Genomic DNA, 57,435 nt, shown 5'->3' on the forward strand with positions numbered 1-57,435 from the left:
AGCATTCATCTGTTGCATATGCGCCGTTTGTTTTCTCACTTTATCAAGCCATGCACCTGCAAAGATGATTCCTAAGAAATAGACACCTATAAAATAAAAGACACTCACCTTACGCCATCTCCTTTTGTTGAAATAGTTGAGATTGTGCCTCATAAAGCCTTTTGTACTCTCCACCTAGCGCCATCAGCTCTTCATGGTTCCCTTCTTCAACGAAAGCACCATCTTTCATCACGATAATGCGGTCTGCTAAGCGGGCCGCTCCCATACGGTGTGTGATAAACAAGACCCCTTGATCCTGCGTATGATCGAATAGCTTTCGAATGAGTGAAATCTCCGATAGCGGATCAAGAGCAGAAGTCGGTTCATCTAAAATGATAAAATCACTTTCTCTAAAGAAGGTTCTCGCCATCGCAAGCTTTTGCCATTGTCCGCCAGACAGTTCATGACCTTCTTCAAAAAACCGGCCAAGCTGCGCATCGTATGTTTCTTCCATTTGATGAATTCTTTTCTCTATGCCTGCTTGCCGCGCAGCTGACACCATGCGCACTTCCTCATCTATTTCGTCGATACGGCCAAATCCAATGTTTTCTTTCACAGTAAATTCGTACTTCATAAAATCTTGAAAAAGGACAGCCATTCTCGCATGATATGATTTTTTATAAATGGTCGAAATAGACTCACCATTGACCTTTTGCATATTCGGCTTGTCTGGATCATATAAACCGGTCAAACATTTAATCAAGGTCGTCTTACCTGATCCGTTATCCCCCACCAATGCAATGCGTTCACCTTTATTGATATGAAAATGTATATGCTCAATAGCAGGCATTTTCATATTCGGATAGGTAAAAGAGAGGTTTTCTAGCGTAATGGACTGAATACACTCAATCCTCCGAAGCGATGCCCCTTTCTCTGTCTGTTCATCAATTTCTTCTTCTCTCTTTTGAAAAGTTCTCATTTCATCAATATAGAGACTCGTTTCATATAAACTAGAACATTCCCTCGTTAAGTCCTGAAAACCACTTTGAATATTTTGCACAGCTTGCAGCACAGCGACAAACGTACCCGCTGCTAATTTTTTTTGAAAGATAAGAAAGACAATAAAAAGACCGCAGCACACATAGGCAAATGTCATAAGCAATCCGCCCGCCATCTCCCAGCGAACCTGCCGTTTTAGTAATTTATATTTTTCATCTGCACTTTTTACATAATGACCTTTCCATTTTTGAAGAAGATAATGTCCTATTCCATATAAACGGATTTCCTTCAATGAATCTCGCTGTGCAACAAGGTCGGACACATACATTTCTCTTCGATCGTTAGCAGTTAACATGCGGTTTAGTTGATACCGTGCGCCTCCAAAGAAGAGCTCAATCCACAAGACAGGCAGGGTAAATAAGATCAGAATGACCGCCAAACCCCAATGGATACCGATCATATAAATGAGAAGTGATACAACAGTAATCAATGCGCTCATGATTGTAAAAATACTTCTAACCATACTCAGAACATGCTGATGACTGTTCATCACACGTTGACTTTCATTATAAAAAGACGGATGTTCAAATGTAATATATGGCAGCCTGATTGCCTTTTGAAGCAATTCACCCTTCAAATGCAAACCAATCAAATTTGTCGCTTTTTGCTGACTAAGTTGAAGAATGAATTGAAGCCCATATCCTAAAACCACAATGACCATTTGCAACCCAAATAACCTTAAGACCTTTTGAATGTCTCCTGAAGAAGTCATGAATAAAATAATTTCATTAATCAATGTTTGAATAATCCAGACACTAGCCAAAGGCATAAAACCAACGATCACTTGGATCAATAGAGTTAACAGAAGATATGATCGACTTCTTTTCCAAGTATAGGAGATTGCATATAAACAATGGTTCACTGTACTCATCAAACGCTCCACCTTACACCATTTAGTATAATTGACATATTTTTGATATTTATATTATGATAGCTCTGCGTAACTTCATTCTGAGAGGACGATAACGATGAATTCAATCTTACTTTTACAGCTCACTCTTATTCTTTGCAGTCTTTTATTGACGATCGGAATCATCATCTATTTAAAACACCAGATGGAATTAATCATCTTACCGATCCAGCATGTCGGACAAAAACTTGTTCATCCGCTAATTGAAAAACCATCACCTATTCAAATGAATGATTTGCTGCAAACCAATCACAAGCAACAGCTGCTTATATTCACTGACACAGCATGTCCGCACTGCATCCCATCACTGGAACAATTCCTAGAAACGAAAAGGCAGCGTCAATTAGACATTTCTTTTAGTATTTTGCTAAAGAATGGGCAAGAAGAGGATCAAGAATTATATCGTGATAGCCAAACCATCATGCAAGTTATCTCAGTGGACGAACAAATGATAGGCGCCTTCCAGATTGAAGAGTTTCCATATTACATCATGGTAGAAGAAGATGAAACAATCTCATATGCAGCCCCTTTTCCGGATGGTCTTTATTCAAGGATTCCTGCAAAATAAAGATAAATGAGGCATGTGAAGACAACAAACACACGCCTCGTTTTTTTATTGGTGTGGATCTGCCTGAACATCCTGATCCTTTTCCCTTGCGGCAATTTCACCTGCTTCACTTGAAGCTGCCGCTTGTTCCTCAGCTTGTTCAAACTCACTGCGAGCCTCATTTGAAATGTCTACTTGGTCACCATGCTGATTCACAGTAACAGACGAAGAAGACGATTCTTTTTGAACCTCTTTCTCTAGTTCCTTTAATTTAGACACATGAAGCTCCAAATCTTTCCCTTGCTGAACTAGAGTCAGTTGTTGAAATAATGCCTTTCTCTCTTCTGGAGAATGGTCGCCTTGAACAATTTTCGCAGCTTGGTTTAAAAAAGAATTTGATGTTTGACCCGCTTGACGACTGTTTGACATCTGCACAGCATTTGTTAAAAATGAAATTGAAGATATGCTCATGCGTTCACATCCTATTAAATAAAATCCTTGAATTTAGCAGCCACATCTAACGCGTTCTTGGCTAGTACATATCTCACCTGTATCACGATCCACGTAGTAACGGAAAGTTCCAACACCTTGAAGGAAACAAGTTGGCGCTGATTTACATGAAGTGACTAATTTTTGTAAAATACATCTTGAAGCTGCAGGTTGAACATTGGTCATTTTGTTTAAGAAACGATCTAACATATGAATTCCACCTTCCAATTTTTATGGTAATACAACACAATAATAACCAATTACAAGACAACTAACAACATATTTTGATAAATTTACTAATTATTTTTAACTACTAATCTTATTTATGACATAAATTGTCGTTAAAATTTATAGTAAATGTTACTTTTTTCTTATTTGAAGATAATTTATTTATCCATAAATAGTAAAGTGAAGATAGAAATATTTTTTAATTGCTCTACATTCACTCTTCCTAAAGTACTACTTGCTCAAGTATGATAAAGAGTGAATACATAAAGGAGTGAACACCATTGCAACAAACTGAGAAAATCATTCAATCTCTTCATTCGATCACAAAGTGGGGAAAAGTTGGTAGTATATTTCTCTATATTTCAGGCGGCCTAGCTATTCTTATTGGTTTTTGGCTTGTTCTTCCTGCTGCCCTTGGCGTCTTCCTCATTATGATGGGAATCCATGTACAAAAATCTGTAAACGCAGCTGAACAATTAATTCAAGCTCCTGATACTTCTTATGAAGAGTTATTAGAACAATATGCTAAGATGATGAAAATGCAGACGCTATTTGCCATATCAAGTATTGTCACAGTCATTCTCTCATTCATCGCCATTATCTTGATGCTGATATTAGGTGGCCTAGCCTTTCTTCAAGAAATTCCTAGTGACGTCCAGCAATACGAAGGTGAATACGAACAAGAGCTTGGTGACTTTTATTAATGGAGAGGGGTATCAATGAACATTCGATACCCCTTTTGTTTGATCATTTGGCATTATTCATCCTACTAAGCTTGACATTCCGCCTTGATCATTTTAAAATACAAATCGTAACCATTACGAATTAAAGGAGGATCCTATTACTGATGCGCGTAAAAATTACCTTAGCCTGTACTGAAACGGGTGACAGAAACTATATCACAACAAAGAATAAAAGAACGAATCCGGACCGACTGGAGTTAAAAAAATATTCTCCTCGGCTAAAGAAATATACCCTTCATAGAGAAACAAAATAATTTTTTAGATTTTAAATCGTAATCATTACTTTTTAAGTGAGGCGGAAATCAAAATGAGTATTGTCAAAAGGACAGAAAGAAATGAATAAGCGAATACCTGTTACAGTATTAAGCGGTTTTTTAGGTGCAGGAAAAACAACAATATTAAATCATGTCCTACAAAATCGTAAAGGGTTAAAAGTAGCTGTGATTGTCAATGACATGAGCGAAATTAATATTGATGCAGAACTAGTCAAACAAGGCGGTGAGCTCTCTCGATCAGATGAGAAGCTAGTTGAATTGTCTAATGGTTGTATTTGCTGCACATTGAGAGAAGATTTGTTAATCGAAGTAGAACGCCTGTGTAAGACTGGTCATATCGATTATATTGTCATTGAGTCAACAGGTATTAGTGAACCAATTCCAGTCGCGCAAACTTTCTCTTATATTGATGAAGAAATGGGAATAGATTTGACACGCTTTTGCCGGTTAGACACGATGGTCACTGTTGTAGATGCGAATCGTTTCTGGACCGACTTCCAGTCAGGAGAAAGTTTATTAGACCGTAAACAAGCCGTTTCCGATGATGACGAACGAGAAATTTCCGATTTACTTATTGATCAAATTGAATTTTGTGACGTGCTGATTATAAATAAATGTGATCTAGTATCAAACTCAGAATTAGATCGACTTGAGCGCGTGCTGACCACACTTCAACCAGAAGCATCTATCATCAGAACCTCAAAAGGTAAAGTACAGCCAAGTGACATTTTGAATACTGGTTTATTTGACTTTGAAAAATCCAGTGCTTCTGCTGGCTGGATCAAAGAAATCAACGCCGGGCATTCTCAGCATACGCCGGAAACAGAAGAATACCAAATCTCATCTTTTGTTTATGAAAGAAGACTCCCCTTCCATACTGGCAGGTTAAATAATTGGTTAGATCAGATGCCAGAGCAAATAGTTCGCGCTAAAGGATTTACATGGCTTGCCACACATCATGATTTAACCATTTTAATTTCACAGGCCGGAAAATCTGTTGCGATTGAACCAATTGCATACTGGATTGCTGCCTTGCCTGAGCAAGATAAGGCACGGATATTAAAGCAAGAACCAGAGCTTCTTGAAGAGTGGGACGCAGAATTTGGTGATCGGCATACAAAACTTGTGTTTATCGGCGTAGATTTGCCTAAAGCAGATATCATTCGCACACTAGATCAATGCTTACTCACACCTGAAGAATTTGATCAAGATTGGACTACATTTGAAGACCCCTTTCAATGGAAAATCCAACATTAAAAAAGGAGGGTTTTAAGTGGCAAAGAAATCTAAGATTGCTAAAGAAAAAAAGCGGCAGCAGCTTGTATTGAAATATGCAGAATTAAGAAAAGAGTTAAAAGAAAAAGGTGACTATGAAGCTTTACGGAAATTACCTAGAGACTCTTCCCCTACCCGTTTAAAAAACCGCTGTGAATTAACCGGCCGCCCTAGAGGTTACTTACGAAAATTTAAAATGTCTAGAATTGCTTTTCGTGAGCTTGCCTATAAGGGCCACATCCCAGGAGTAAAAAAATCGAGCTGGTAAAGATTGAGTTGATCTTATCACAGCTCTCATAAAAGTAAAGTAGCAAAAAATGTTTAAAATTCTATTTTCCAGGAATTTCTAAACCTTTTTGAGCTACAAAATAACATTTTAAAAACCAGCAGAGTTTCTGCTGGTTTTTTATAATGACTGGATTCATAAGATGAATAGACCTATTTCAAAAAAAAATTGTCAACAATGATTATGACTTTTTCTCTTCTTTTCAAAAATACATGATCATGATACTTTGTTGTCACTACCCACCGATGTATGACATTTCAACTTTTTTCTGATCTTTCTTCTGTTCTCTCTCGGCTGAATATTGATCATGTCTATTCGACCATAGTTCCTTCAATATATTCTTTATATCTTCATTATCTTTAGCCGAGCGAATCACCCGTTTCAGATCAAAACCCGACGATGCAAAAAGACATGTAAACAATTCACCGCGAGCAGAAAGCCTCGCTCTGTTACATGTTCCACAAAAAGCATCTGAAACAGAAGAAATAATGCCTATCTCTCCTGAACCATCTTTATAAAAGAATCGGTTGGCTACTTCACCTGGATATTGAGGAGGTTCTGGTTTGATAGGAAATGTTGAATCAATTAGACCAATGATCTCTTTCTTTGTCATGACATGCTCTAGATTCCATTTGTTCGTATTTCCAACATCCATAAACTCGATAAATCTGAGAACATGTCCTTCTTTTTTAAAGTAAGTTGCCATTGGTAAAACATCCTGATCATTCACACCTTTTTGAACAACCATATTGATCTTAATAGCAAGTCCAGCTTTTTTTGCAGCCTCAATCCCATCAAACACTTTTTGGATAGAAATATTCCTTCCGTTCATTTGCATAAAACGATCAGGATTTAATGAATCCAAACTAATGGTGACTCTCTGAAGACCTGCTTTCTTTAACTTATCAGCATATAAAGGTAAAAGCGTTCCATTGGTTGTCATAGCAATGTCTTCGATTCCTGGAATTTTTGAGAGCTTTTCTATTAAGATAGGCAAATCTTTTCGCATTAAAGGTTCACCACCCGTGATGCGTATTTTCACCACACCTAAGTCCTTTGCAAAAAGGGTAGCAAGCTGTTCAATTTCTTCGAAACTAAGCAGTTCTTCTTTATTCAAAAAAGGATAATCTGGTCCAAAAATTTCAGCAGGCATACAGTACGTACATCTAAAGTTACAGCGATCTGTTACTGATATTCTTAAATCGCGCAATGGTCGATGTCTCTTATCCAATATACTGTCCATACTTTGCCTCCTATTCTGTAATACGCTGATGGTGAGTGTAGATATTAAAAGATTTTCCTCTGACGAATCCAACTGTCGTGATATTTAATTCTTCTGCCATATTAAGCGCCAGCTCAGTAGGTGCTGATTTTGAGATGACGATCGACACTCCTAGTTTTGCTGCCTTCAATAAAACTTCTGACGATATCCGGCCGCTAAACACAAGGATTTTATCTCTAAGTGGAATTCGATGAAGTAAACAGTATCCATAGATTTTATCTAAAGCATTATGTCTTCCTATATCAGTTCTAGTGATGAATAGCTTCTCTGTGTCACACAGTCCAGCATTATGCACACCACCAGTATGTTGAAATAATTGGCTTTCTTCTTGTAAACACTTCATTAGATGCATACAGGTTTCAGCAGAAATGTTGATTCGATCAATGGCTGTTTTTGCCGTTTTCACATCTTGGAGAAAATAAAAGTGTCTCCCTTTCCCACAACAAGAACCAATCACTCGCTTTGTAAAATCTGATGACTGAAATCCGCTTGGGTGAACTAAATCAACATATGCAAAGCCCATACTTTCATCTATTGTAAACCTTTTAATCTCATTTTCAAATCGAATGACTCCTTCTGAAGCTAAAAAACCGATAACCAATTCTTTCAAATGATCTGGTGAACAAACAAGTGTCACAAATTCCTCTCCATTCACGATCACAGTTAAAGGGAATTCTTCTACAACTTCATCTGTTTTGCAAGTAAATTGGCCTTCACTGTATTGGTGTATGACTCGTTTCTTTTTAACAGAAGGATTCATTGTATGATCTTCCTTTCAGCACAAATTTAGTTATATGATCCAATCAAATTATGATATTATTTTAAAAAGTCATAAAATTGTAACATATTCCTATCTTATCAAACTTTTTGATTGCTTTATATGGGGGGAACAAAATGAACAAATCGAAAAATCGCTGGCTCATTGCAACAAGTGCTGTAGGAATTCATTTATCTATTGGGTCTGTTTATGCTTGGAGTGTTTTTACGAATCCTTTACATCAAGCTTTTCAGTGGTCATTGACAGAAATAAGCTTGACCTTCAGTATTGCTATTTTATTTTTAGGATTATCTGCTGCTTTCATGGGGCATTTCGTTGAAAGGTATGGTCCAAGAGCATCGGGGCTTTTCTCAGCCATTTTCTTCGGTATCGGAATGACAGGATCAGGGTTCGCTGTCCACATGTCCTCACTCCCTCTCCTCTATTTATTTTATGGTGTACTCGCTGGGATAGGATTAGGAGTAGGTTACATTGCACCTGTATCAACTTTAGTGAAATGGTTTCCGGACCGAAGAGGACTTGCAACCGGCTTAGCTATTATGGGTTTTGGATTTGCTTCTCTTATTTGCAGCCCAATTATCCAATATCTCATTGAAAAAGTGAACATCGCAAATACCTTTTACATTCTTGGAATTTCCTATTTTATGATCATGGTGATCTCATCTCTTTATTTATCACCACCAACATCTGAAGACGTCAAACAGTTTGACGTGTTAAAAACAAATCAAAGAAAAATCCCTCAGGATTTATCACAGCTTACAGCAAATGAAGCGATCAAAACACGACGTTTTTATTATTTGTGGCTCATGCTCTTTATTAATATCACATGCGGAATTGCCATTATTTCAGTTGCATCGCCTCTTGCACAAGAAAGTGTTGGATTCACTGCAGGTGCTGCAGCTACCCTTGTTGGTATTTTAGGTGCTTTTAATGGTTTAGGGCGGATTGGCTGGGCATCCTTCTCAGATTATATCGGAAGGCCGAATACGTATACAATCTTCTTTAGTATCCAGCTCATTGCCTTTCCTTTACTCCCCTATTTAAAAGAACCGCTCGTCTTTTCAATCGTGATGGCGATCATTTATACGTGCTATGGAGGAGGGTTTGCTTCAATTCCAGCCTATATTGGGGATTTATTTGGCACGAAACAACTTGGTGCCATACACGGTTATATTCTGACTGCCTGGGCCGCTGCTGGTTTAGCTGGACCTTTATTTTCATCCTTTATTCGAGATATAACAGGTAACTACACGCAAAGTCTGATGGTGTTCTCTGGCTTATTTTTCATCGCTTTTATCATATCTCTTCTCATACGGAAAGATATTCAACAGCTTAGAGAAACAAACCTTACTGCTACTTCTTCTGTCTCAGCCCGACCTTAATTTGAATTTGACAGAATCACAATCTAAAGGTAATTTTTAGATATGAAAACGCTTCATAAAGTAATAGGAGGGTGATGATATCATGGGGAAAACAAAACATAAGGGGCCTATTAAGCTTAATAAAAAACCCTCACCAAAGCTATGGGCCTCTTTTGCGCCTATGGGGCTTGGAAAAGTAAAACCGAAACACATTCGAGATACGATGAAAGTGGCATGGGAAAACAAGGATAATCTCCCCTATGCATATCGTATTTTAACGCAGGGCGTGTGTGATGGCTGTGCCCTGGGTGTTTCAGGGTTATATGACCAAACGCTCGCAGGACCTCATATATGCACCACAAGACTAAATGTACTTCGTCTTAATACAATGCCAGCTATTGATCCAAAATGGTTCGAAGATATTCAACAGCTCAAACAAATGGACAGCACCTCTCTTCGCAAACTTGGCCGTATTCCTTATCCACTGATTCGAAAAAAAGGTGACAATGCCTTTACGCGTATTTCCTGGGATGATGCATTAGATCAAATCGCAGCTAAAATCAAATCAATTGATAAACGGCAGCTCGCTTTCTATTTAACGGCTAGAGGAATTACAAATGAAGTCTATTATACCGCTGCGAAGGCAGCTCGCTTTATCGGGACAAATCATATTGATAATGCGTCTCGCATTTGTCATTCACCGAGCAAAACCGCTCTTAAACGATCCCTTGGTATAGGAGCCTCCAGCTGTAATTACAACGATTGGATCGGAACGGATGTCTTAATTTTTTGGGGATCTGTCGCAGCAAACAATCAGCCCGTTTCCACTAAATATATGTATGCGGCGAAAAAGAAAGGAACCAAAATTATTGTCATCAATCCGTACAAAGAGCCTGCCATGGAAAAGTACTGGGTTCCCTCTATTCCAGAAAGTGCTCTATTCGGCACAAAAATCGCGGATGATTTCTATCAAGTCAATATAGGCGGCGATATTGCGTTTATGAACGGCGTCATCAAACATTGGTTTGACATGGAGCAGCATGCTCCCCATTCCGCTCTTGATCATGAATTTATTCAAGCCCATACTACCGGCATACAGGATTTAAAGCAGCATGTCGCACAGTTGAAGTGGGAGGACCTAGAAGCATCATCAGGCTTATCAAAAGAAAGAATGAAGGAATTTGCGATCCTCCTTGCCAATGCCAATTCAGGCGTTTTTATTTGGAGTATGGGTCTTACCCAGCACCGCTTTGCAACTGATAATATATCACAGGTCGCCAACCTTGCTATGTTACGTGGATTTATTGGCAGGAAACATTGTGGTGTCATGCCAATTCGGGGGCATAGCGGCGTTCAAGGTTCTGGTGAAATGGGTGCTGATCCATTCGTTTTGCCGGGCAGTGATTTTGATGAAGAGAATATTGAAAGAATCGAAAAAATTTGGGGGTTTGACATTCCGAAATGGCATGGTGACACCATTGGGCAATCCTTTGAGAAAATGGCTCTCCCAAAAGAACATCCGCAAAAACTCAAAATGCTGTTTACGAGCGGCGGAAACTTTTTAGAAACGATGCCAAATCCAGATGCGATCGAAAAAGCTTTATCTGAGCTTGAACTCCGTGTCCATCAAGATATCATTTTGAATACCTCTACACTTGTAGAGGCAGAAGAGACGGTAATTGTTCTGCCTGCTATGACAAGATATGAACAGCCAGGCGGCGGTACATCAACTAGTACGGAACGCATGGTATATTTCAGTCCAGAAATTGAAGGACCTCGTATTGAGGAAGCCAGAGCAGAATGGGACATTTATATTGATCTTGCAAAAAGAGTCCGGCCAGAAGATGCTGAGCTGATTCATTTCGAAACGGCTGAAGACATTCGCCGTGAGATTGCGGTCGCAAATCGAAACTATGACGGCATCCAGCATTTGCGTCATAAAGGAGACGTTTTTCAATGGGGTGGCGCATGGCTATGTGAAGACGGGGAGTGTCCAACACCGGACGGCAAAGGACATCTTCTTCCTGCCCAGCTGCCTCAATACCGAAAAACGGAAGGACATTTTAATATCACGACAAGAAGAGGAAAGCAATTCAACTCCATGATCTATAGTGAAAAGGATGCCTTTAATGGTGGGAAGCGTCATTCTATCTTGATGAATAACGAAGATGCAAAAGAACTTTATGTCCAAGAAGGTGATCCAGTTGTCTTGTTTAATCAATATGGGTCCTATCAAGGAGTGGCTCAATTCGGGGATTTGAAACGTGGCAATATCGCTGTTTATTGGCCTGAAGGGAACGTTTTAATTCCAAAGGGTGTGTATGAGAGCTACTCACAGATTCCCGAGTATAATACGGCGGCAATATTAGAAAAAGCCGAAACTTTTCATGCAAGAAAAGATCAGCACTACGTGGAGAAACGAATTGATGAATTAGAAACTACTTTGAATTGATCTTCAACTAAAAAACAGCTGGGGAAAACAATCCCCAGCTCCCATTCATATCCTACTGACCAAAAGCGCTCGCTTCATTTTGTAGAATGTGATTCAATTCTTCGGCATTCGCAGCCGGTTGATATTGTCCACCACCCGCTTTTGCAACAGACTTTAGACTTTTTGCTTCTTTTTCATTCACGTCAAAGCCGATGATATTGACAATGGTGTCAATTCCGTCTTCATGTAATTCCTTTGCTGCTTGTGAAGGGCTTCCTCCACAAGTTTCTTTACCATCACTGACGACATAGACAATATTTTTTCCTTCAGCCTGGTGATCTTCAAAATCTTGTTTCGTATCTGTTAATGCTTTTGCAAGTGGTGTCCAGCCGGTCGGCTTATACACATTCAGTGCTTGCTGAAATGTTGATGGCTCATATGATCCAAATCCGTAAACGGCTTCAGAGCTTCCACAAGAAACTGCTTTTCCTGCATTTTTATTGGTTCCTTCATGACCAAACACACGTAGCAGGACTTGTGTATCTTCTGATAAAATACTTGCGAAGCTTTGAATAGAACGTTTGGCGATATCGATTTTCTTTTCGCCTTCAACTGATTGTGCCATGCTGCCGCTTAAATCAAGTAATATCACCACATGAGCAGGCTCCTGTTTTGTCACAGCATGAGCTGGTGAAGAAAGAAGCAGGACAAGACTAGCCAAAATGGTTAATACAATATTTCGTTTCATTCATAAAAACCTCCCTTTTTACATTTGTACAGAAAAAGAGAAACGATAGCATACATCAATCGTTTCCCTTTTGTTCAGCAAGTTATTCGTGTAGTTTTAATGATTCTGCCGACAAGATAGAACCCATTTCTTTACCAGTGCTTGCTTGGTAGTATTGGCCTTTACCCGCTTTGGCTACTTGCTTCAATTGACCTTCATAGCCATCGTTAAAGTCTAATCCGATCACATTAACAACAGTCGATCCTTTTGAGTTATGCAATTCTTTTGCTACTTTTACTGGATCTCCGCCACAAGTTTCTTCACCATCAGTGATTAGGTACACAATATGTTTTGTTCCACCATTAAGCTGTTCATCCGTTTGCTTTGCATTTTCAAGAGCACGAGCAATCGGTGTCCAGCCATTTGGTCCAAGTCCGTTTAAAGAGTTTTCAAAGCTTTCTTTTTCGTAAGGCTGTACGCCATAAACGCCTCTAATGACTTCACATGATTGAGCTTTACCTGAATTTTTGTTGTTACCTTCAGAGCCAAACAAGCTCATACGAATTTTAGCGTCTTTTGGAAGTGACTGAGCAAATTTAAATACCTCTTGTTTTGCGAGGTCAAATTTGCGTTCTCCCTCTACTTTTCTTGCCATGCTTCCACTTGCATCAAGTAAGATAGTAACTCTTACATCTTTGTTATGTTTTTTGACTGTAGATGCTTTTGCAAATACTGGTGAAGAGATTGACATAGATAATGTCAATACAGCTAAGGTTACGAGTGTAAATACTTTTTTCAACATCATTTTTCCTTCCTCCTTATGTATTTAATTGAAACATCTTAATCGTAAAATATTCTGTCTTAGAATGGTATAGGACTCGGTCCCTTTTTCTCTTTCATCAAAATCACTAAAAATCTGTCAGTTGTCTAGATATATTCACCTAACACATCATTTTTTCTTTTGTTTTCTCCTTCTTTCGAGGGGCTTTGTATCGGCCATCGGTTCTTGTCGGGACGTAAATGTTTAAGATTTCCTGAGGTGCGTCTTAAGTCGCAAATTGACACATTCTGTTCAAACCTCTTGGAACACAAAAAAAGATGCCCCATTTCTGAGGCAACTTTGCTTTATTTTTTAGCCATATACGTGTTGAGAAAACGTTCAGCTGATTCAATTTGAATCCCTTTATAATAATGTTTCACGATAGCCTCTACTTTTTTGCCTGACTGTGCCATATAGTGCGCACCATACTGACTCATTCCAACCCCATGGCCATACCCTTTTGTCGTAATGATAATTTGCTGGCCCTGTCGTTCCCATGTAAAGTCCGCTGAATGAAGTCCTAGTGACTCTCGAATGTCTCTGCCTGTCAGTGTTTTACCGTTTATTACGGCTTTCGCTACTTGATTTCCTGGCGTCCGTTCTACTATCTGTCCTACCTGAGCCTGCTGAGTGAGCGTCACACCTAATTTTTGCTGAAATTCACTAACTGTGATGGTTTTCTTATTTTGAAATTTTGGCGATTTTTCGTCCCATTTACTTGAGACACTTTTCAAATATGGGATTTCGTTTTTCCAATAAGCTTCGGCATTTTCCGTTTTTCCGTTACTTGTTGAAAAGAATGAGGCATCAATTGGCTTCTCATCATAAGTCAGCACTTTTCCTTGTGTGCTGGCGACAGCTTCTGTGACTTTTTTTAACTTCCAATTGTACGCTTTCCCCCAAATTTTCTTGAGTTCCTGCTTGTTTTTATAAACTTGGAACATTTGGGTGTCATCTACAAGAGAGCCCTTTGGTGATTTGACAGTCTTATCGATGATCATTTGTCTGACGATATACGTTCTTGCAGCGAGTGCCTGTGCCTTGAGTGCTTCCATTTCAAAATCAGCTGGCATTTCAGACGCTACGACACCGATCACATACTCTTCTAAGGGGATGTTTTCTACCTGCTGATGAGCTGAACGATAGACGGGGATAGCGACGGGTGATTGCTTCAATTTGACTGTACCCTTCACTTCTTTTTTAACTGATGGCTCCGCTGATACATGCTGGCTTACCTCCGGTTTCCCTTGAAACGTCGGCAACACAAGTAAAGTTGGAATCATTAAAATAATGATGCATATTCCTGCGATTGTCCATATCATTGGTTTCATATTTGGCTGCCCCCATTTGTCATTGAATCTCTTTTATCCTATGGGCGGGGACAAGCTAATATGACAGCTTCTTTCATTCAGTGGACAAGTCTTTTGATGAAGATATGAGGCTGTTTATCAACTGATTTTACTGTTCGTCTTTATGAATAAAATTTAAGATGGTTGGATACACTAATGATAAGCTTTAAAAATAAAGCATTCTATGATTCTAAAAAAAATCAGCATGCCCTATGGACACACTGATTTCTTTATGATTACGCGTTCAGATCTGATACAACTTGTTCTTGTGTCACATCTGCTGTTTCATCGTTTACTCTTTCAATATCTGCACCGATTGCTGCAAGCTTCTGGTGGAAGTTCACATAACCACGATCGATATGCTTCAACTCAGTGACACGTGTATGACCTTCTGCTACTAATCCAGCAAGTACAAGTGCTGCTCCTGCTCTTAAATCAGTCGCTGATACTTCAGCACCTTGAAGTTGAACCGGCCCGTTGATAATCACAGAGCGACCCTCAATTTTAATATCGCCATTCATGCGGCGGAATTCTTCAGCATGCATAAAGCGGTTTTCAAACACCGTTTCTGTAATCATACTTGTTCCGTTCGCACGAAGCAATAGCGCCATCATCTGAGATTGCATATCCGTTGGGAAACCAGGATGTGGCATTGTTTTTAGATCGATTGGCTTGAGCTCAGATGGTCCAATGACTCTTAAACCTTCTTCTTCTTCAATGATCTGAATACCCATTTCTTCCATCTTTGCTACAAGTGATGTCATGTGCTCTGGCACTGCGCCCTTTACAAGAACATTTCCTTCTGTAATAGCTGCTGCCACCATGAAAGTACCTGCTTCAATTCTGTCAGGGATGATGTTGTGTTTTGCACCGTGAAGTGTTTCCACACCTTCGATTTTGATTGTACCAGTACCAGCTCCGCGAACCTTACCGCCCATGGCATTGATGTAGTTTGCCAAATCAACAATTTCAGGTTCTTTTGCTACGTTTTCTAAAATCGTTGTTCCTTCAGCTAATGCTGCTGCCATGATGATGTTTTCAGTTGCACCGACACTTGGGAAATCCAAATAGATTTTCGCACCTTTTAAACGGCCTTTTACTTCAGCCTCGATGAAACCATTTCCTACTTGAATTTTAGCTCCCATTGCTTCAAAGCCTTTTAAATGCTGGTCAATTGGTCTTGAACCAATCGCACAGCCTCCAGGTAATGCAACTCTTGCATGACCTGTTCTTGCTAAAAGTGGTCCCATGACGAGCACAGACGCTCGCATTTTACGGACATACTCAAACGGAGCCTCAGTTTCTAGTGCATGAGATGCATCCACTGATACTTCGTTATTTTCAAAATGTACTTCTGCTCCTAAATGACGTAACACTTCATTGATTGTATATACATCGGAGAGCGTAGGTACATCACAAATTACGCTTTTTTCTGTACTTGCTAACAAAGATGCAGCGATAACTGGTAAAACGGCATTTTTTGCGCCTTCTACTTTAACTGTGCCGTTTAACTTTTGACCGCCGCGGACGATGATTTTTTCCAAGGTCTTCCCCTCCGCGTCCCAAATTCTCTATATTAATATTCAGTCGTTACGATTGGTGTGCCAACCGTAATCGTATGATTTTCGTTCATTTCCGAACTTCTGATGGCAATTTGAACATTCATTTTATCATTTGAAGTCATAATGAACTGTTCCCACTTATCTGTGTAAGCGGAAAGCGACACAAAATTAGACTCAACGAGATACTCAACTGGTTTTGCTTGAAATTCATTTGCTAACGTTTCAGCTTTTTTTTGCAAAACAACATCCATCATACCATTTACATGACCATCGAGACAAGTAAAAATTACAAATTTCTCTTGTAATATGCTTTTTGCATGACGTACGAACTGATCATATGTATGCTCCCAGGTATTCAGTGGGCGAGCACCTTTTTGCTCATATAATAAATACGACTTTTGATTGGATTTTGTGTCGGTCTTCACGAGTAAAATTTTCGATAAAGTATCATTTTTTTCATCTTTGTAAATTCCTGTGACTTTGGTGACATGTTTCTCTTCTTTTTCGGTCCACTCATACTGTCGTAGTTCGTCTTTCAAACGTTGCACTTTTTTTGAAAATTGTTCGGATGAAATGTCTACATTTGTTTTGGCGTGAAGGGTCCATCCATCTACTTCAATTTGCTGGTTTTTCAGACCTTCTGCTATTTGGGCGAGCGGAGAAGATTCTTCCGCACGAACACCTTGAATCATCAGAACAAAAAAAAGAATAAACGCAAATAATGGCCAACCTTTTACATACTTTCTCACTTGTCATTCCCCCTTGCTACAAGTGTTGCCGCAAGGAGGTCTATGCATACGTGGAAAAGTCATCAAAGGCCATACTTTTGACGCTTCTTTTTACGTTCCCGCATAAGGCAGTGACCAAACCTTTTATGTTAGAACATATAAGGAATTTGTCTAGAGAAATTTAAGTAATCAAGGAAGAAATTGCTGACTGCAGATGCGATGGCAATGGTAATGAGCATCATCAGCAATCTTGCCTGAACGATTTTCCCTTTTTTAATCAGTGGATCAATATTTACGGCAAGCAATGCCCACCATGTAACCGCAATAAAAAACAGGTGGATCACAATACTCACGATGGCTTGTTGTCCTACGTCTTCCATACAGTTGAATCCTCCTTTTATTTATTTCTGTAAAGGAAAACTCCCTTTCATTATATCCTCGAAAATCGGAAAGATGAATCATTTGGAAAAAAGAGCTATATTTAGAGTAAATCCCCTCTTATCCTGGTGCCAGGGAGATGATATACTGCGTGTGGAAGGAGCTGAACACATTGAAAGATTCTTTTCCTGACTTTGTTGATTTGTACGGAGAACTGGTTCCCTCATTTGATCATGAATGGGAGGCCATTGCTTTCTACTTTGATTATAGACAGACACAGCTAGAAGAATTAGCGCAATTGTGTCATTTTCATAACATTTCTTTGGATTATTCTGAGGAAAGCCTGTATCAGTTAGAATCACTATACTTTGATGCATTTACCAAGCAGCTGTTTGCTGAGTGGAAAATGCCAATAGATGCATTAGAAGCGATGATGAGTGTGTATATGGGAGAGGTTGTCCTCCGTCATCATTCAGATGCTGACTGGGTCGTGCGGCCTTATATGGACTCTCCGCATCAATATACGCTTGGTTTGCGCCGGCACAATAAAACGTGGCATAGTACGCAGTTTTGCGAGCACTTATATCTTGAAAAACAGGATTCTCACCCGTATGTGTCGATGTACCAATCTCTCATGTCATTCTAAAAAAATCCTTCTTATCATTGTGATAAGAAGGATTTTCTGTTTTATTTCCCTGCTACATTTAAACGGTTTAACGCCCGTTTTAATGCGAGTTCCGCCCGGCGTACATCACTTTCATTCGGGTGGTTCAAATGCTCTTCAGCACGCTGTTTGGCTGATTTAGCACGATCGACATCAACTTTATCTGATGTTTCAGCGGCCTGAGCAAGAATGGTTACTTGTTCAGGGCGAACTTCAACAAATCCGCCACTTACTGCAACCAATTCAGTTGATCCACTATGTTTTAAGCGAACTGCACCGATTTTTAGCGGAGCAACCATTGGAACGTGGCCAGCTAAAATACCAAGCTCACCGCTTTCTGCTCTGACACTGACCATTTCCACATCCGCTTCATACACTGGGCCGTCGGGAGTAACGATATTGACTTGAACGGTCTTCATGCTTTTACCCTCCTAAGGACCAGATTAGGCCTCTACACCCATCTCTTTGGCTTTTTCAACCACTTCTTCAATGCGTCCAACTAAGCGGAATGCATCTTCTGGAAGGTGATCGTATTTACCAGATAAGATTTCCTTGAAGCCTTTAACAGTTTCTTTCAATGGCACATAAGAACCTTTTTGGCCAGTGAACTGCTCTGCTACGTGGAAGTTTTGAGATAGGAAGAATTGAACACGACGTGCTCTGTGTACCACAAGCTTATCGTCCTCAGATAATTCATCCATACCTAAAATGGCAATGATATCTTGTAGTTCTTTATAACGCTGCAATGTTTGCTGCACTTCACGCGCAATGGCATAATGCTCTTCACCAACGATCTCAGGTGCAAGTGCACGAGATGTTGAAGCAAGAGGATCAACCGCTGGGTAAATACCCATTTCAGTCAGCTTACGCTCAAGGTTTGTCGTTGCATCAAGGTGAGCGAACGTTGTTGCTGGAGCTGGATCCGTATAGTCATCCGCAGGTACATAGATCGCTTGAATCGATGTAACCGATCCTACGTTTGTAGACGTGATACGCTCTTGCAGCTGACCCATTTCTGTTGCAAGTGTCGGCTGATAACCTACCGCTGAAGGCATACGTCCAAGTAGAGCTGATACTTCAGAGCCTGCTTGTGTAAAACGATAGATATTATCGATGAAGAACAATACGTCTTGACCTAGTTCATCACGGAAATGCTCTGCCATTGTCAAACCAGTTAGGGCAACACGCATACGTGCACCTGGCGGCTCGTTCATTTGACCGAAGACCATGGCTGTTTTTTCGATAACGCCAGAATCTTTCATTTCGTAGTAAAGGTCGTTTCCTTCACGTGTACGCTCTCCAACACCAGCGAATACAGAAATACCGCCGTGTTCTTGTGCGATGTTGTTGATCAATTCTTGAATCAGAACGGTTTTACCTACACCGGCTCCACCGAATAGACCGATCTTTCCACCCTTGATGTAAGGAGCAAGAAGGTCAACAACTTTGATACCTGTTTCAAGAATTTCAACTTCTGTAGAAAGTTGATCAAAAGAAGGCGCTTGTCTGTGGATTGGATCTCTTTGAGCTTCCACACCAAGTGGCTCATCTAAGTCAATGTTATCTCCCAGTACGTTGAATACACGTCCAAGTGTTACGTTACCAACTGGTACTGAAATTGGTTTTCCAAGGTCTACAGCTTCCATACCGCGCTTCACACCGTCTGTTGATGCCATTGCGATGGTTCTGACTGTATTATCACCTAAATGTAGTGCTACTTCTAAAGTTAAGTCGATAGTAACTTCACTTTCGCTTTCCGCTTTATGCGAAACTCTGATCGCATTATAAATCTCAGGCAAGTGACCGTCTTCAAAATGAACGTCTACGACTGGTCCCATGATCTGACTGATGCGTCCTGTTTTCATTGCATTCCCTCCTGACAATTATTTCTATTCTAAGGCAGCTGCTCCGCCGACAATTTCTGTAATCTCTTGTGTAATCGCTGCTTGACGAGCACGGTTATAAGAGAGTGTCAGGTTGTCGATCAATTCTTTTGCGTTGTCTGTTGCACTCTTCATTGCTGTCATCCTTGCAGCATGTTCACTTGCTTTGCTGTCAAGAAGCGCACCGAAAATCAAACTCTCTGCATATTGAGGAAGGAGAACTTCAAGAATTTCTTCTTCAGAAGGCTCAAACTCATAAGATGCGGAACGTTTATTTGGTGTCGCTGCGGCCGAAAGGTCCGTTAGCGGCAATAATTTCTTCTCTGTTACTTCTTGTGAAATGGCACTGACAAAGTGGTTGTAGAACATGTAAAGTTCGTCAAACGCTTCATCAGAGAACATTTGAACTGTACTGCTTGCTAATTCTTTAATATCAGCAAACGCTACTTCGTCTCCAAGCCCTGTTACTTCAGAAATAACTGGAATACCGCGCTTTTTGAAGAAGTCGCGTCCGATTTTACCAATCACAATCACCGCATATTCATCAGCGGATTGATGACGAGATTGAATGGTTTGGTAAGCGGCACGCAAAATCGAGCTGTTAAAAGGTCCTGCAAGCCCCCGATCAGATGTAATGACGAGATACCCTGTTTTCTTGACAGGTCTTGAAAGAAGCATTGGGTGCTTAGCACTTGTTCCAGTTGCGATTGCAGCAACCACTTCCTGGATTTTCTCCATGTAAGGAACAAAAGACTTCGCATTGTTTTCAGCACGATTCAGTTTCGCAGCTGATACCATTTGCATCGCTTTTGTGATCTGACTCGATTTTTTCGTTGACGTGATCCTTGACTTTATATCGCGTAATGAGGCCAAAGATTTCACCACCTTTTTTCAGGAATCCGTGTTCATTTACGTGAAAAGAGAGAAAAAGAGAATCTTTTTCTCTCGGAAAGATTACTAATTAGTTGCTTGGTGCAAACGTACGTTTAAAGCCTTCGATTGCTGTATTCCACTCTTCATCAGCAGGCATGTTTCCTGTTTGAGAGATGGTGTCAAACAAGTCTTTATGGTTTTCTTCAATGTACATGAATAACTCAGCTTCAAAACGTTTGACATCAGCAATCGCGACATCGTCTAAGTATCCTCTTGTAAGTGCATAAAGAATCGCTACTTGTTTTTCAACTTTAAGCGGTTTGTTCAAGTCTTGTTTTAAGACTTCAACTGTTCTAGCACCACGGTTTAATTTTGCTTGAGTCGCTTGGTCTAGATCAGATCCAAACTGAGCGAATGCTTCAAGCTCACGATAAGAAGCAAGATCCAGACGAAGTGTACCTGCTACCTTTTTCATCGCTTTGATTTGTGCAGAACCACCTACACGAGATACAGACAATCCTGCGTTTACTGCTGGACGTACGCCTGAGAAGAAGAGATCAGATTGTAAGAAAATCTGTCCATCTGTGATTGAAATAACGTTTGTTGGGATATATGCAGAGATATCGCCAGCTTGCGTTTCTACGAAAGGCAATGCTGTGATAGAACCGCCACCCTTTTCGTCACTAAGCTTCGCTGCACGCTCTAATAAACGAGAGTGAAGATAGAAAACATCACCAGGGAATGCCTCACGACCTGGAGGACGACGAAGCAATAATGAAAGCTCACGGTAAGCTGCCGCTTGTTTAGAAAGGTCATCATATACAACAAGTACGTGCTTGCCGTTATACATGAATTCCTCACCCATCGTTACACCTGCATAAGGAGCAAGGTAAAGAAGCGGGGCTGGCTGTGATGCAGAAGCTGTGACTACGATTGTGTAATCAAGCGCACCATGCTTACGAAGTGTTTCAACAACACCACGAACCGTTGATTCCTTTTGTCCGATCGCTACATAAATACAGATCATGTCTTGATCTTTTTGGTTTAGGATCGTATCAATTGCAACAGATGTTTTACCTGTTTGACGGTCACCAATGATCAATTCACGCTGTCCGCGTCCGATTGGAATCAAGGCATCAATTGCTTTAATCCCTGTTTGAAGCGGCTCATGTACAGATTTACGATCCATAACGCCTGGTGCTTCACTTTCGATTGGACGAGTTTTGCTCGTTAAGATTGGACCTAGTCCATCAACAGGCTGACCAAGTGGGTTCACAATACGTCCGATTAATTCTTCACCTACTGGAACCTCCATGATACGACCTGTACGTTTTACATCGTCACCTTCACGGATATCTTTGTAAGGTCCTAAAATCACGATACCTACGTTAGACTCCTCAAGGTTTTGAGCCATACCCATTACACCGTTAGAGAACTCAACCAGCTCTCCTGCCATAATGTTGTCAAGGCCATGTACACGCGCGATACCGTCCCCTACTTGAATGACTGTACCGACATCTTTTACTTCAATTTCAGATTGATAGTTTTGGATTTGCTGCTTTATCAGCGCGCTAATCTCTTCAGCTTTGATACTCACTAAGGTTTCACCCCTTCTAACGATTTTCGCCTGCAAGCTGACGTTCAATGCGGGAAAGCTTTCCGCTGACACTGCCGTCATAAATGCGGTTTCCGATACGGATTTTCACTCCGCCTATTAGATCCTTGTCAATCACATTTTCAACACGCAGTGATGTGACTCCGGCTTTTTTGGCAAATACTTCAGATAAAGATTGAATTTCAGCGCCGCTCAGCGGTTTCACTGAATACACGACCGCATCGTCTATTTGTTTCGTGCGGTTTGCAAGTTTCACAAACTCAGACGTCATTTCAGAGAAAATATTCGTGCGTCCGCGGTCAATCAATAAATACATGGTGTGCAATACATGTGTCGAAACACCTTTGAAAGCTTCTGCAATCAAATGTTTCTTTTTGTCTGCCGTAATCTTTGGATGAACAAGAAAGTCATTCAATTCTTGGTCAGCCTTTAGAACTTTTTTGATCTCATTCAGCTCTTTTTCAGTTTCGTCTACTGCCGAAGAAGCAAGAACGATGTCAAAAAGAGCAGAAGCGTAACGCTTAGAGACAATAGTCACGCTCATCGGCTTTCGCCTGCCTCTTTAAGATACTCTTGAATCAATTTCTCTTGTGCTTGCTCATCAAGTTCTCTTTCAATCACTTTAGATGCAATGAGTACAGATAGTGATGCAACCTGCTCACGCAGTGCAGCCACAGCTTGTTCTTTTTCTTTCACGATTTCAGTTCTAGCAGACTCTTTCAAGCGCTCTGACTCTTGACGTGCTGCTTGAATGATCTCTTCTTTTTGTTTCTCACCAATCTTTTTCGCATTTTCGATGAGTGTATGTGATTCTTCGCGTGCTTCTTTCAATAAGACACGTTGTTCTTCAAGAAGCTTTTCAGCTTGAACGTGCTTTTGTTCAGCACTTGAAATTTCATTTCCTATATAATCTTCACGCTGCTTCATAATACCTAATAAAGGTTTAAGCGCAAATTTCTTTAAAAGTGCAAGCAGGATGAGCATAGCGATAAGCTGGAATAACATATCCCCGGCGTTGAAACTTAAGCCACCTGCTCCTAAAACCACTGGTAACTGAGACATTTAGTACGGCAACTCCCTTCTTTAAATAATATGTTAAGAAACAAAACATAAAGGAATGGCGAAGTTTCGAACTAATCTGATCTTCGCCATTAAAATTCATATTAGAACGCTTCTCACATATTAACCAAAGAATGCCAAGAATGCGATAACGACAGCGATAATTGGAAGTGCCTCAACTAAAGCGACCCCGATGAACATAAGTGTTCTTAGTTCTCTACCAGCTTCTGGCTGACGAGCGATTCCTTCAACTGTTTTAGATACGATTAGACCGTTACCAATACCTGCTCCTAGTGCTCCCAAACCGATTGCAATTGCTGCTGCTATTAAATTCATTAAAAAGCTCCTCCTTTAAAATAACGTCCTTTTTGGACTCTCAATTTTTTAGTGTTCATCGCTGACTTTATGGGAAATGTACACCATTGTCAGCATGGTGAAGATAAATGCTTGGATTGTTCCGACAAACAAACTGAATGCCTGCCATACAATCATCGGCACGATGGCACCTAATGTACCAACGATACCAAGTGCAATGTTTTGCGTGTAGAAATTGGTCGCAAGTCCTGCAAGCAAACCAAGAAGAATCTCTCCAGCAAAAATGTTTCCATAAAGACGCAAACCAAGTGTTAGCGTGTTTGCAAATTCTTCAATAAGTTTCAATGGTACTAAAAGCGGAATTGGTCTGAAGTAGTCTTTCGTATATTCCTTGACTCCTTTTGCCTTGACACCGTAGTAATGTGTCAATCCCATGACCATAATCGCTAGTGTCATTGTGATTGCAGGGTCTGCTGTTGGTGATTTCCACCACAAGTTGTGATCGACCGTAATCGAGAATGGCAGTCCAAGCATGTTTGAAACAAATATGTACATGAGTAATGTAACGCCAAGCGCTAGAAATGGGGCTCCTGTTTTCATGTCCATCGAACTACCTATGATATTTCGAACAAAATCAACAATCCATTCCATGAAGTTCTGCGCCTTTGTCGGACGAATAGACAGAACACGAGTAGTCAGCACCGCTATGAGAAGAACGATGATACTAGCAATCGTAATCATGAGAACATTGGATAAGTTGAACGTTAACCCTAAAAATTCTGTCGTTTTTGAACTGTGACCCAAAGAGTATTCACCTCTCTTCCATAGTAGAACGTTTAAGTTGAATGAAGGAATCTATCATAATGACAGGATATATTGTCATTAATCCTATAACAACACCTGCCAGATGAACTTCATTAGGGTAACGCCAAGCAATCGCTACTGCGAGAATTGCGTTGGCCCACCTGGCTGTACTTCCCATTGAACGAATGGATTTTCCTTTTTTAACCGCTCGATCAAAAGCGTGCATTCTCCGTATAAGTAGGAATAAATTAAAGAAAGCAAAAATTGTGCCGATAATGAAACCAAGAAACAGTGGTTTAAAACCAGGCATGGCATAGCCAAACACAAAAATTGCCAATAGATAGAACATATATTTACTCTGTCTGCGGAAAATCGCGTTTGGATCGTTCATTCATCTGACTCCCGATGAAAAATATTGTAAAAAAGGTGATAAATGGTGATGAAAACTGCGTAGAAGACGCTTATGATAAGCAGTCCTGTTCGAAAAAAATCAATCACCCATCGGTCTAATTGCACAATCAGACTTGAAATCTAAAGATCTATGGGATGTTGCTTCATTCGCTGATACAAACCCTGATAATTAAAGGGTTCACAATGAGGATTAGTAGAGTGCTATAGGCTATGAAAACCTTACCATAATACCCTCGTTTAGCATACAATAGCGTCTATGATGTGTCAATCCGTTGAAAGTTAAAAAACTTTTCTATAGTGATAGAGCACACAAAATGTTCACAATTTCATCAAACTTTAGGAGACACGTGACATTCATTGAAAAAAACAGCTAATGTTCAGTATACATTGATTTTTCTAAGAACGATATCAACCGTTTGTCATATATTTCAAAAAGCCCACATGCACGTTTGCATGTGGGCTTTTATTAAAACATGTTATTTCGTTCCATACATACGGTCACCAGCATCACCAAGACCTGGGATAATGTAGCCTTTTTCGTTCAATTTCTCATCTAATGCTGCAATGTAGATATCAACATCAGGATGATGCTTTTGCATTTCTTCTACACCTTCAGGGGCAGCAATCAGACACATGAAGCGAATGTTTTTCGCCCCGCGTTTTTTCAAGCTGTTCAATGCTTCGACTGCTGAACCGCCAGTTGCAAGCATTGGATCTACTACGATAAATTCACGCTCTTCCACATCAGATGGAAGCTTCACATAATATTCAACAGGCTTTAATGTTTTCGGATCACGGTATAAACCGACATGTCCCACTTTAGCAGCTGGAATGAGTTTCAAAATCCCGTCCACCATTCCAAGACCTGCTCTTAAAATTGGCACAACACCGAGTTTCTTCCCTGAGATCACGTTTGATTTGGCTACTTGTACAGGTGTTTCTACATCTACCTCTTCAAGCGGTAAGTCTCTTGTGATTTCAAATGCCATTAATGTTGCGACTTCATCCACTAGCTCTCTAAATTCTTTTGTTCCTGTATGAACGTCACGAATATATGTAAGTTTGTGCTGAATAAGCGGGTGATCAAATACATAAACCTTTGCCATTGCTTGCTACAACTCCTTTTCTGTCATCTTCCGGTGAACTTTGCACACTTCCTACAATTCTACATAAAAAGACGTCATCTTTCAATATGATTCGCAAATCCTACAAAAAAAACCCACATGCCAATAATAGGCAAATGGGTCTGCTTTTTAATAATCTAATTCGTTATATAGAGGGAAGCGGGCAGTTAGATCAGATACACGCTTTTTCGCTTCTTCTAATTTCGCTTCATCTTCATGATGTTTTAGAGCAAGCGCAATAATGGAACCGACTTCTTTCATCGCCTCTTGATCGAAACCGCGGCTTGTCACTGCTGCTGTACCAACACGTACACCACTTGTGACAAAAGGTTTTTCTGGATCATAAGGAATCGCATTTTTGTTCACTGTAATACCGATTTCATCAAGAACATTTTCTGCAATTTTTCCTGTGATGCCAAGAGAACGCAAGTCGATGAGAACAAGATGGTTATCCGTTCCACCAGATACAAGCTGAATATTTTCAGATAACAGGGTTTCAGCTAGCTGCTTTGCATTATCAATGACGTTTTGTGCATATGTTTTGAAATCTCCGTTCAATACTTCACCGAAAGAAACAGCTTTTGCAGAGATGACATGCATCAGTGGTCCACCTTGAATACCAGGGAAGATCGATTTGTCGATCTTTTTACCAAACTCTTCACGGCATAGGATCATTCCGCCGCGAGGTCCACGCAATGTTTTGTGAGTTGTCGTTGTCACAAAATCTGCATATGGAACTGGATTTGGATGAAGACCTACTGCAACAAGACCCGCAATGTGAGCCATGTCGACCATAAAGTAAGCACCGACTTCATCCGCAATCTCACGGAACTTTTTGAAATCAATTTGACGTGGGTATGCACTTGCACCCGCTACAATTAGCTTTGGCTTATGTTCACGTGCTTTTTCAAGTACATCTTGGTAGTCGATATGCTGCGTTTCTTTATCGACACCATATTCTACAAAGTTGTACTGTACACCACTAAAGTTGACAGGGCTTCCGTGCGTTAAATGCCCGCCATGTGATAAGTTCATACCTAGCACTGTATCGCCATGCTCAAGAATGGTAAAGTATACGGCCATATTCGCTTGAGCACCTGAGTGAGGCTGTACGTTCACATACTCAGCACCAAAAATTTCTTTTGCGCGGTCACGTGCGATATCTTCTACAACGTCTACATGTTCACAGCCGCCATAGTAGCGTTTACCAGGGTAGCCCTCTGCATATTTGTTTGTTAATACAGAGCCCTGTGCTTCCATGACTGCTTCGCTTACAAAGTTTTCTGATGCAATTAATTCAATTTTGTCCTGCTGGCGTTTCCGCTCTAGTTGAATTGCCTTGAATACTTGTGCGTCTTGCTCAGGTAAATGTTTCATCAGCGAAATCCTCTCCAATCTATTTCCATTCGATGTTTTCACCATCTCATTGTACACGGTTTTTGAGTGAAATGTAAAAGTTTTTTTGGGAAATCGACTTCTTTTTTTGCGAAAAACCGAATATTCAAGCGGTGAAGCGTCTTCATCATTCAACATTATATTAGAAATATATCTAAGCTATGATCTTGTATAAACCGCTCGTTCTCCGCCAATCAGCTTCGGACGCGTTTTCGCAAACGTCACATGTGCATGTCCTAATTGATGACGACTGAGGCGAACAGGTACAGCGACTCTCTTTAGATGCATCCCAATCAATGTATCACCGATATCGATTCCAGCATGCGCCTCGATGGATTCAACTAACACAGGATGTTCCATGTGCTGATACGCATGAGCCGCCATCGAACCACCCGCCTTTCGGACAGGTACTGCCGCTACAATCTCTAGGTTAAGCCGGAAAGCCACTTCTTCTTCCACAACAAGAGCACGATTCAGATGCTCACAGCACTGGAAAGCGAGCTCAATGCCAGTCTCTCGTCTTAGCTGATCCAATTCTTGATAGATAGACGCAGCAATTTGCTCACTTCCTGCTGTACCAATATGCTCGCCAGCCACTTCCGATGTACTGCAGCCGATGACTAAAATTTGTCCAGCACGCAGTTCGACCATTTGATGAAACTCTTTTAACATTTCAAGCCAATCTTGACCAATGTTCATGTTAAGCGCTCCTTATAGGTGCTTTTCTTCGTAATCAGCGATTTTACCAATCCGCACAGCATGTCGTCCTGCCGTAAATTCTGTTGTCAGCCAAATGTGCGCAATCTCACGTGCTAATCCAGGTCCAATAACTCGCTCTCCCATCGCAAGGACGTTTGTATCATTATGTTCTCTAGTCGCTTTCGCACTAAATGTATCATGCGCCAGCGCACAGCGAATTCCTTTCACTTTGTTTGCTGAGATGCTCATACCGATGCCTGTCCCGCAAATTAAAATGCCGCGGTCGACTTCTCCGTTTGCCACCATATTAGCTACAGGAAAAGCATAATCTGGGTAGTCTACAGAACCTGATCCACATTCACAACCCATATCAATGTATTCAATCTTCAATTCATCCATCAGTTGTTTGATTTCTTCACGAATATTCGTTCCGCCGTGATCGGATGCAATGGCTACTTTCATCGGGCAATTCCTCCTAAGGGTGAGTTGATCTGTCATGCCTTACATTTATTCTTTATTTATAGTTATATTTTAACCTCTGCCTAGTCATTTGCAAACAAAAGCAGAAAAACCGTTGACGCAACGGTTTTACAGGTTGTCCATTATGAGGATGTCTGATCTTTTTTCAATCTCTCAGCCAGTTGAAAGAGCAATGCTTCAAGTTCATCACGTGTTTCCTGATAAACAGACAGACTTCCTCCAAACGGATCGGATACATCGCCTTCTGTTCCTGTCGCAAATTCCTTTAGAGTGAAGATCTTGTCTTTTGCATGCGCATATTGCTCCACAATCAACTGTTTATGCTGCATGGTCATGGTGAAGACGTAATCTGCTTCTCGCAGAAGATCCTCTGTCAGTTTTGATGAAGAATGGTTCAGTGGAATGCTTTTCTCAAATAATGCTTCGACCGCTTGAGGAGAAGCCTTCCCAGCATCTGAGGCAAAAATGCCCGCTGATTTAACAGTGACCTCTAAACCTTTATCATGTGCAATTGAAGCAAAAAGGGCTTGAGCCATAGGACTTCTGCATGTATTTCCCGTACAAACAAATAAGATTTTCATCTTTCGCCCTCCTTTTCTTCTATTATATAGCATTTCATTCTACATGTTATGTAAGGAGACTGACTAGAGCGGAAATAATAATTTGATACCAAAGGCTAGTAAAATGATTCCGCCAAGCGCCCCGCTATATGATCCAACCCATGATCGAACCTGTTTACCGAGTAATAATCCAAGCCATGTGAGGATCATACTAAAAAAACCAAACAATAAAATGGTCATCCACACGTGAGAACCGTAAATTCCGAGACTTAAACCAACGGAAAAACTGTCTAAGCTGACACTTGTTGCAAAAAGAACGAGACCAGCCCCAACAGGTGCGATAAATGGTTTATCCTCTTTGCGAATAGACGCAACGATCATTTGCAGCCCGAGCACCAAAAGCAGCGCCCCGCCGATATAGGTGGCAAGGAGACCGAGCCAGCCTGATAGGAGCTGACCTGTCAGCATACCAAAAAGCGGCATAAACATATGAAATATCCCAATGACAAGTCCAATATAAATGATCTGGCGGAACCTCAGCTGAACCATCCCCATGCCAAGTCCAACCGAAAAAGCATCCATTCCCAGTGCAAAAGCCATGATGCTGAGCGTCAGCAATTCGCCAGCTAGTTCGTACATGTAAATCCCCCTTGGACACGCATTCTCCTTTAACCTATGTTTGTCCAAGAAGGGTTAGAACTATTTGAACGAAGAGAGGGTACGCCCTCCTGCCGCTTTTTGCAGACGGTTCATGATCGCTGAACCCACTCCCTGCTCTGAAAAGGCTTCTGAAATAATGACATCTACATCTGTCTCATCAAATTGTCTCAGTACACGATATAAGTTTGCCGCAATCGTTTCAGGTTTCCCTCTCCATCCACAGCTGAAAACAACATCTGCCGCAAACAACGATTTCTTTTCTTCTGTTGTCAGCACGCCCACTTTTAGACCTTCTGCCTGGTATGTTTGAATGTGATGCTGCATCTCTTCATCACTTCCAGAAAAAAGATACATTTGAGCTTCAGGTGCATAGTGTGTGTATTTCATTCCTGGCGATACAGGCGCTTCGTCCTTTTTTGTCAGCCCCGGGTCGATACTGACCGCTCCAACTACCTCTTCTAAAGCTTCTTTTGTAATCCCGCCAGGCCTTAAGATCACTGGAATCTCGTCGACACAGGATACAACCGTTGACTCAACGCCAATTCCAGTTGAACCGCCATCGACAATTCCAGCGATTCTTCCATCGAGATCACTCGCTACATGGTCAGCTTGTGTCGGTGAAGGTTTGCCTGAACGGTTGGCACTTGGTGCGGCAATCGGCAGACCAGCTGCTCGGATGAGCTCAAGCGCAATCGGATGGTCAGGCATTCTCACACCGACCGTGGATAAACCTGCTGTGACCTGCTTTGATAAAGCACCCGGCTTACATGGAAGAACAATGGTTAAAGCGCCCGGCCAAAAGGCTTCCATCAGCGCCTTTGCTTTTTCACTTTCTATTTGCGCAAATTCGTGAAGCTGCTGAACCTCCGCAATGTGGACAATCAATGGATTATCACTTGGACGCCCTTTCGCTTCATATATTTTCATGACAGCTTCTGTCTCTTTCGCATTTGCCCCTAGTCCGTAAACAGTCTCTGTCGGAAAAGCGACCACTTCGTTTTGCTGCAATAACACAGCTGCCTGTTCAATTTGTGGATAGTATGTGGATAAACTCTTTTCTAAATCCACAGACCACCTTTTTGTATTTAACATCATACAAACTCCTTTTAAAAAAGATAAAACTGTTGATATATCTCAATTATCCTTTTGAAAGTATAAAAGATGATGATCAATAAAACAAGCGTTGTCCACAATTTGTGGATAACGCTTGTTTAACAGTGGATAAGTATGTGTATAAGTCCAGTATGTTGTGATTAACTTCCTTTTTTATGAAGAACCACAGCTTGTTCTTTCGCCAATATCTCTTTTGCATGTGCAGATACCCACATGCTTTCTGGAATGTCCTCTAATGGCGTGAAGCCCATCAATGCCAAAAAGTCATGTGAGGAGGAGTGGTTTGCGACGACATAAAAAGTATCCACGCCTATTTTTCCTCCGAGCGTTTGAACACTTTGGAACAAAGACACGATGTGTCCCTGACCTAGTTTATCTGATATGACAAGGGACCGCAGCAAGCCCTCTTGTTCACTAAGCTGTTCAAGACCTAAACACCCCGCCAGCTGACCGTCCGCATCTTCCATGACAACAAATGTCGTACGCTCTGCAAGCGTGACGCCGCCTTTCGCTTGTCCCTTTTCAAGAAAAGCATTGATCGCTGGGGCATCTTCTTCTGTGGCTATTCTTAATTGATAATACATGCTTTCACCTCTTTTTGATCTCTTACTTCAACTCTATGAGGCAAAAACAGATTTATACCTTTTTTAGGAGAAAAGACTAGAGACCCATTCGAATAAAAAGAATTTCACTTCACCGGTCTCTTCTTTCTCTTCTTTCACCACCTCATTAACAGACTCATCTGTTTGCTGCGCTGTCACTTGGTTATCCTCATCCCCCTCTGGCGATGCGATGGCTTCTCCATTTGAAAAATCGATAAAGCAGAGCGGCGGGAATAACACACACCACCAATTGGCTCCATCCCCTTCTCCAAGTGTAATTAAAATGGCTTCATATTCCCCTGCAGGATAGACGAAATTCCCATATAGCTTTGTTGGAAATGAGGCTTTTTGAAAGCTGACTGAGACGGATTGATCAATGTGCTGTTCCTTCAATTTCGCTTTGGCAATACGATTGATTTCTGGCAGCTTGGTCCGAATTACACGTCTTGCTTCTTCAATGGACGTGAGGTCTTTAACCCACTCTGTCATATTGGCATTGACCTCGTCACGAATGCTTCTTTTCACATCCTGATCCGCTGAACGATCACTATTTGCTAAAATGCGTAAGCGGATCGCTTCGTCTGGTATTACAACAGGCTGATTTGCAGAAGCAGCCGCTGTCTCCTCCCTTCCAAGGTTTGCAAAAGCACCGCATAATAATAGAAACATATAAAGACAAATCATCATTTTACTTTTAAACATGATGTGTTCCCCCCACTTTTTCTCTTCGCTACAAACATTGTGTCCAGGAAACCCATCTCATAAACAGACAAAATGATTTTTTTAATAGATTATAAGTCAAATCAAAAAAAGCCGTCCCATTAAGAACGGCTTTGGAGTGAGGATTGGTAATCGGAAGGGTACAGTCTCCCATCCCAATCTCGGCTGATTTTTAACCCTGATTCTGTTTTGATGACAGTCATTGCTCCTTTTTTCTTGATTTCTTTTTTAACCTTTCCTTTTTGATCAATAAATTGAATCATCATTTCATAGTCAAATTCAATTCTGTCATCGCTTTCATCTGAAGGCGTAAACGTAATTTTCTTCAGCTTAATTTGACAATCTTGATCCTTTGCTGCTTCTAACACGCTCGGGAACATGCTGTCTTGTGTATATTCTTGATATTCATGCTCAGTTAAATAAAACTTCAGCTTCTCCTTCATGTCAGTTAGGTCATCTGTTCGATTCACTGTGTATTGTGCTTTTTTATAGCTTTCTCCAAATGCTGCTGCTTCTTTTTTAAAGCTCGGTTTACCACAAGCACTCACAATCAATAGTACACTGACGATGACCAACACCATCGCATACCTTCTGTTCACACCATTCGCTCCTTCAAAACAAATTTATGTAAAAAAATCATGATCAGAATGTTCATTCTTCTATATATACGTTTCTCTTTTACCATAAGTTTCATCTTTACATAATAAAATAGTCCGACTTTTTTCAGCCGGACTTTCCGTTTTGAATGTGTGCGCAAACAGCTCGGTCTTTCCCGTTTATGTCCTTGACGATGCGGACATCTGCCGCGGGAAATGACTGCAAGAGATGTGCTTTTACATCTTGCCCTTGCGTATGTCCAATTTCAAAGACAACGACCGCCTGCTCATGAAGTACACAGTGAAGATCACGAATGAGACGCTTGTAAAACCACAGACCATCACGTCCATCTGTCAGCGCATTCACTGGCTCATGCTTCGTAACCACCTCTGACAAACTGTCCATTTCTTCTGCTGCAATATAAGGTGGATTGGAAATAAACAGATCCACTTTGATGCCTTGATCCATGACTGGTTCAAGTAAATCTCCTTGCAAAAAATCAACGTCTGCACCAAGCGCTTGTTGATTCCGCTTTGCTACGGCAAGTGCTTCATGTGAAATATCCGTTGCTGTGACAGATAATGTTTCTTTTTCAAGAGCCAGCGTAATCGCAATTGCCCCGCTTCCTGTGCCAACGTCCACTGCTTTGAGCGGCTGATCGTGCGGGAAGACGTCACTCACCAGATTCAGCGCCGCCAAAACGACCTCTTCCGTTTCAGGACGAGGAATGAGAACATGTTTGTTCACCTCGAAGGGACGGCCGTAAAAGAATTCAATACCCGTTAGATGCTGAACAGGCACGCCTTTCTTATGCTGCGTGACAAACTCGCTGAACAACCGATCTTGCTCCTCTGGCAGCAGATCATGAAAACGTGCAAGAAGTTCACTTCTGCTTAGGCCCATTACATGCATCAAAAGGAGCTCTGCTGCGTTTTGGTCTCTACCGGCTTCCGTTAACAAAGAAGAAGCCCATTTAAGGGCTTCAAAGATGGTTCGCTGATTATTTTGCATTTTGAAGCTTTCTTGCTTGGTCTTCCATAATTAATGCATCTATGACCTCGTCAAGTTTTCCTTCTAAAATTTGATCAAGCTTTTGAATCGTCAATCCGATGCGGTGGTCCGTTACACGGTTTTGCGGGAAATTGTACGTACGGATACGCTCTGAACGATCCCCTGTTCCAACAGCAGATTTACGCGTTTGATCATATTCAGCCTGTGCTTCACGCTGGAATTTATCATAAATTCTCGCACGTAACACTTTCATGGCTTTTTCTTTGTTTTTGATTTGCGACTTCTCATCCTGACAGGATACAACCACACCTGTTGGAAGGTGAGTTAATCGAACAGCAGACATGGTCGTATTGACACTTTGTCCGCCAGGTCCGCTTGATGTGAAAGTATCTACACGGATGTCTTTTTCATGGATATCAATTTCAACTTCTTCAGCCTCAGGCAAGACAGCAACTGTCGCTGTTGATGTATGAATCCGTCCGCCTGATTCCGTTTCCGGAACACGCTGCACGCGGTGTGCGCCGTTTTCAAACTTTAGTTTGGAGTATGCGCCTTTCCCGCTGATCATAAAGATAATCTCCTTATAACCGCCTGTGCCAGTGACACTCGCTTCCATCACTTCCGTTTTCCAGCCTTGCATTTCAGCATAACGGCTGTACATACGGTAAAGATTTCCAGCAAAAAGCGCGGCCTCTTCTCCTCCCGCTGCACCACGAACCTCCACAATAACGTTTTTGTTGTCATTCGGATCTTTCGGGATCAGCAAGATTTTCAGCTCGTCTTCTAAACGTTCCGTTTCCTCTGTGAGCTCTGAAATTTCTTCTTTGACCATGTCGCGCATCTCGGCATCCAGCTTATCTTCCAGCATTGCTTTCGCTTCGCTCAACTGGTCGTATGCCGCACGATATTGTCTATATACCTCAACAGTTTCTTGAATATCAGATTGTTCCTTCGAATATTCACGAAGCTTCTTAGGGTCATTCACCACTTCAGGGTCACTTAAATATTCATTTAGCTTTTCATAGCGTTCTTCAATTGATTTTAAACGGTCTAACATGGTCTTCACCTCTGTTTTGTGCGTAACAGTCTAATTATAGTATAGCGGGGTATGACAGTCAAAAAAATTTCCAAAACAATTGATTTTCTGCAATTTTTCGCTAGAAAACACGATCTTTGGCGATTGGTTACTTGTTTTGTCTAACGTGAAGGAACAGTTCCTCCTTGAAGAGAATGGTACTTATAATTGAAAAAAGGGAGGGCATTTGGTTTGAATACAAATGAGGTTGCAAAAGAAATTGGCGTTTCTTCAAAAACGATTCAGCGTTGGGTCAAACAGCTCAACATCCCTGTCGCCCGGAATGAACTTGGACATTATGAATTTCATGAAGATATTGTACAGCTGCTCAAAGAAGTCAAACACCAAATGAGTGAGGGTGTGATTCTTCAAGACATTCGACTGCCAATCCACACAGAAACCGTTCAACAGTTATCACCTGCTGTAGAATCAGATGCCTCCACAAAGCGGATTGAAGCATTAGAAAAGCAAGTGAATCAGCTCATTCAGCAGCAATTGCGCAGCACTGATGTAGAAAAACGACTGCAAGAACTCGAACGGAAACTGGCTAAAAAAGCGGATGAAGGTGTATCATACCAGCTGCTCCAGCACCGGAGAGAAATTGAAGATCTGACCACTAAACTTGAGCTTCTTACCGAAAGATTAAAACAACCCTCTCAAATAGAAGAAAAAAAGGAAATCACGCACCCTGACATCAAAAAAAAGCGTGTGCTCTTCCCTCTGTTTCATTCATTTCGCTAAGAAAGGCTGCCTCAAGAGGCAGCCTTCTACTATATTATACGGTAAGTGCAATAATGATCGGTAATGTAATGAGTGACATGATGGCACTGATCACAAATGCGGATGCAGTTTCTGCCTCTTGTTTCTCAAATCGTGTGGCGATCATCGCTGCAACAGCTGAACCTGGGAAGGCAACAAGCAATACAGCTTTTGTAATTTCATCCGCCGAAAGGCCCATAAGAATGGCGATAAGATACATAAGAAGCGGTTGTACAGCTACTTTTAATAGTGCAATACTAAATGCTGGTAAGCTCAGTTTAATTTTTCGAATACCTACAGTGACACCGACTGCGAATAGTGCAACCCCTGATGTCACACTTCCGATTTCCTCTAACATTTCATGTCCGATTTCAGGAAGTTTAAATCCTAAAAGTACAAGAATGATACTTGCTAGCGGTGCAAGTGCAAGCGGCTCTGATAAACCGTGCAAAATCGCTTTTGTTGTCATTTTTAGGAAACTTTCGCCGTCTTTGGCTTTTCCTTTTGTTTTTTCACCGACAGTTGACACAATAATGGCAATTGGATCAAGCAATGCATTTACAACTATTCCGGTAATAGCAATCGGAATTGCAACTTCTTGAGCCCCAAATAAACTGCCCAAGACCGGAATCCCCATAAATGCAAAGGTCGGTTGTGCTGAGTTTAACGAGAAAACAGATGAATCTGTTAAATCATATTTAAAAGCAAATTTCGTAACTAAAAGGATAATGATATAAAAACCAACGATTCCGAAAATCAATGCAATGAAAAATGGAATTTGACTATAGAATTTATCTTTTGGTGTTGACAGAATGCTGGCGATAAAGTGCGCTGGCAAAGCATACTTTGTAACAAGTGTACTTACACCTTTTGCAGATTTAGCGTCATAGCTGCCGAAGTTCCCTGCGAACCAACCCAGCGCGATAACGAAAAAAATCGGTGCTAGGAGGATCAAAATATTTAAAAAGTCCATCTTACTATTCCTCCTTGAATCTTTTACATGTCTCTTATTTTATTTATTGCGGCATTGCTTAGATTACTCGAAACAATGCCGCGTTACACTTTTTATTATGCTCTTACAATTTTTTTATATTCAGGAATCCACATTGCATCTTTCACAGCTTGTTCGATGTTGTCAGGCGTTTTTCTTGCGACACCATCTTCAATAGCTGCTTTCGCTACTTCAACAGCCACATGGATTGACACTTCTTGCAATTTATCAATGCTTGGCAGTAGACCAGCACCTGGTTTCTCATGATCAACCATTTCAGCAATTGCATTCGCAGAAGCGACGAACATGGCTTTTGTGATGATTTTTGATTCTGTTACGATCGAACCAAGACCAAGTCCAGGGAAAACGAACGCATTGTTTGATTGTCCGATTTCATATTCGATTCCGTTATACTCAACGTTTTCGAACGGGCTTCCTGTCGCAATCAGTGCACGGCCGTCTGTCCATTTGAATAGATCCTCTGGCACTGCTTCAGCAAGTGGTGTTGGATTAGACATTGGCATGATCACTGGACGCTCTGTATGAGCTGCCATTTCTTTAATGATTTGTTCAGTGAATGCACCGCCTTGACCTGATGTACCGATAAGGATTGTTGGCTTCGCTTGGCGAACAGTTTCAGCAAATGAGATTTGTCCTTTTTCATCGCGTGCCCAGCCTTCTACTTCAGCAGAAGAACGAAGGTATGGTTTTTGGAAATCAAGCACTTCATCTTCAAATTGATCTGTTAGCAAACCTCTGTAGTCTAATGTCCAGAATGCATTGTTTGCTTCTTCTTCCGTTAGACCTTCAAGGACCATTGCGTCACGAACTTGATCTGCGATTCCGATACCAGCTGATCCAGCTCCGAAAATGACAACACGGTGATCTTTCAATTGAGTACCAGTTTTCTTGACAGCTGCAAGAACACCCGCTAAAGTAATGGCACCAGTACCTTGAATATCATCATTGAACGTTAAGATGTTATCATTGTATTTTTTCATGATGTTACGCGCATTTTTGTTTCCAAGGTCTTCCCAGTGAAGTAAGGCTTTCGGGAAGAATTTAAGCGCTGCTTTTACATAAGCATCAATGAATTCTTCGTATTTTTCACCTTGTACACGTTTGTGATGGTTTCCGATGTATAATGGATCATTCAATAATTTTTCATTGTTTGTGCCAACATCTAATACGACTGGAATCACGCGGCTTGGATCAATACCTGCTGCAGCCGTGTAAACAGCTAATTTACCGATTGCGATGTTGATACCACCAACACCCCAGTCACCAATTCCAAGAATGCTCTCAGAGTCAGTTGCAACGATAAGGTCAATATCTCCTGCTGTTGCATGTAAGTTTTCAAATGCTTTCTCAATGCCGTCAATGTTGTCGATTGAAAGATAGACACCATGAGGTCTTCTGTATTCATGGCTGTATTCTTGAATCGCTTCACCAACAGTTGGTGTGTACACAACAGGAAGCATTTCACGAAGCTTGTCTGTTAGAAGCTTATAGAACAATACTTCGTTACGGTTTTGCAAATCACTTAAGTATACGTTTTGACGAAGACGATCTGGCTGTGCCAGAAATTGCTTGTACGCTCTCTCCGCTTGTTGTTCTAAAGTGAGAACAGTTGGAGGAAGTAAGCCTTCTAGACCAAGCTCTTGTCTTTCTTCTTCAGAGAAAGCAACGCCTTTGTTCAACGTTGGAATCGATAATACATCTTTACCTGTCAAAGTGGTTTCGAGGTACCCTTCTTTTGTTTTCTTCACGTTGTTCATCAAAAACTACCCTCTTTCTAAAATATAAATAAAGTGAACTATTAATTTAAAGAACGATTAAGGAGAAAAATCCTTAATCAAAAAAATTATGACAAGAAATCGAACTTTTCGTTAAAATGCTTTACACTACAGTTAGTCATTTTATGCCTGCTTATGCTAAAACGCAAGCGTTGAAAATTAGATAATTTTTTCGTAGCGTTATTTAATTTATTTAAGTACAAATGATGGGTGTTCAGCCAAAATCTCGAAAAACGAAACACAGCGGCATTTGCTATTTTTTTAATTGTCAAGTGTTGTACCAACGTCAAGTCTTGGTACTTCATGGTGATGTCTGCATCGTGCTTCGTATGATTCCTGCGCACCTACTAAAATAATGGGATCATCATAGGATGCGGGTTTACCGTCGATCAAGCGTTGTGTTCTACTCGCTGGGGAGCCGCATACCGAACAAACTGCTTGAAGTTTTGTTACAAGCTCTGCACATGCCATTAAATGCGGAACAACACCAAATGGCTCTCCTCTGAAATCTTGATCAAGGCCTGCAACAATGACTCGGTAACCTTTATCAGCCAATTGAGTGACAATGTCAATGATTGTCTCATCAAAAAATTGCACCTCATCAATGCCAATGACATCGGTTCTTTCTGATATGTGCGTTATTATGTCTTTTGGTGAGGCTACTGCAATCCCATCGACTGATGAACCGTTATGTGAGACAACTGAGCTTGTACTATATCGGTTATCAATCGCTGGTTTGAATATTTTTACTTCTTGTTTGGCAAAGGTGGCTCTTTTGGCTCTCCGAATCAATTCTTCCGACTTTCCAGAAAACATACTTCCGCAGATGACTTCAAGCCAACCGCTTTGTTTCATCACATACATAAGGTCTTCTCCCCCGTTTTAAAGTTCCATCAATCCACGTAAAAAAACAGGCAAGAACGGATTCCTGCCTGTTTATTGTATCTATTATTACTTAAGACCGTATTTTTTGTTAAAGCGGTCAACACGTCCATCAGCAGAAGCGAATTTTTGACGGCCTGTATAGAAAGGATGGCACTCAGAGCAAATCTCGATGCGTACCTCTTCTTTTACTGATCCAGTTTCAAACTCATTTCCACAAGCGCATTTGACTGTAGCTTTTTTGTAGTTAGGATGAATTCCTGTTTTCATCTACTGTCATCTCCTTCCGCCCTGAATCCAATTCGGAAACAGAGTTAATATCTCAGAATAAATTCTGAAACGCACATGATGAAATTATAACAGTGTGAGTCTATGATTGCAAATGTATTTTTTCAACAAGCTATCTTCTTGATGCAGACATGTTTGCTTGTTTCCATTCTTGCGTTAAAATATCGAAAAATTCTTGGTTTGTCTTTGTTTTTCTCATTTTGCGCATGAACTTCTCAGCAAAGTCAGGTGTATCTGACATTGATTTTCTCATCGCCCATAGACGGTCAAGATGCTCTTTTGGTACAAGCAGTTCTTCTTTTCTCGTACCAGAACGACGAATGTCGATCGCTGGGAAAATTCTTCTTTCTGCAAGAGATCGGTCCAAATGAAGCTCCATGTTCCCCGTTCCCTTAAACTCCTCATAAATCACATCATCCATACGTGATCCCGTATCCACAAGCGCAGTGGCTAAAATCGTCAAGCTTCCTCCTTCTTCAATGTTACGCGCAGCACCAAAGAAGCGTTTTGGACGGTGGAAAGCCGCTGGATCAATACCGCCGGAAAGCGTTCGGCCGCTTGGCGGGATGACAAGGTTGTATGCACGAGCAAGCCTTGTGATGCTGTCCATTAAGATGATGACATCTTTCTTATGTTCAACAAGACGCATGGCACGCTCTAATACAAGCTCTGCTACTTTAATGTGGTTTTCCGGTACTTCGTCAAAGGTTGAACTAACAACATCCCCTGCAACAGAACGTTCGATATCTGTTACTTCCTCCGGGCGTTCGTCAATCAAAAGGACAATCAGCTCTGACTCTGGGTGATTTACAGAAATGCTGTTGGCAATTTCTTTGAGCAAAATGGTTTTCCCAGCCTTAGGCGGTGCAACAATTAAACCACGCTGCCCAAATCCAACTGGCGCCATCATATCCATAATTCTAGTAGACAGGTGATTAGGCTGTGTTTCAAGAATCATTTGACGATCAGGGAATAGCGGCGTGAGTGCAGGAAAGTGAACACGTTCCTTAGCTGATTCTGGGTCGTCCCCATTTACCGCTTCTACATGAAGGAGGCCATAGTAGCGTTCATTCTCTTTTGGAGGTCGTACCTTTCCAGACACCTTATCTCCGTTTCGTAAATCAAAGCGTCTGATTTGTGAAGCTGAAATATAAATGTCTTCAGAACTTGGAGAGTAGTTAATTGGTCTTAAGAAACCAAATCCCTCAGACTGAATAATTTCAAGAACCCCTTCCATAAATAAGAGATCCTCTTGCTCAGCGTTCGCCTTTAAGATGGCAAAAATTAATTCTTTTTTTGTTAGTTTGCTGTAATAAGAGATTTTGTATTTTTTTGCTAACTCATACAGCTCTTTTAATTTCATATTTTCCAAAGATGAAATCGAAACATCTTTCAATATGGACACCACACTTTTCTAGTCAATGTATTTCATTACAAATGCATGACCAATGTATTTGATTAGCTTTTAATTCCGTTTTTGTTGGAATGACCTCGCTCTCATGGTAACGCTCCCACTCGTTTTATCTTAAAAGATAGGAACAATGTGAAATTGAGCTTTGTCAACATAGAGAAAGATAATGAGTATATCGTCATGATGCGGCAGTTTTAAACTTGTTGAAGCTTAAAAGAAGTAAATTCGCAGAAAATTTCGCAGCACTCTTTAGTTTTACCTCATTTGCAGAGAATATTCAACTTTAAAAAGAAAATGATATACATTTGACACCTATATGAAAAGCGGGTAATGAATACCCGCTTTCAGATTACGGACGAATGACAAGATTCGGTTTTTTCTTTAAGCTGTGTCTGCCGTCTACGAAACGAACTGTACCCGATTTCGCACGCATAACAACACTATGTGTTGTTCCAACAGAGCCTTTGAATTGAACACCTTTTAATAGCTCGCCGTCTGTTACACCAGTCGCTGCAAAAATGGCATCATCACCTTTTACAAGGTCTTCCATTCTTAGGACTTTGCCAACATCCAGCCCCATTTTCTCACAGCGTCTTAGTTCTTCTTCACTTTGAGGAAGAAGCTTTCCGTGGATTTCACCACCAAGTGCCTTTAACGCAACAGCAGAAAGGACACCTTCTGGCGCTCCGCCTGAACCAAATAGAATATCAACACCTGTGTGATCAAATGCTGTATTAATAGCTCCTGCAACGTCACCATCATCGATCAGTTTAATTCTTGCTCCTGCTTCTCTCAGTTCAGCAATAATTTTCTCATGTCGATCTCTGTTTAAAATCGTTGCAACGACATCTTCAATATCTTTGTTTTTTGCTTTTGCCACAGCGCGAAGATTATCAATGACAGGCGCTTCGATGTCGATGCAGCCTACCGCTTCTGGACCTACTGCGATCTTATCCATGTACATATCAGGTGCATTCAGCAGGTTGCCATGATCTGCAACCGCAATAACAGCTAAGGCATTCCAGCCGCCGCTTGCCACAATATTTGTTCCTTCTAACGGATCAACAGCAACATCCACGCGGGGTCCGTATCCGTTCCCAAGCTTTTCCCCAATATAAAGCATTGGTGCTTCGTCCATTTCTCCCTCGCCAATGACCACTGTTCCTTTCATCGGAATGGTATCAAATACATCACGCATTGCACTTGTTGCAGCATCATCTGCTTCGTCTTTTAATCCTCTTCCCATCCAACGGGCAGATTTTAATGCGGCTGCTTCTGTCACCCGTACTAGTTCCATCGATAAACTTCTTTCCATTTTTGTCCAAATCTCCTCTCACAGTCAAAGCCTTACGAATTTTGAAGTTCTTCTATTTCTTGGTCATTCAGCTTTTCACGCCAGATGGTTGCACCCAAGCCTTCAAGCTTCTTCTCAAGCAAACTATATCCTCTGTCTATATGTTCAAGCCCTGTGATTTCGGTCACACCGTCTGCCATTAACCCTGCAACGACGAGACAAGCACCTGCACGAAGGTCACTTGCTTTGACCTTTGCTCCTTGAAGCTGCGTTTGCCCAGTTATAATGGCAGATCTACCTTCGACCTTCATGTTTGCACCCATTCGACGCAATTCGTCAATGTGTTTAAAGCGGGCTGAGTAGATCGTATCTGTGACCACACTCGTGCCTTTCGCCTTTGTTAAGAGCGCCGTCATCGGCTGCTGAAGGTCAGTCGGAAAGCCCGGATACACAAGGGTTTTGATATCGACAGGCTTGAGTCCTTCGTTTCTGCCAACGATCAGCATCTGATCGTTGCTCGTTTCAATGGTGAACCCCATTTCTCTAAGTTTCGCCGTAATTGATTCTAAATGAGTTGGGATCACATTATCAAGAACAACTTCATCTCCCATCGCAGCACCAGCAATTAAAAATGTGCCTGCTTCTATGCGGTCAGGGATGATGGAATGCTTACAGCCATGAAGAGATTCTACACCTTCGATTCGAATCACATCAGTACCCGCACCTTTGATTTTGGCTCCCATGCTTGCAAGCAGTGTCGCTACATCAATAATTTCGGGTTCTTTTGCGGCATTTTCAATCACCGTTTTTCCTTCAGCCAGTACGGCTGCCAGCATGATATTGATGGTCGCACCTACACTGACAACATCAAGGTAAATACGAGCTCCGACTAATTTTTCAGCGCGCAAATAAATCGCACCCTGCTCGTTTGTCACCTCGGCACCAAGTGCTTCAAAGCCTTTGATATGCTGATCGATCGGCCTAGGTCCTAAGTGACATCCTCCTGGCAGTCCGATGACAGCCTGCTTGAACCTGCCGAGCATGGCTCCCATTAAATAATAGGATGCACGCAGTTTCTTCACCTTTCCATTAGGAAGCGGCATACTGATCATGGAAGAAGGATTGACGATCATTTCACCTTTTTCAAACGTAACCTTTCCGCCAATCTCTTCTAACAGATCTCGTAATGTGTCAATATCTGAAATATGCGGAAGGCCCTCAATGGTTACTGGAGAATCAGCGAGAATCGTGGCAGGAATCAGTGCCACTGCACTATTTTTCGCACCACTAATATGTACGGTCCCGCGCAAAGGGTCACCGCCGGCAATGTTTAACTTTTCCATATTTGTCTCCCTTCTTAAAGAAGATCACTGTTGGAGTTATACTGTTTGTGGATGTCGCGCTTTAAAAGGTCTTGTCCAAAATTTAGCCAATATCAAGAGAAAGAATACAGGTTAAACGAAATTTGTCGGAAGAAAAATAATCGAAGCTTTGCGAGGCTGTGATGTTCTCTTCTTTGCACAAAACATTTCTTAGCGTTTTTAAGGAAAACTGCGGCAAACGGGAGACAATCCCGCCTGCCACAATCACTTATTTATTCCAGTCTGCTAAAAATTGCTCAATGCCTGCATCCGTTAACGGGTGTTTTGTCAGCTGCTTGATGACTTTCAGCGGCATTGTGCCGATATGAGCACCTCTAAGCGCAGCTTCTGTCACGTGCTGCGGGTGACGAATGGATGCAGCAATGATTTGTGTATCTAATCCGTGAACATCAAAAATGGTTTTCACTTCGCTGATGAGATCGAGACCATTTTGGCCAATGTCATCTAAGCGGCCGAGGAATGGAGAGACATACGTTGCACCAGCTCTAGCTGCAAGCAATGCCTGGTTTGCACTAAAAATCAAAGTGACGTTTGTTTTTATTCCAAGGTCTGTTAACGCTTTGACAGCTTTAAGACCATCTGTTGTCATTGGGATTTTAACCGTGATATTTGGTGCGATGGCAGCAAGCTCTTTTCCTTCTTCAATCATTTCCTCTGCTTTAAGGGAAATCACTTCTGCACTGACAGAACCTGATACGACGTCAGTGATTTCGCGAAGACGGTCGTGGAATGATACGTCCTTTTCTTTCGCTACTAAACTAGGGTTTGTTGTGACGCCTGCTAAAATGCCAAGCTCGTGCGCCTCTTTGATGTCTGCGATATTCGCTGTATCTACGAAAAATAACATAACCGTGCCACTCTCCTATCAATAAATTGTCTGAAATGTAAATTTTGATTGCGCTTTCTCAAGATATGGAGAAAACCGCCTGTGACTCAGGCGGCTTTCGGTTCTCATCAAATTATGCTTGGTTAGAAGAACCAAATTCGCGCATTTTGCCGATAACAGTCGCTTTAATTGCGTCACGAGCTGGTCCAAGATATTTACGTGGATCATACTCTTCTGTTTTTGCAGCAAGTGTTTCGCGTACTGCTTTCGCAGAAGCAATTTGGTTTTCAGTGTTTACATTGATTTTTGCTGTACCAAGTGAAATTGAACGCTTGATGTCAGCAGTTGGGATACCTGTTCCGCCATGAAGAACAAGTGGAAGGCCTGTCATTTTACCAATTTCTTCCATTTCAGCGAAACCAAGGTTTGGTTCACCTTTGTATGGACCATGAACTGAACCTAGTGCAGGTGCAAGGCAGTCAATGCCAGTGCGTTCTACAAGCTCTTGGCATTCTTTTGGATCAGCATAAATAACGCCCTCAGCGATGACGTCGTCTTCTTGTCCGCCAACAGTTCCAAGCTCAGCTTCTACAGATACACCGTGGAAATGTGCAAGCTCAACTACTTTCGCAGTTGTTGCTACGTTCTCATCGAATGGGTGGTGAGAAGCGTCGATCATGACAGAAGTAAATCCTGCATGGATTGCTTTTGCACAAGATTCAAAGCTTGAACCGTGATCTAAATGAATCGCAACAGGAACTGTTACATTATATTCTTCGATTAACGCTTTAACCATTGCGACAACTGTTTTGAAGCCGCCCATGTAGCGTCCTGCTCCTTCAGATACTCCTAAGATAACTGGAGATTTCTCTTCTTCAGCAGCTTGTAAAATCGCTTGCGTGAATTCTAAATTATTTAAGTTAAACTGTCCAACAGCGTAACCTTTTTCCTTTGCGTCTTTCAACATTTCTGTCATTGAAACTAAAGGCATGATGAAAAATCCTCCCTATGTAGCTAATTTGCTTACTAAAAAAAGCTCTCCACCCTAGCATGACCAGAATTTCTCGCCATATGTAAACTTTCAAAGTCAGATCGCTTTCTTCTTCTTATCTAGGATACCAATTATTCGACAAATCGGCAACAGAATGACTCGATTCAATCATTTCCATCTAACCATTTGTTTCGAGCGGCAAGTATTCTTTGACAGCATCTCGGATTTCATCAATATCAAATGGTTTCGCAAAGTGAGTCAATGCACCGAGTTCTTTTGATTCTTGGATCATGTCTAATTCGCCATAGGCTGTCATAATGATGACACGGATGTCTTCATCAATTAATTTCATGCGTTTTAAAATTTCAATACCATCCATTCCGGGAATCTTCATATCAAGCAGGACAAGGTTTGGTCTATGATTTTTCACAATATCTAACGCCTGAAGTCCATTGGCTGCTTGGAAGGTTTGATAGCCTTCTTTATGAAACACTTCATTCAATAATATTCTAATACCGTATTGATCATCGACAATTAAAATTTTCTCATTCATCTGTTACACCCCATTGCTTTCATTTTTCGCCATAAAAAGAGCTGTTGTTAAATAATTCTGTTTGATTTTCACATTTCCTTTATTTATAATAGTTTACTTTACGACATTTTCTGAGCATTTTTCCTAATATTCTCTTTATATTCTATTATAAAATGATCTGACCGAAGGAGGAAATCAGTCTTGTTAAAAATTTTCACGACCCAGTTATCAGGTATTTTTTCACGTATTGGAGAAAAGCAGGCTGAAGCGATCGAGGATGGTGCACGCCTTCTTGCACAAGCCGTTGTCAGTGGACATGCTGTTTATTTTCACGGAAAGAATGAACTGGCTGCTGTAGCCCTAGAGGCAACTGAAAGCAAGGAGCCATTTCCAGGTGCGAAAGTACTGCCGCTTGATCAAACGGAGCTCAGCTTGCTTCATCCAAGTGACAGGGTGCTGCTATTTTATTCAGACCCAGAAGACGAGGAGATTCAATCTCTTGTAAAAGAGCTGCACGCTCAAGGTACGCCCATTGTTGGTGTCGGTCCAGCACAAAAGGAGCCGTCCATGATTGAAGAGCATTGTGATGTCCACATTGATTTTCAGCTCAAGAAACCGCTTGTGCCCGCTGATGACGGAACAAGGTTCGGTTATCCTGCTTTAATGACATGCTTATACGTCTACCACGCTCTATCGTTTACTGTGAAAGAAATCGTTGAGGAATATGAATAAAAAAACTGCCGAGAAGATCATATTCTCGGCAGTTTTTGATTTATTTTGATTCAGATGCTTGCAGTGAAGCACCAACGAAATCTCTAAATAATGGCTGTGGTCTTGTCGGTCTTGAGACGAATTCTGGGTGGAACTGAGAAGCAAGGAACCAAGGATGATCCTTCAGCTCGATAATTTCAACAAGACGTCCGTCTGGGCTTGTACCAGAGAAGACAAAGCCTGCGGCTTCCATTTGCTGTCTGAATTCATTATTAAACTCATAGCGATGACGGTGGCGTTCGTAGACCACTTCGTCATTGTATGCAGCAAATGCTTTTGAGTCTTCATTTAATTTACATGGATACAGACCAAGACGAAGTGTTCCGCCTAGATCATCTACATCCTTCTGTTCTGGGAGAAGGTCAATGATTGGGAATGCTGTTTCAGGATCAATTTCCGCTGAATGAGCTCCCTCAAGGCCTAGTACATTTCTCGCATATTCGATCGACGCAACTTGCATTCCTAAGCAGATTCCGAAGAATGGCACTTTGTTTTCACGGGCATATTGTGTAGCAATGATTTTCCCTTCCACTCCGCGGTCTCCGAAGCCTCCAGGAACGATGATGCCGTCTACATCTTGCGCGAAATCAGCCATATTTTCTGCTGTCACTTCTTCTGCATTGATCCATTTGATTTGAACGTCTGCATCAAATGCATAACCAGCATGGCGAAGTGATTCAACGACAGAAATGTATGCATCTTGCAGTTCAACATATTTTCCTACTAGACCAATTGTGACTTGTTTTGAGAGATTTTGTACTTTATCGACTAGCGCTGTCCACTCCGTCATGTCTGCATCTTGGCAGTCAAGTTTCATATGTTCACATACAAGCTTGTCTAGTCCTTGTTTTTGTAAATCAAGCGGAATAGAGTACAGCGTGTCTGCATCCTGACATTCGATAACAGCTTTTGTATCAATATCACAGAATAACGCAATTTTGTCCTTCATGTCTTGGGTCATTGGCATTTCAGTTCTGACCACAATAACGTTTGGCTGGATACCAAGGCTGCGGAGTTCTTTTACACTATGCTGTGTTGGTTTTGTTTTCAGTTCACCTGCTGCTCGGATGTAAGGAACAAGGGTACAATGAATGTACATCACGTTTTCACGGCCAATGTCACTCTTCATTTGACGAATCGCTTCAAGGAAAGGAAGGGATTCGATGTCTCCTACTGTTCCGCCGATTTCTGTAATGACCACATCTGCACCTGTTTCTTTTCCGGCACGGTACACGCGATCTTTGATTTCATTTGTAATATGGGGAATAACCTGTACGGTTCCGCCTAAATAGTCGCCTCGGCGCTCTTTCTTCAGAACAGTAGAGTAGATTTTACCCGTTGTGACGTTGCTGTACTTATTTAAGTTAATATCAATGAAGCGCTCGTAGTGACCTAAGTCAAGGTCTGTTTCAGCACCGTCATCTGTGACGAAGACCTCACCGTGCTGATATGGACTCATCGTCCCTGGGTCTACGTTGATATATGGATCGAATTTTTGAATGGTGACATCCATCCCTCTATTTTTCAGAAGGCGGCCTAACGATGCAGCCGTGATCCCTTTTCCAAGTGAGGAAACAACTCCTCCTGTTACAAAAATATACTTTGTCATTTCGTATGCTCCTCTCTTTTTTACCCTTGCATGACTAGACATGCACAGCTTCATCCTTTTTAGAGTGTATCCCTAAATCTCTTGAAAAATAAGAAAGCTCCCTTTCAAATAAATGAAAGGGAGCGTAAATGAACGTATCTTTACGTACTCTTTTTAGAGAGCCCAAAATACATACTACATAGTTCGCTCTCGAAAGTCAAGACGGTTTTGTCCTGTTTTGAGGACCGGTTTGTGAGGGTTATTTTTCTTCCTTATTATCGTCTAAATCGTCTTCGTCAATTTCTGTTAAGCCGTCATCATCTTCGTCGTCATCGTCTTCGTCGAAGTCTTCTATATCTTCGTCAATTTCCTCATCATCGTCTAGGTCGAGATCATCGTCGTCTTCAACAAGATCAAGATCTTCTTCAAGCTCTTCGATTTCTTCTTCCTCTTCAATTTCATCGAAGTCTTCTTCAACGACAGCTGCTTTTGTTTTTTTCTTTTTCGCTTTTGTTTTCACAGCTGGCTGAACTTCTTCTTCGATTTGATCAACTGGATACCAGCTGCGAAGTCCCCATCTCTGATCACCTAACGAAATAAAGCGGCCATCTATATTTAAGTCTGTATAAAATTGAGCAAGTCGATCATCAAGATCAGATTTTTGTATCCCTTGTAAACGGACCATTTCATCTATTAACTCGGAAAACGTAATCGGTGTTTTGCTGTCTCTGAAAATTTCATATGCAAGTTCAACTAAAGACATGTGCTTGAGCTGCTCCTGTGAGTATTCTTTCAAACTCAAGGTCAGACACTCCCTTTCTATTACATGTATGTATCCATTTATCAGTGAAATAATAAGTGTTTATCCCTTATTTTTACGACAAACCATACCTCTCATTATAAACAAATTAGAGGAGTTTATGCCACCTTTAATCATGTTAATTTTGATTTTTTCTCATGGGGCGCACCATCTGCGTGAAATTGGTCTGGCTTTTGTGTACGGTATGCTTTTTGTCTTTTAGTTTGTCCATCTCTATTTTAAAACTGGATTCTCTGAATGAATAAGATAACGATAGCAATCGTACATACCATTCCCGCAGGCATGAGGACAAATAGTTTTCTGCGGCTGTTTTCTTTTTCTTCCTTCTTTTTTGGAGACTTTGAAAGCTCTGTGGAGACCATAATCCATATGATCATCGTGACTAATCCTAAAATACCCATAAATGTTGTGTTCATTATGATAACCTCCATATTGATACTTTTGCACATTTTATCATATTGATAAGGTAGCATGGGACAATATTGGAAATGATTTCACATTTAAGAACTGATTATCGCACCAAAACAGACCACCTCACGTCAGGTGGTCTTTGCTTGGTTTCTACATATCTAGCAGTTTGCGCGAGATGACTAGGCGCTGGATTTCTTGTGTGCCTTCATAAATTTGAGTGATTTTCGCATCTCGCATGTATCGTTCGACTGGGTAATCCTTTGTATAACCGTAGCCGCCGAAGATTTGAACGGCTTCTGTTGTTACTTTCATGGCTGTATCTCCAGCAAAGAGCTTTGACATAGCTGATTCCTTTCCATACGGAAACCCTTTCGTTTCAAGCCATGCTGCCTGATAAGTAAGCAGCCTGGAGGCTTCAATTGCAGTTGCCATATCTGCCAGCTTAAAAGCGATCCCTTGCTGCTGTATGATTGGTTTGCCAAATTGCTTGCGCTCCTTCGCATAATGGACCGCCGCATCAAGAGCGCCTTGTGCAATCCCAACAGCCTGAGCAGCAATACCGTTTCTACCGCCATCGAGCGTCATCATGGCTATTTTGAATCCTTCTCCTTCTTGTCCGAGCCGGTTCCTTTCATGAATCCGGCAATCTTCAAATCGAATTTCAGTCGTTGGCGATGAGCGGATGCCCAGTTTGCTTTCCTTTTTGCCAACCGAGAACCCGGGGGTCTCTTTTTCTACAATAAAGGCGGTTGTATTTCGAGATGCAGCTTCTTGGTCTGTCACGGCAAACACAATATAATAATCCGCAATGCCGCCATTTGTAATAAAGATTTTCGCACCGTTCAGGACGTATTCACTGCCTGCCTTTACTGCCGTTGTCTTCATTCCACCGGCATCTGAACCTGAACCGCTCTCAGTGAGTGCATATGCCCCTACCTTCTGTCCTTCTGCAAGCGGCTTTAAATAGGTCTCCTTTTGTTCATCTGTTCCGAAAGTATAGATGGGCCACGAGGCGAGAGATGTGTGAGCGGAGAGGGTGACGCCTGTAGAGGCGCACACTCTTGAAAGCTCCTCAACTGCGATGACGTATGCTAAATAGTCACTGCCGATCCCGCCTACCTCTTCCGGCCAAGGGATACCCGTTAAACCGAGCTCCGCCATCTGGCGAAAAATAGCTGGATCATACGTTTCTGTCTCGTCCCGCTCTGCTGCTGTTGGCTCTACTTCATTTTTCGCAAAATCTCTCACCATTTTTCGGATCATTTCATGTTCATCACTTAATTGAAACTGCATCATGAGCCACCTCGTTTCATATTAGCTGTTTACAAATGACCAGCCTTTGAATTTCACTTGTTCCTTCGTAGATTTCACAAACTTTCGCATCACGAAAGTAACGTTCTGTTTGATAGCGATTCGTATAACCATCCATGCCGAGCAAATGGATCACTTCTGTACTGATCTCAACTGCCGTTTTTGACGCAAATAGCTTTGCCATTGATGCTTCCTTTGTGACCGGACGATTCGCCTCTTTATAAGAAGCCGCTTGATAAACGAGCAGCTTGGCTGCTTCAAGCTTCGCCGCCAAATCACCCAGCCGAATGGTCGTTTCTAGACCTGCTGGGTGCTGCTTTAAATACGTCACTGCTTCAGTTAAAGCGGCTTCTGCAATGCCGAGGCTTTGAGCCGAGATACCGATTCTCCCCGCATTTAAACTAGACATGGCTATGTGAAAGCCCTCTCCTTCTGCACCGAGCAGCTGCTGCTTTGGAATCCGCACACCATCAAAATGAAGCGTGACTGTTTTTGACCCGTGCAGTCCCATCTTTTTCTCATCTTTTCCGATCGTAAATCCTGGTGTATCTTTTTCGACAATGAACGCCGATATATTTTTTTTCGCAGAGGCAGGGTCTGTCACTGCAAAGACAAGATACAGTTCTGCTTCCCCGCCGCTTGTAATAAACATTTTCGTACCATTTAACACATAGTGGTCACCTGCCCGCTCCGCTCTTAACTGAATACTGGAGGCATCTGAGCCAGCCTTGGGTTCAGTCAGGCAAAATGCCCCCAGTTTCTGCCCGGATGCAAGCAGCGGAACATAGGATTTTTTTTGCTCATTCGTTCCAAAAACCAAAATAGGCATCGTCACAACAGATGTATGAACGGACACAATGACACCGATAGTCGCACTCACTTTGGATAATTCATGAATCGCAATGATATATGTTGTAAAATCTGCTCCTAAGCCTTGATACGAAGCTGGTATTGGAATTCCTAGAAAGCCTTGGCGTCCCATTTCAGCTAAAAGTGTTCTTGGGAACTGGCCTTGTTCCATGACTTCCACTTCAGGGAATACACGCTGTCTTGCAAATTCTGCTGCCTGTTCTCTCCAGAGACGCTGTTGATCCGTAAGCAAAACATCCATCTTGACTCCCCCTATGAGTGGTCGTGGTATGTGTAAAAACCTCTCATTGTCTTTTTGCCCAGCCAGCCTGCATTTACGTATTTTTTCAAAAGAGGACAAGGTCGGTATTTGCTATCCCCAAGTCCTTCATGAAGGGTATTCATAATAAATAAACATGTATCTAGTCCGATGAAATCAGCGAGACGAAGCGGCCCCATTGGGTGATTCATTCCAAGCGTCATGACCCCGTCAATGCTCTCTGCATCTGCCACGCCTTCATAAAGGGTGTAAATGGCTTCATTGATCATTGGCATCAATATGCGATTTGATACAAACCCTGGGAAGTCTTCCACTTCAATTGGGGTTTTATTTAATGCCTTTGCTGTTTCATAAACGATTTGATACGTGTCGTCACTTGTTTGCAGCGCTCGAATGACCTCAACCAGTTTCATGACAGGCACCGGATTCATAAAATGCATGCCAATCACTTGCTCCGGTCTCCCCGTAACAGCTGCTAATTCTGTGATTGACAAGGAAGATGTGTTTGTTGCAAATATCGTCTTCGCCTCTGCAAATTGATCAAGTGTTTCAAAGATTTGTTTCTTCACACTCATTTGTTCAGATACAGCTTCAATCACTAAATGAGCCTGCTGCACGTCCTTTAAATCTGTGGAAACGGCAAGCCGCTGCGTAATATCTCGGACTGCCTGATGGGCCAGCTTTCCTTTTTCTGCTCGTTTCGTCAGTTGTTTGGTCATGGAGGAAATGGCTCGATGAATCTGCTTTTCAGATGCATCATGCAGCAGGACTGTGTAGCCTGACTGAGCAAAAACTTGGGCAATGCCTGATCCCATTTGACCTGCTCCAACGACCATGACGGTCTCTTCTGTACTCATGACGATGAACGCCTCCCTTTTAATCTACCTTTATCATGATGGCATCTCCTTGACCGCCTCCACTGCAAATCGCCGCGATGCCAATGCCTCCGCCTCTTTGTTTCAATGCATGAATCAAGGTCAAGATGATACGTGTTCCGCTTGCCCCAATGGGATGACCAAGCGCAACTGCACCACCGTTGATATTCATTTTCCGCCGGTCCAGCCCGGTTATTTTTTCACATGCCAGCGCAACTGCTGAGAAGGCTTCATTGATTTCAAATAGATCGATATCTTCTAGACGCTTGCCTGTTTTCTGTAAAATTTTCTCGATGGCAAAGGCTGGTGTTTTCGGAAAATCCTTTGCCTCTACGGCTACCTGCGTATGCCCAAGCACGACTGCCATTGGCTTTACGTCATGCTGCTCCGCATATGTGTCTTTCATTAAAAGAAGCGTACTTGCTCCATCATTGACACCTGGTGCATTTCCAGCGGTAATGGTACCCGTTTGATCAAAAACAGGCATGAGCTTTGACAGTCGTTCATATGACGTATCACGCCGCGGGGATTCATCTTCTGTGATCAGCCGCTCTCCCGTTTTCGTCTTGACGGTGACTGGGGTGATTTCCTGTTGAAAAAAGCCGTTTTTCTGCGCTTCGATGGCCCGTTCATGACTTCTTAGTGCCCAAAGGTCTTGCTCTTCCCGCGTGATACCAAGCTCCTTTGCAGCCATGCTCCCATACTCACCCATATGAACGCCTGTAAATGAACAGGTTAATCCATCTAAAATCATCGCATCTTGTACCGCACCATCTCCCATTTTGTAGCCCCATCGCGCTTTTTTTAGCAAATAAGGTGCGTGTGACATGGACTCCATACCGCCTGCTACGATGACCTCAGCATCTCCAGCTCGAATGATTTGATCTGCTGTGCTCACACTGCGCATTCCTGATGCACAGACTTTATTGATAGTTTGCGTCGGAACGGACCATGGAAGATCAGCATTTCTTGCTGCTTGCCTTGAAGGAATCTGACCTTGTCCTCCCTGCAAAACACTTCCCATGATGACCTCATCCACAAAATGTGAATCCCGTACTCTTTCCAGCGCAGCTTTGATCGCTATTCCGCCTAGTTCTGCGGCAGTCAACCCACTGAAAGCACCGCCTAGTTTTCCAAATGGTGTTCTTGCTCCAGATACAATGACCGTCTTACTCATGTATGTCCCCTCCCGTTTGTTACCGCTTACATATTATCTAGGCAGCTGATGTACAGCGCCATGTATAAGCCGATGAATATCCTATTCATCGGCCTGTTTTGTTTACGAAACCTGCTTTCCAGCCTCACCAAACACTGATTTTTCAAGAAGTTCTGCGACATCAAATGTGCCTACCTGCTCCTCTACTTCCTTCGCCTTCGTGCCATCTCCCAGCATGGTGAGGCAATAAGGGCATCCTGAGCTGATGATGGACGGCTGCACCTGTAACGCCTGCTCCGTTCGGGCAGTGTTAATCCGGGTACCTGTCTCTTCTTCCATCCACATTAAGCCCCCGCCTGCACCGCAGCACATACCGGTTTCACGATGACGCTTCATTTCTCTCAGCGTCACACCAGGGATGGCTTTTAAAATGTCTCTCGGCGGATCATACACTTCGTTATATCTGCCTAGGTAGCAAGAGTCGTGGAAGGTAATCACTTCGTTCACTTCATGTACAGGCGTTATTTTCCCTTCTTTCACTAGCTCTGCCAGTAATTCTGTATGATGGTACACTTCTGCCTCAAGTCCGAAGTCTGGATACTCATTTTTAAATAAATTGTAGGCGTGCGGATCAATCGTGACGATCTTTGTGACCCCGTTTTTCTGGAATTCTTCAATATTTTTTGCAGCAAGCTCTTGGAATAAAAATTCGTTTCCAAGTCTTCTTGGTGTATCGCCTGAGTTTTTCTCTTTATTGCCTAGGATGGCAAAGGAGACCCCTGCTTCGTTGAGGAGCTTTGCAAAGGCAAGCGCAATTTTTTGGCTTCGATTGTCATATGCCCCCATTGAACCAACCCAGAATAAATAATCGAAGGTTTGATCTGCTTTTTTCAGCTCTTTTACTGTCGGCACATGCACATCTTCTCTCAGTTCACGCCAATTTTCTCTTTCTTTCCGGTTCAATCCCCACGGGTTCCCTTGGCGCTCAATGCTTGTCATGGCACGCTGTGCATCTGCATCCATTTTCCCTTCGGTCAGCACAAGATATCTGCGCATATCAATAATCTTGTCGACGTGTTCATTCATGACAGGGCATTGGTCTTCACAGTTTCGGCACGTCGTACATGCCCAAATTTCTTCTTCTGTAATGACCTCACCAATGAGAGAAGGATGATACATTGAGCTGGCCGCCGATTCCTCTGCACCTGCTCCTCTCGCCTGCAGCGCCAGCTGATTTCCTGTTGTCTGCCTGAAGGCAAGCTGCGGGACCCATGGTGTCTTCGATGTAATGGCGGCCCCTTTATTTGTTAAATGATCTCTTAACCTTAAAATTAAATCCATTGGAGACAGCATCTTCCCTGTTCCTGTTGCCGGGCACATATTTGTGCAGCGCCCGCATTCCACACAGGCGTAAAGGTCGATCAGCTGTGACTGACGGAAGTCTTCAATTTTTCCCACACCGAAGGTCTCTTGTGTCTCATCTTCAAAATCAATTTTTTGCAGCTTGCCTGGCGGGTCTAATCTGCTGGCAAATACATTCACCGGTCCTGCAATGAGGTGAGCGTGCTTTGACTGCGGGACATATACTAAGAATGTCAGCAAAATAAGGAGATGCACCCACCATGCGACATAAAAAACGACCGTTGCTGCAAGAGGTGAAATTCCGCCCAGCAAGAAAGCAATACTGGAGGCGATTGGCTCAGTTGGTGATAGAGAGTGTCCATGCCAAATGATGTTCATCCCGTTCCCCAGTAAGACTGTCAGCATCAAGCCGCCAATAAATAAAAGCACTAGACCTGATTTAAAGCCTCGTTTTAAACGGACAAGCTTCTCCACATACCTTCTATGGAATGCCCAAACAACAGCTACTAAAATGAGAAGTGTGACCACCTCTTGGAAAAAGGTAAAGACACCGTAAAGCGGACCTAAAGGGAGTCCGCTGCCCGGAACGAGTCCCTTCATAATAAAATCAAGGGCTCCGAACTGTACAAGAATAAACCCGTAGAAAAACAGCACATGAATGATGCCGCTCTTCTTGTCCTTTAACAGCTTCTTTTGCCCAAACACATTGACCCAAACACGCTCTAAGCGTCTCTTCATGTCTTGTTGAAATTCTTCTTTTTTACCAAGACGAATATACGCCGCTCGTGTTCGAATGAGATAAATAAACAAATACACAGCGTAAGCGGTCACCGCCGCAAATGCGATCAAGTTCATTATTAAAAGGCTATTCATCTTGCTCCCCCTTTCATTCCCCAAAAACCACTTTGTTCCGTTTCTATGTTGTACCTCTATCATAAATAATGAATGAGCATTCAGTCAATATTTTTTACACGTTTGGGTACACTATTGAAATATGCAAAAAAGGAGGAAGCTTCATGATCGCATTGATCATCCTACTCGTACTCATTGCCATCGTTTTTCTCGTGATGGTAGACCTTTATATGGGAAAGAAATATTTTTCTACCCGCGCTTTTGAACGGTCTTTTGATAAAACAAGCGGTGATGCAGCTTTTTATCATGATGGCGAACCATTTTTTGATCAGCTGCTCGCGGATATTCAACAGGCCTCTTCTTCTATTCATATGATGTTCTTTATTGTAAAGAACGACAAGATTGGCCAAAGGGTCTTACAAGCACTGAAAGCCAAAGCGGAACAAGGGGTTTCAGTCTTTTTGCTGACCGATCGACTAGGGTCCTATCCGTTTGATCAAAAGTCCATTGATATGCTAGAAAAAAGCGGCATCCAATTTTACTTTTTAAATAAGCCTCGTTTCCCTTTTTTGATTTATCGGTTAAACATGAGAAATCATCGTAAAATTACGGTGATTGATGGAAAGATTGGCTATATTGGCGGGTTTAATATTGGCGATGAATATGTTGGAAAAAATGGCCAGTTTGGCATTTGGAAAGATTATCATTTGCGCATGACAGGGCAAGTTGTCGCAGATCTCCAGCATGTGTTTTTGAATGATTTATACCGGTCATCTGGCATTCATCAGCTGCAATATGAGGTTTTTCCTGCTTTGGAACCGGGAACACTACAATGCACAACACGCGCGACTGCTGGTTTTTCTTTAGAAGCTTTGTTTCTCAAAGATATTCAGCAGGCGAGAAAGCAGATCATCATCTGTACGCCTTACTTTATTCCATCTGCCCCTCTTCTGAGTGCACTGCTTGATGCACGAGAGCGAGGTGTCACGGTTGAAATCATCATCCCAATGAAAGCGGATCATCCACTTGTCAAAGAGGCTGGATTTCATTATTTGAAGGACCTCATTGCCTCTGGCTGCCTTGTGTATCGTTTTTATAAAGGATTTTATCATGCGAAAGCCATTCTAATTGACCAGAGACG

At 41.8% G+C, this 57,435-nt stretch carries 61 protein-coding genes (2 of these 61 cut by a window edge); 11 read left to right on the forward strand and 50 right to left on the reverse strand.

Annotated elements, in window-relative coordinates:
• Together C6Y02_RS02670 and C6Y02_RS02675 are read right to left on the reverse strand one after the other, a co-directional pair.
• Nucleotides 1-108, reverse strand: the start of a protein-coding gene (locus tag C6Y02_RS02670; RefSeq protein WP_106030606.1) for a MauE/DoxX family redox-associated membrane protein. The gene continues 447 nt to the left of window position 1, outside the view; 108 of the gene's 555 nt are visible here — the first part of the coding sequence; its start codon is at nucleotides 106-108; its stop codon lies beyond the left edge, outside the window.
• Between the two features lies 1 nt (nucleotide 109).
• Nucleotides 110-1,909 carry an ABC transporter ATP-binding protein gene (locus C6Y02_RS02675; RefSeq protein ID WP_106030607.1) on the reverse strand — a complete coding sequence of 600 codons (1,800 nt, stop codon included), beginning with the start codon at nucleotides 1,907-1,909 and terminating at the stop codon, nucleotides 110-112.
• A gap of 97 nt (nucleotides 1,910-2,006) precedes the next feature.
• Between C6Y02_RS02675 and C6Y02_RS02680 the strand changes: the two genes are divergently transcribed.
• Nucleotides 2,007-2,516 (forward strand): thioredoxin domain-containing protein, encoded by a 510-nt coding sequence (locus C6Y02_RS02680; RefSeq protein WP_106030608.1) that lies wholly within the window; start codon nucleotides 2,007-2,009, stop codon nucleotides 2,514-2,516.
• Nucleotides 2,517-2,561: 45 nt separating this feature from the next.
• Here C6Y02_RS02680 and C6Y02_RS02685 read toward each other — a convergent pair whose 3' ends face one another.
• Entirely contained in the window at nucleotides 2,562-2,966 is a 405-nt protein-coding gene (locus C6Y02_RS02685; protein WP_060597481.1) for a hypothetical protein, read from the reverse strand.
• 527 nt (nucleotides 2,967-3,493) lie between these two features.
• Between C6Y02_RS02685 and C6Y02_RS02695 the strand changes: the two genes are divergently transcribed.
• The 4 genes from C6Y02_RS02695 to rpsN all read left to right on the forward strand — a co-directional run bounded on the left by C6Y02_RS02695 (nucleotide 3,494) and on the right by rpsN (nucleotide 5,773).
• Nucleotides 3,494-3,916: a DUF5362 family protein gene (locus C6Y02_RS02695; protein ID WP_034660265.1), complete on the forward strand. Its 423-nt coding sequence runs from the start codon at nucleotides 3,494-3,496 to the stop codon at nucleotides 3,914-3,916.
• Between the two features lie 143 nt (nucleotides 3,917-4,059).
• Nucleotides 4,060-4,209, forward strand: a complete 150-nt coding sequence (gene rpmG, locus C6Y02_RS02700; RefSeq protein ID WP_003214771.1) for a 50S ribosomal protein L33 — start codon at nucleotides 4,060-4,062, stop codon at nucleotides 4,207-4,209.
• Between the two features lie 81 nt (nucleotides 4,210-4,290).
• A complete protein-coding gene (locus C6Y02_RS02705; RefSeq protein ID WP_106030733.1) occupies nucleotides 4,291-5,487 on the forward strand; it encodes a GTP-binding protein in 1,197 nt (398 codons plus the stop codon).
• A gap of 16 nt (nucleotides 5,488-5,503) precedes the next feature.
• Nucleotides 5,504-5,773: a 30S ribosomal protein S14 gene (gene rpsN, locus C6Y02_RS02710; protein WP_025093900.1), complete on the forward strand. Its 270-nt coding sequence runs from the start codon at nucleotides 5,504-5,506 to the stop codon at nucleotides 5,771-5,773.
• A gap of 253 nt (nucleotides 5,774-6,026) precedes the next feature.
• Here the strand turns inward: rpsN and moaA are convergent, their stop codons facing one another.
• Complete coding sequence (moaA, locus tag C6Y02_RS02715) at nucleotides 6,027-7,034, reverse strand: GTP 3',8-cyclase MoaA (RefSeq protein ID WP_106030609.1); 1,008 nt, start codon at nucleotides 7,032-7,034, stop codon at nucleotides 6,027-6,029.
• 10 nt (nucleotides 7,035-7,044) lie between these two features.
• Complete coding sequence (gene fdhD / locus C6Y02_RS02720) at nucleotides 7,045-7,833, reverse strand: formate dehydrogenase accessory sulfurtransferase FdhD (RefSeq protein WP_106030610.1); 789 nt, start codon at nucleotides 7,831-7,833, stop codon at nucleotides 7,045-7,047.
• 134 nt (nucleotides 7,834-7,967) lie between these two features.
• Between fdhD and C6Y02_RS02725 the strand changes: the two genes are divergently transcribed.
• Entirely contained in the window at nucleotides 7,968-9,233 is a 1,266-nt protein-coding gene (locus C6Y02_RS02725; protein ID WP_106030611.1) for an L-lactate MFS transporter, read from the forward strand.
• Between the two features lie 82 nt (nucleotides 9,234-9,315).
• Nucleotides 9,316-11,664, forward strand: coding sequence for an FdhF/YdeP family oxidoreductase (locus C6Y02_RS02730; RefSeq protein WP_095285686.1), 2,349 nt, complete (start codon nucleotides 9,316-9,318; stop codon nucleotides 11,662-11,664).
• Nucleotides 11,665-11,716: 52 nt separating this feature from the next.
• On the opposite strand, the gene C6Y02_RS02735 is transcribed toward C6Y02_RS02730, so the two are convergent.
• From C6Y02_RS02735 to C6Y02_RS02760, 6 genes are all read right to left on the reverse strand, one after another.
• Nucleotides 11,717-12,391: a VWA domain-containing protein gene (locus C6Y02_RS02735; protein ID WP_034660275.1), complete on the reverse strand. Its 675-nt coding sequence runs from the start codon at nucleotides 12,389-12,391 to the stop codon at nucleotides 11,717-11,719.
• An 82-nt stretch (nucleotides 12,392-12,473) separates the two neighbouring features.
• Complete coding sequence (locus C6Y02_RS02740; protein ID WP_080869567.1) at nucleotides 12,474-13,172, reverse strand: VWA domain-containing protein; 699 nt, start codon at nucleotides 13,170-13,172, stop codon at nucleotides 12,474-12,476.
• 323 nt (nucleotides 13,173-13,495) lie between these two features.
• Nucleotides 13,496-14,521, reverse strand: a complete 1,026-nt coding sequence (gene spoIID, locus C6Y02_RS02745; RefSeq protein WP_034660277.1) for a stage II sporulation protein D — start codon at nucleotides 14,519-14,521, stop codon at nucleotides 13,496-13,498.
• Nucleotides 14,522-14,775: 254 nt separating this feature from the next.
• On the reverse strand, nucleotides 14,776-16,083 hold the full coding sequence (gene murA, locus C6Y02_RS02750) for a UDP-N-acetylglucosamine 1-carboxyvinyltransferase (RefSeq protein ID WP_034660278.1): 1,308 nt from the start codon (nucleotides 16,081-16,083) through the stop codon (nucleotides 14,776-14,778).
• Between the two features lie 32 nt (nucleotides 16,084-16,115).
• Nucleotides 16,116-16,850 (reverse strand): YwmB family TATA-box binding protein, encoded by a 735-nt coding sequence (locus tag C6Y02_RS02755; protein WP_034660279.1) that lies wholly within the window; start codon nucleotides 16,848-16,850, stop codon nucleotides 16,116-16,118.
• 128 nt (nucleotides 16,851-16,978) lie between these two features.
• Nucleotides 16,979-17,209: a DUF1146 family protein gene (locus C6Y02_RS02760; RefSeq protein ID WP_034660280.1), complete on the reverse strand. Its 231-nt coding sequence runs from the start codon at nucleotides 17,207-17,209 to the stop codon at nucleotides 16,979-16,981.
• Nucleotides 17,210-17,346: 137 nt separating this feature from the next.
• Here C6Y02_RS02760 and C6Y02_RS02765 point away from each other — a divergent pair, with 137 nt between their 5' ends.
• Nucleotides 17,347-17,853: a hypothetical protein gene (locus tag C6Y02_RS02765; RefSeq protein ID WP_374955720.1), complete on the forward strand. Its 507-nt coding sequence runs from the start codon at nucleotides 17,347-17,349 to the stop codon at nucleotides 17,851-17,853.
• Between the two features lie 41 nt (nucleotides 17,854-17,894).
• Here C6Y02_RS02765 and C6Y02_RS02770 read toward each other — a convergent pair whose 3' ends face one another.
• The 21 genes from C6Y02_RS02770 to prfA form a co-directional block, all read right to left on the reverse strand.
• Entirely contained in the window at nucleotides 17,895-18,290 is a 396-nt protein-coding gene (locus C6Y02_RS02770) for a F0F1 ATP synthase subunit epsilon (RefSeq protein WP_034660282.1), read from the reverse strand.
• A 24-nt stretch (nucleotides 18,291-18,314) separates the two neighbouring features.
• The gene (gene atpD, locus C6Y02_RS02775) at nucleotides 18,315-19,736 is read right to left on the reverse strand and encodes a F0F1 ATP synthase subunit beta (RefSeq protein WP_034660283.1); all 1,422 of its coding nucleotides are present in this window, start codon (nucleotides 19,734-19,736) and stop codon (nucleotides 18,315-18,317) included.
• A 24-nt stretch (nucleotides 19,737-19,760) separates the two neighbouring features.
• On the reverse strand, nucleotides 19,761-20,627 hold the full coding sequence (locus C6Y02_RS02780) for a F0F1 ATP synthase subunit gamma (protein WP_034660284.1): 867 nt from the start codon (nucleotides 20,625-20,627) through the stop codon (nucleotides 19,761-19,763).
• 88 nt (nucleotides 20,628-20,715) lie between these two features.
• A complete protein-coding gene (atpA, locus tag C6Y02_RS02785) occupies nucleotides 20,716-22,224 on the reverse strand; it encodes a F0F1 ATP synthase subunit alpha (protein ID WP_034660286.1) in 1,509 nt (502 codons plus the stop codon).
• A 16-nt stretch (nucleotides 22,225-22,240) separates the two neighbouring features.
• Nucleotides 22,241-22,786: a F0F1 ATP synthase subunit delta gene (locus tag C6Y02_RS02790; RefSeq protein ID WP_034660287.1), complete on the reverse strand. Its 546-nt coding sequence runs from the start codon at nucleotides 22,784-22,786 to the stop codon at nucleotides 22,241-22,243.
• Nucleotides 22,783-23,304, reverse strand: coding sequence for a F0F1 ATP synthase subunit B (atpF, locus tag C6Y02_RS02795; RefSeq protein ID WP_034660288.1), 522 nt, complete (start codon nucleotides 23,302-23,304; stop codon nucleotides 22,783-22,785). The genes C6Y02_RS02790 and atpF overlap by 4 nt, the downstream gene beginning before the upstream one ends.
• 120 nt (nucleotides 23,305-23,424) lie before the next feature.
• On the reverse strand, nucleotides 23,425-23,637 hold the full coding sequence (gene atpE / locus C6Y02_RS02800) for a F0F1 ATP synthase subunit C (protein WP_003214968.1): 213 nt from the start codon (nucleotides 23,635-23,637) through the stop codon (nucleotides 23,425-23,427).
• A 48-nt stretch (nucleotides 23,638-23,685) separates the two neighbouring features.
• Nucleotides 23,686-24,420 (reverse strand): F0F1 ATP synthase subunit A, encoded by a 735-nt coding sequence (atpB, locus tag C6Y02_RS02805; RefSeq protein WP_003215198.1) that lies wholly within the window; start codon nucleotides 24,418-24,420, stop codon nucleotides 23,686-23,688.
• Between the two features lie 7 nt (nucleotides 24,421-24,427).
• Nucleotides 24,428-24,811: an ATP synthase subunit I gene (locus C6Y02_RS02810; protein WP_024423731.1), complete on the reverse strand. Its 384-nt coding sequence runs from the start codon at nucleotides 24,809-24,811 to the stop codon at nucleotides 24,428-24,430.
• A gap of 496 nt (nucleotides 24,812-25,307) precedes the next feature.
• Nucleotides 25,308-25,937, reverse strand: a complete 630-nt coding sequence (gene upp, locus C6Y02_RS02815; RefSeq protein WP_003214553.1) for a uracil phosphoribosyltransferase — start codon at nucleotides 25,935-25,937, stop codon at nucleotides 25,308-25,310.
• 147 nt (nucleotides 25,938-26,084) lie between these two features.
• The gene (glyA, locus tag C6Y02_RS02820; RefSeq protein WP_034660289.1) at nucleotides 26,085-27,332 is read right to left on the reverse strand and encodes a serine hydroxymethyltransferase; all 1,248 of its coding nucleotides are present in this window, start codon (nucleotides 27,330-27,332) and stop codon (nucleotides 26,085-26,087) included.
• A 177-nt stretch (nucleotides 27,333-27,509) separates the two neighbouring features.
• Nucleotides 27,510-28,049, reverse strand: coding sequence for a TIGR01440 family protein (locus C6Y02_RS02825; protein ID WP_058013477.1), 540 nt, complete (start codon nucleotides 28,047-28,049; stop codon nucleotides 27,510-27,512).
• A 12-nt stretch (nucleotides 28,050-28,061) separates the two neighbouring features.
• The gene (rpiB, locus tag C6Y02_RS02830; protein WP_003214714.1) at nucleotides 28,062-28,511 is read right to left on the reverse strand and encodes a ribose 5-phosphate isomerase B; all 450 of its coding nucleotides are present in this window, start codon (nucleotides 28,509-28,511) and stop codon (nucleotides 28,062-28,064) included.
• Nucleotides 28,512-28,651: 140 nt separating this feature from the next.
• Entirely contained in the window at nucleotides 28,652-29,110 is a 459-nt protein-coding gene (locus C6Y02_RS02835; RefSeq protein WP_106030612.1) for a low molecular weight protein arginine phosphatase, read from the reverse strand.
• Nucleotides 29,111-29,173: 63 nt separating this feature from the next.
• On the reverse strand, nucleotides 29,174-29,728 hold the full coding sequence (locus C6Y02_RS02840) for a manganese efflux pump MntP (protein WP_034660292.1): 555 nt from the start codon (nucleotides 29,726-29,728) through the stop codon (nucleotides 29,174-29,176).
• Nucleotides 29,729-29,788: 60 nt separating this feature from the next.
• A complete protein-coding gene (locus C6Y02_RS02845; protein WP_095285680.1) occupies nucleotides 29,789-30,841 on the reverse strand; it encodes an L-threonylcarbamoyladenylate synthase in 1,053 nt (350 codons plus the stop codon).
• Between the two features lie 161 nt (nucleotides 30,842-31,002).
• Nucleotides 31,003-31,446: a GNAT family N-acetyltransferase gene (locus tag C6Y02_RS02850; RefSeq protein ID WP_034660294.1), complete on the reverse strand. Its 444-nt coding sequence runs from the start codon at nucleotides 31,444-31,446 to the stop codon at nucleotides 31,003-31,005.
• Between the two features lie 63 nt (nucleotides 31,447-31,509).
• Nucleotides 31,510-32,166 (reverse strand): stage II sporulation protein R, encoded by a 657-nt coding sequence (spoIIR, locus tag C6Y02_RS02855; RefSeq protein WP_034660295.1) that lies wholly within the window; start codon nucleotides 32,164-32,166, stop codon nucleotides 31,510-31,512.
• 119 nt (nucleotides 32,167-32,285) lie between these two features.
• Nucleotides 32,286-32,765, reverse strand: coding sequence for a hypothetical protein (locus C6Y02_RS02860; RefSeq protein WP_034660296.1), 480 nt, complete (start codon nucleotides 32,763-32,765; stop codon nucleotides 32,286-32,288).
• A 142-nt stretch (nucleotides 32,766-32,907) separates the two neighbouring features.
• On the reverse strand, nucleotides 32,908-33,792 hold the full coding sequence (prmC, locus tag C6Y02_RS02865; protein ID WP_095285678.1) for a peptide chain release factor N(5)-glutamine methyltransferase: 885 nt from the start codon (nucleotides 33,790-33,792) through the stop codon (nucleotides 32,908-32,910).
• Entirely contained in the window at nucleotides 33,782-34,849 is a 1,068-nt protein-coding gene (prfA, locus tag C6Y02_RS02870) for a peptide chain release factor 1 (RefSeq protein WP_095285677.1), read from the reverse strand. The genes prmC and prfA overlap by 11 nt, the downstream gene beginning before the upstream one ends.
• Nucleotides 34,850-35,059: 210 nt before the next feature.
• Here prfA and racA point away from each other — a divergent pair, with 210 nt between their 5' ends.
• Nucleotides 35,060-35,608, forward strand: a complete 549-nt coding sequence (racA, locus tag C6Y02_RS02875; RefSeq protein ID WP_034660299.1) for a chromosome-anchoring protein RacA — start codon at nucleotides 35,060-35,062, stop codon at nucleotides 35,606-35,608.
• 34 nt (nucleotides 35,609-35,642) lie between these two features.
• Here racA and C6Y02_RS02880 read toward each other — a convergent pair whose 3' ends face one another.
• From C6Y02_RS02880 to C6Y02_RS02925, 10 genes are all read right to left on the reverse strand, one after another.
• Nucleotides 35,643-36,599 carry an AEC family transporter gene (locus C6Y02_RS02880; protein ID WP_034666496.1) on the reverse strand — a complete coding sequence of 319 codons (957 nt, stop codon included), beginning with the start codon at nucleotides 36,597-36,599 and terminating at the stop codon, nucleotides 35,643-35,645.
• 95 nt (nucleotides 36,600-36,694) lie between these two features.
• Nucleotides 36,695-38,395 (reverse strand): oxaloacetate-decarboxylating malate dehydrogenase, encoded by a 1,701-nt coding sequence (malS, locus tag C6Y02_RS02885; protein ID WP_106030613.1) that lies wholly within the window; start codon nucleotides 38,393-38,395, stop codon nucleotides 36,695-36,697.
• Between the two features lie 279 nt (nucleotides 38,396-38,674).
• Nucleotides 38,675-39,277, reverse strand: a complete 603-nt coding sequence (locus C6Y02_RS02890; RefSeq protein WP_003214626.1) for a thymidine kinase — start codon at nucleotides 39,275-39,277, stop codon at nucleotides 38,675-38,677.
• Nucleotides 39,278-39,364: 87 nt separating this feature from the next.
• Entirely contained in the window at nucleotides 39,365-39,565 is a 201-nt protein-coding gene (gene rpmE, locus C6Y02_RS02895) for a 50S ribosomal protein L31 (protein WP_003215407.1), read from the reverse strand.
• Between the two features lie 130 nt (nucleotides 39,566-39,695).
• A complete protein-coding gene (gene rho, locus C6Y02_RS02900; RefSeq protein WP_106030614.1) occupies nucleotides 39,696-40,979 on the reverse strand; it encodes a transcription termination factor Rho in 1,284 nt (427 codons plus the stop codon).
• A 364-nt stretch (nucleotides 40,980-41,343) separates the two neighbouring features.
• A complete protein-coding gene (gene glpX, locus C6Y02_RS02905; protein WP_012011567.1) occupies nucleotides 41,344-42,309 on the reverse strand; it encodes a class II fructose-bisphosphatase in 966 nt (321 codons plus the stop codon).
• Between the two features lie 32 nt (nucleotides 42,310-42,341).
• On the reverse strand, nucleotides 42,342-43,631 hold the full coding sequence (locus tag C6Y02_RS02910; protein WP_034660302.1) for a UDP-N-acetylglucosamine 1-carboxyvinyltransferase: 1,290 nt from the start codon (nucleotides 43,629-43,631) through the stop codon (nucleotides 42,342-42,344).
• 247 nt (nucleotides 43,632-43,878) lie between these two features.
• Nucleotides 43,879-44,517 carry a fructose-6-phosphate aldolase gene (fsa, locus tag C6Y02_RS02915; protein WP_003215343.1) on the reverse strand — a complete coding sequence of 213 codons (639 nt, stop codon included), beginning with the start codon at nucleotides 44,515-44,517 and terminating at the stop codon, nucleotides 43,879-43,881.
• Nucleotides 44,518-44,629: 112 nt separating this feature from the next.
• Nucleotides 44,630-45,487, reverse strand: a complete 858-nt coding sequence (locus tag C6Y02_RS02920; protein WP_034660304.1) for a class II fructose-bisphosphate aldolase — start codon at nucleotides 45,485-45,487, stop codon at nucleotides 44,630-44,632.
• A 178-nt stretch (nucleotides 45,488-45,665) separates the two neighbouring features.
• Nucleotides 45,666-46,040 carry a response regulator gene (locus C6Y02_RS02925; protein WP_003214681.1) on the reverse strand — a complete coding sequence of 125 codons (375 nt, stop codon included), beginning with the start codon at nucleotides 46,038-46,040 and terminating at the stop codon, nucleotides 45,666-45,668.
• A 180-nt stretch (nucleotides 46,041-46,220) separates the two neighbouring features.
• Between C6Y02_RS02925 and C6Y02_RS02930 the strand changes: the two genes are divergently transcribed.
• Nucleotides 46,221-46,751, forward strand: a complete 531-nt coding sequence (locus C6Y02_RS02930) for a DUF2529 domain-containing protein (RefSeq protein WP_034660305.1) — start codon at nucleotides 46,221-46,223, stop codon at nucleotides 46,749-46,751.
• 40 nt (nucleotides 46,752-46,791) lie between these two features.
• Here C6Y02_RS02930 and pyrG read toward each other — a convergent pair whose 3' ends face one another.
• The 8 genes from pyrG to C6Y02_RS02970 all read right to left on the reverse strand — a co-directional run bounded on the left by pyrG (nucleotide 46,792) and on the right by C6Y02_RS02970 (nucleotide 56,315).
• On the reverse strand, nucleotides 46,792-48,399 hold the full coding sequence (gene pyrG, locus C6Y02_RS02935) for a glutamine hydrolyzing CTP synthase (RefSeq protein ID WP_003215143.1): 1,608 nt from the start codon (nucleotides 48,397-48,399) through the stop codon (nucleotides 46,792-46,794).
• Between the two features lie 238 nt (nucleotides 48,400-48,637).
• Nucleotides 48,638-49,180, reverse strand: a complete 543-nt coding sequence (gene rpoE, locus C6Y02_RS02940) for a DNA-directed RNA polymerase subunit delta (RefSeq protein ID WP_034660308.1) — start codon at nucleotides 49,178-49,180, stop codon at nucleotides 48,638-48,640.
• Between the two features lie 236 nt (nucleotides 49,181-49,416).
• Nucleotides 49,417-49,614, reverse strand: coding sequence for a hypothetical protein (locus C6Y02_RS02945; protein WP_034660309.1), 198 nt, complete (start codon nucleotides 49,612-49,614; stop codon nucleotides 49,417-49,419).
• A 145-nt stretch (nucleotides 49,615-49,759) separates the two neighbouring features.
• Nucleotides 49,760-50,902 (reverse strand): acyl-CoA dehydrogenase, encoded by a 1,143-nt coding sequence (locus C6Y02_RS02950; protein WP_034660310.1) that lies wholly within the window; start codon nucleotides 50,900-50,902, stop codon nucleotides 49,760-49,762.
• Between the two features lie 16 nt (nucleotides 50,903-50,918).
• Complete coding sequence (locus tag C6Y02_RS02955) at nucleotides 50,919-52,031, reverse strand: acyl-CoA dehydrogenase family protein (RefSeq protein ID WP_106030615.1); 1,113 nt, start codon at nucleotides 52,029-52,031, stop codon at nucleotides 50,919-50,921.
• A gap of 11 nt (nucleotides 52,032-52,042) precedes the next feature.
• Entirely contained in the window at nucleotides 52,043-52,906 is an 864-nt protein-coding gene (locus C6Y02_RS02960; RefSeq protein ID WP_106030616.1) for a 3-hydroxybutyryl-CoA dehydrogenase, read from the reverse strand.
• 19 nt (nucleotides 52,907-52,925) lie between these two features.
• On the reverse strand, nucleotides 52,926-54,101 hold the full coding sequence (locus tag C6Y02_RS02965; RefSeq protein ID WP_034660314.1) for an acetyl-CoA C-acetyltransferase: 1,176 nt from the start codon (nucleotides 54,099-54,101) through the stop codon (nucleotides 52,926-52,928).
• A gap of 102 nt (nucleotides 54,102-54,203) precedes the next feature.
• Nucleotides 54,204-56,315, reverse strand: a complete 2,112-nt coding sequence (locus C6Y02_RS02970) for a (Fe-S)-binding protein (protein ID WP_034660316.1) — start codon at nucleotides 56,313-56,315, stop codon at nucleotides 54,204-54,206.
• 143 nt (nucleotides 56,316-56,458) lie between these two features.
• Between C6Y02_RS02970 and cls the strand changes: the two genes are divergently transcribed.
• Nucleotides 56,459-57,435: the 5' portion of a cardiolipin synthase gene (gene cls / locus C6Y02_RS02975; RefSeq protein ID WP_034660318.1), read on the forward strand. The gene runs 220 nt beyond the window's last position; 977 of the gene's 1,197 nt are visible here — the first part of the coding sequence; the start codon lies at nucleotides 56,459-56,461; its stop codon lies beyond the right edge, outside the window.

Origin of the sequence: Bacillus sp. NMCC4 (genome assembly GCF_002998555.1) — a bacterium.
In the GTDB taxonomy this organism is placed as follows: domain Bacteria; phylum Bacillota; class Bacilli; order Bacillales; family Bacillaceae; genus Bacillus.

Excerpts from the sequence above, each read along its gene's own strand:
- C6Y02_RS02970 (WP_034660316.1), bottom strand. The coding sequence starts at position 56,315 with ATGAATAGCCTTTTAATAATGAACTTGATCGCATTTGCGGCGGTGACC.
- atpE (WP_003214968.1), bottom strand. The coding sequence starts at position 23,637 with ATGAATTTAATAGCAGCAGCAATTGCAATCGGTTTGGGAGCACTAGGA.
- C6Y02_RS02790 (WP_034660287.1), bottom strand. The coding sequence starts at position 22,786 with ATGAGCGTGACTATTGTCTCTAAGCGTTACGCTTCTGCTCTTTTTGAC.
- C6Y02_RS02730 (WP_095285686.1), top strand. The coding sequence starts at position 9,316 with ATGGGGAAAACAAAACATAAGGGGCCTATTAAGCTTAATAAAAAACCC.
- upp (WP_003214553.1), bottom strand. The coding sequence starts at position 25,937 with ATGGCAAAGGTTTATGTATTTGATCACCCGCTTATTCAGCACAAACTT.
- prmC (WP_095285678.1), bottom strand. The coding sequence starts at position 33,792 with ATGCAAAATAATCAGCGAACCATCTTTGAAGCCCTTAAATGGGCTTCT.
- C6Y02_RS02845 (WP_095285680.1), bottom strand. The coding sequence starts at position 30,841 with ATGTTAAATACAAAAAGGTGGTCTGTGGATTTAGAAAAGAGTTTATCC.
- spoIIR (WP_034660295.1), bottom strand. The coding sequence starts at position 32,166 with ATGTTTAAAAGTAAAATGATGATTTGTCTTTATATGTTTCTATTATTA.
- C6Y02_RS02955 (WP_106030615.1), bottom strand. The coding sequence starts at position 52,031 with ATGGATGTTTTGCTTACGGATCAACAGCGTCTCTGGAGAGAACAGGCA.
- rpmG (WP_003214771.1), top strand. The coding sequence starts at position 4,060 with ATGCGCGTAAAAATTACCTTAGCCTGTACTGAAACGGGTGACAGAAAC.
- C6Y02_RS02920 (WP_034660304.1), bottom strand. The coding sequence starts at position 45,487 with ATGCCTTTAGTTTCAATGACAGAAATGTTGAAAGACGCAAAGGAAAAA.
- atpD (WP_034660283.1), bottom strand. The coding sequence starts at position 19,736 with ATGAAAACAGGACGCATCAGTCAGATCATGGGACCAGTCGTAGACGTT.
- prfA (WP_095285677.1), bottom strand. The coding sequence starts at position 34,849 with ATGTTAGACCGTTTAAAATCAATTGAAGAACGCTATGAAAAGCTAAAT.
- pyrG (WP_003215143.1), bottom strand. The coding sequence starts at position 48,399 with ATGACAAAGTATATTTTTGTAACAGGAGGAGTTGTTTCCTCACTTGGA.
- C6Y02_RS02880 (WP_034666496.1), bottom strand. The coding sequence starts at position 36,599 with ATGGACTTTTTAAATATTTTGATCCTCCTAGCACCGATTTTTTTCGTT.
- C6Y02_RS02705 (WP_106030733.1), top strand. The coding sequence starts at position 4,291 with ATGAATAAGCGAATACCTGTTACAGTATTAAGCGGTTTTTTAGGTGCA.
- C6Y02_RS02675 (WP_106030607.1), bottom strand. The coding sequence starts at position 1,909 with ATGAGTACAGTGAACCATTGTTTATATGCAATCTCCTATACTTGGAAA.
- rpiB (WP_003214714.1), bottom strand. The coding sequence starts at position 28,511 with ATGAAAGTAGCCATTGCATCCGATCACGGCGGAACGAATATTCGTGAA.
- C6Y02_RS02950 (WP_034660310.1), bottom strand. The coding sequence starts at position 50,902 with ATGCAGTTTCAATTAAGTGATGAACATGAAATGATCCGAAAAATGGTG.
- C6Y02_RS02825 (WP_058013477.1), bottom strand. The coding sequence starts at position 28,049 with ATGAACATTGGTCAAGATTGGCTTGAAATGTTAAAAGAGTTTCATCAA.
- C6Y02_RS02770 (WP_034660282.1), bottom strand. The coding sequence starts at position 18,290 with ATGAAGACCGTTCAAGTCAATATCGTTACTCCCGACGGCCCAGTGTAT.
- moaA (WP_106030609.1), bottom strand. The coding sequence starts at position 7,034 with ATGGACAGTATATTGGATAAGAGACATCGACCATTGCGCGATTTAAGA.
- C6Y02_RS02925 (WP_003214681.1), bottom strand. The coding sequence starts at position 46,040 with ATGAATGAGAAAATTTTAATTGTCGATGATCAATACGGTATTAGAATA.
- fsa (WP_003215343.1), bottom strand. The coding sequence starts at position 44,517 with ATGTTATTTTTCGTAGATACAGCGAATATCGCAGACATCAAAGAGGCG.
- spoIID (WP_034660277.1), bottom strand. The coding sequence starts at position 14,521 with ATGAAACCAATGATATGGACAATCGCAGGAATATGCATCATTATTTTA.
- C6Y02_RS02850 (WP_034660294.1), bottom strand. The coding sequence starts at position 31,446 with ATGTATTATCAATTAAGAATAGCCACAGAAGAAGATGCCCCAGCGATC.
- C6Y02_RS02835 (WP_106030612.1), bottom strand. The coding sequence starts at position 29,110 with ATGAAAATCTTATTTGTTTGTACGGGAAATACATGCAGAAGTCCTATG.
- C6Y02_RS02810 (WP_024423731.1), bottom strand. The coding sequence starts at position 24,811 with ATGAACGATCCAAACGCGATTTTCCGCAGACAGAGTAAATATATGTTC.
- C6Y02_RS02685 (WP_060597481.1), bottom strand. The coding sequence starts at position 2,966 with ATGAGCATATCTTCAATTTCATTTTTAACAAATGCTGTGCAGATGTCA.
- C6Y02_RS02960 (WP_106030616.1), bottom strand. The coding sequence starts at position 52,906 with ATGAGTACAGAAGAGACCGTCATGGTCGTTGGAGCAGGTCAAATGGGA.
- C6Y02_RS02735 (WP_034660275.1), bottom strand. The coding sequence starts at position 12,391 with ATGAAACGAAATATTGTATTAACCATTTTGGCTAGTCTTGTCCTGCTT.
- glpX (WP_012011567.1), bottom strand. The coding sequence starts at position 42,309 with ATGGAAAGAAGTTTATCGATGGAACTAGTACGGGTGACAGAAGCAGCC.
- C6Y02_RS02680 (WP_106030608.1), top strand. The coding sequence starts at position 2,007 with ATGAATTCAATCTTACTTTTACAGCTCACTCTTATTCTTTGCAGTCTT.
- C6Y02_RS02945 (WP_034660309.1), bottom strand. The coding sequence starts at position 49,614 with ATGAACACAACATTTATGGGTATTTTAGGATTAGTCACGATGATCATA.
- C6Y02_RS02890 (WP_003214626.1), bottom strand. The coding sequence starts at position 39,277 with ATGTATGTGATGAAACAAAGCGGTTGGCTTGAAGTCATCTGCGGAAGT.
- C6Y02_RS02840 (WP_034660292.1), bottom strand. The coding sequence starts at position 29,728 with ATGTACGAACTAGCTGGCGAATTGCTGACGCTCAGCATCATGGCTTTT.
- fdhD (WP_106030610.1), bottom strand. The coding sequence starts at position 7,833 with ATGAATCCTTCTGTTAAAAAGAAACGAGTCATACACCAATACAGTGAA.
- rpmE (WP_003215407.1), bottom strand. The coding sequence starts at position 39,565 with ATGAAAACAGGAATTCATCCTAACTACAAAAAAGCTACAGTCAAATGC.
- C6Y02_RS02910 (WP_034660302.1), bottom strand. The coding sequence starts at position 43,631 with ATGGAAAAGTTAAACATTGCCGGCGGTGACCCTTTGCGCGGGACCGTA.
- C6Y02_RS02965 (WP_034660314.1), bottom strand. The coding sequence starts at position 54,101 with ATGAGTAAGACGGTCATTGTATCTGGAGCAAGAACACCATTTGGAAAA.
- malS (WP_106030613.1), bottom strand. The coding sequence starts at position 38,395 with ATGAACAACGTGAAGAAAACAAAAGAAGGGTACCTCGAAACCACTTTG.
- C6Y02_RS02860 (WP_034660296.1), bottom strand. The coding sequence starts at position 32,765 with ATGGTGTTGGTCATCGTCAGTGTACTATTGATTGTGAGTGCTTGTGGT.
- C6Y02_RS02740 (WP_080869567.1), bottom strand. The coding sequence starts at position 13,172 with ATGTTGAAAAAAGTATTTACACTCGTAACCTTAGCTGTATTGACATTA.
- C6Y02_RS02725 (WP_106030611.1), top strand. The coding sequence starts at position 7,968 with ATGAACAAATCGAAAAATCGCTGGCTCATTGCAACAAGTGCTGTAGGA.
- glyA (WP_034660289.1), bottom strand. The coding sequence starts at position 27,332 with ATGAAACATTTACCTGAGCAAGACGCACAAGTATTCAAGGCAATTCAA.
- atpF (WP_034660288.1), bottom strand. The coding sequence starts at position 23,304 with ATGTCTCAGTTACCAGTGGTTTTAGGAGCAGGTGGCTTAAGTTTCAAC.
- C6Y02_RS02760 (WP_034660280.1), bottom strand. The coding sequence starts at position 17,209 with ATGGAAGACGTAGGACAACAAGCCATCGTGAGTATTGTGATCCACCTG.
- C6Y02_RS02765 (WP_374955720.1), top strand. The coding sequence starts at position 17,347 with ATGATATACTGCGTGTGGAAGGAGCTGAACACATTGAAAGATTCTTTT.